54 protein-coding genes (2 of these 54 running past the window's edge) are annotated in these 56962 nt (G+C 69.4%); 24 read left to right on the top strand and 30 right to left on the bottom strand.

Annotation, left to right across the window (positions count from 1 at the left end; genetic code table 11):
• From D457_RS0102675 to D457_RS0102655, 5 genes are all read left to right on the top strand, one after another.
• Positions 1-281, top strand: partial view of an ABC transporter permease gene (locus D457_RS0102675; RefSeq protein WP_017579095.1) — the 3' portion only. The gene continues 730 nt to the left of window position 1, outside the view; the window shows 281 of its 1011 coding nt (coding positions 731-1011); its start codon lies off the left edge, out of view; its stop codon occupies positions 279-281.
• A complete protein-coding gene (locus D457_RS0102670; protein WP_017579094.1) occupies positions 274-1197 on the top strand; it encodes an ABC transporter permease in 924 nt (307 codons plus the stop codon). Before D457_RS0102675 ends, D457_RS0102670 begins: the two co-directional genes overlap by 8 nt.
• Positions 1194-3452 (top strand): ABC transporter ATP-binding protein, encoded by a 2259-nt coding sequence (locus D457_RS0102665; RefSeq protein WP_026116259.1) that lies wholly within the window; start codon positions 1194-1196, stop codon positions 3450-3452. The genes D457_RS0102670 and D457_RS0102665 overlap by 4 nt, the downstream gene beginning before the upstream one ends.
• Before the next feature lie 213 nt (positions 3453-3665).
• On the top strand, positions 3666-5282 hold the full coding sequence (gene dacB / locus D457_RS0102660; protein WP_017579092.1) for a D-alanyl-D-alanine carboxypeptidase/D-alanyl-D-alanine endopeptidase: 1617 nt from the start codon (positions 3666-3668) through the stop codon (positions 5280-5282).
• Between the two features lie 556 nt (positions 5283-5838).
• Positions 5839-7860, top strand: a complete 2022-nt coding sequence (locus D457_RS0102655) for an ABC1 kinase family protein (protein WP_017579091.1) — start codon at positions 5839-5841, stop codon at positions 7858-7860.
• A 50-nt stretch (positions 7861-7910) separates the two neighbouring features.
• On the opposite strand, the gene D457_RS0102650 is transcribed toward D457_RS0102655, so the two are convergent.
• The 3 genes from D457_RS0102650 to D457_RS0102640 form a co-directional block, all read right to left on the bottom strand.
• Positions 7911-8513 (bottom strand): NUDIX hydrolase N-terminal domain-containing protein, encoded by a 603-nt coding sequence (locus D457_RS0102650; protein ID WP_017579090.1) that lies wholly within the window; start codon positions 8511-8513, stop codon positions 7911-7913.
• A 157-nt stretch (positions 8514-8670) separates the two neighbouring features.
• On the bottom strand, positions 8671-9264 hold the full coding sequence (locus D457_RS0102645; protein WP_017579089.1) for a TetR/AcrR family transcriptional regulator: 594 nt from the start codon (positions 9262-9264) through the stop codon (positions 8671-8673).
• Positions 9265-9296: 32 nt separating this feature from the next.
• A complete protein-coding gene (locus D457_RS0102640; protein WP_017579088.1) occupies positions 9297-9620 on the bottom strand; it encodes a DMT family transporter in 324 nt (107 codons plus the stop codon).
• A 331-nt stretch (positions 9621-9951) separates the two neighbouring features.
• On the opposite strand from D457_RS0102640, the gene D457_RS0102635 reads away from it, so the two are divergent.
• A complete protein-coding gene (locus D457_RS0102635; protein WP_026116258.1) occupies positions 9952-11253 on the top strand; it encodes a L,D-transpeptidase in 1302 nt (433 codons plus the stop codon).
• A gap of 119 nt (positions 11254-11372) precedes the next feature.
• Here the strand turns inward: D457_RS0102635 and D457_RS0102630 are convergent, their stop codons facing one another.
• The 3 genes from D457_RS0102630 to D457_RS0102615 form a co-directional block, all read right to left on the bottom strand.
• Positions 11373-12065, bottom strand: coding sequence for a TetR/AcrR family transcriptional regulator (locus D457_RS0102630; protein WP_017579086.1), 693 nt, complete (start codon positions 12063-12065; stop codon positions 11373-11375).
• A gap of 282 nt (positions 12066-12347) precedes the next feature.
• On the bottom strand, positions 12348-12542 hold the full coding sequence (locus D457_RS0102625; RefSeq protein ID WP_017579085.1) for a hypothetical protein: 195 nt from the start codon (positions 12540-12542) through the stop codon (positions 12348-12350).
• A gap of 292 nt (positions 12543-12834) precedes the next feature.
• Complete coding sequence (locus D457_RS0102615; RefSeq protein ID WP_017579083.1) at positions 12835-13731, bottom strand: helix-turn-helix transcriptional regulator; 897 nt, start codon at positions 13729-13731, stop codon at positions 12835-12837.
• A 137-nt stretch (positions 13732-13868) separates the two neighbouring features.
• Here D457_RS0102615 and D457_RS0102610 point away from each other — a divergent pair, with 137 nt between their 5' ends.
• Positions 13869-14660, top strand: coding sequence for an SDR family oxidoreductase (locus D457_RS0102610; protein ID WP_017579082.1), 792 nt, complete (start codon positions 13869-13871; stop codon positions 14658-14660).
• A gap of 77 nt (positions 14661-14737) precedes the next feature.
• Here D457_RS0102610 and D457_RS0102605 read toward each other — a convergent pair whose 3' ends face one another.
• Positions 14738-14980: a hypothetical protein gene (locus tag D457_RS0102605; RefSeq protein ID WP_017579081.1), complete on the bottom strand. Its 243-nt coding sequence runs from the start codon at positions 14978-14980 to the stop codon at positions 14738-14740.
• Between the two features lie 325 nt (positions 14981-15305).
• Positions 15306-15875 (bottom strand): NADAR family protein, encoded by a 570-nt coding sequence (locus tag D457_RS0102600; RefSeq protein WP_026116257.1) that lies wholly within the window; start codon positions 15873-15875, stop codon positions 15306-15308.
• Positions 15876-16292: 417 nt separating this feature from the next.
• On the opposite strand from D457_RS0102600, the gene D457_RS0102595 reads away from it, so the two are divergent.
• From D457_RS0102595 to D457_RS0102580, 4 genes are all read left to right on the top strand, one after another.
• Entirely contained in the window at positions 16293-16799 is a 507-nt protein-coding gene (locus D457_RS0102595) for a MarR family winged helix-turn-helix transcriptional regulator (protein WP_017579079.1), read from the top strand.
• Between the two features lie 208 nt (positions 16800-17007).
• Positions 17008-17448 carry a DoxX family protein gene (locus D457_RS0102590; RefSeq protein WP_017579078.1) on the top strand — a complete coding sequence of 147 codons (441 nt, stop codon included), beginning with the start codon at positions 17008-17010 and terminating at the stop codon, positions 17446-17448.
• A 253-nt stretch (positions 17449-17701) separates the two neighbouring features.
• On the top strand, positions 17702-18370 hold the full coding sequence (locus D457_RS0102585) for a response regulator transcription factor (protein WP_017579077.1): 669 nt from the start codon (positions 17702-17704) through the stop codon (positions 18368-18370).
• A 3-nt stretch (positions 18371-18373) separates the two neighbouring features.
• On the top strand, positions 18374-19795 hold the full coding sequence (locus D457_RS0102580) for a HAMP domain-containing sensor histidine kinase (RefSeq protein ID WP_017579076.1): 1422 nt from the start codon (positions 18374-18376) through the stop codon (positions 19793-19795).
• Positions 19796-19810: 15 nt separating this feature from the next.
• Here D457_RS0102580 and D457_RS0102575 read toward each other — a convergent pair whose 3' ends face one another.
• Positions 19811-20791 (bottom strand): TAXI family TRAP transporter solute-binding subunit, encoded by a 981-nt coding sequence (locus tag D457_RS0102575; RefSeq protein WP_026116256.1) that lies wholly within the window; start codon positions 20789-20791, stop codon positions 19811-19813.
• Between the two features lie 255 nt (positions 20792-21046).
• Here D457_RS0102575 and D457_RS0102570 point away from each other — a divergent pair, with 255 nt between their 5' ends.
• From D457_RS0102570 to atzF, 4 genes are all read left to right on the top strand, one after another.
• On the top strand, positions 21047-22609 hold the full coding sequence (locus D457_RS0102570; RefSeq protein WP_026116255.1) for an SLC13 family permease: 1563 nt from the start codon (positions 21047-21049) through the stop codon (positions 22607-22609).
• A gap of 280 nt (positions 22610-22889) precedes the next feature.
• A complete protein-coding gene (locus tag D457_RS0102565; protein WP_017579073.1) occupies positions 22890-23612 on the top strand; it encodes a GntR family transcriptional regulator in 723 nt (240 codons plus the stop codon).
• A 67-nt stretch (positions 23613-23679) separates the two neighbouring features.
• Positions 23680-27300 carry an urea carboxylase gene (gene uca, locus D457_RS0102560; protein WP_017579072.1) on the top strand — a complete coding sequence of 1207 codons (3621 nt, stop codon included), beginning with the start codon at positions 23680-23682 and terminating at the stop codon, positions 27298-27300.
• Positions 27300-29009, top strand: coding sequence for an allophanate hydrolase (gene atzF / locus D457_RS0102555; RefSeq protein WP_017579071.1), 1710 nt, complete (start codon positions 27300-27302; stop codon positions 29007-29009). The genes uca and atzF overlap by 1 nt, the downstream gene beginning before the upstream one ends.
• A 302-nt stretch (positions 29010-29311) precedes the next feature.
• Here the strand turns inward: atzF and D457_RS0102550 are convergent, their stop codons facing one another.
• The 15 genes from D457_RS0102550 to D457_RS36350 form a co-directional block, all read right to left on the bottom strand.
• Entirely contained in the window at positions 29312-30847 is a 1536-nt protein-coding gene (locus D457_RS0102550) for a DEAD/DEAH box helicase (protein WP_017579070.1), read from the bottom strand.
• A 272-nt stretch (positions 30848-31119) separates the two neighbouring features.
• The gene (locus D457_RS0102545) at positions 31120-31323 is read right to left on the bottom strand and encodes a cold-shock protein (RefSeq protein ID WP_017579069.1); all 204 of its coding nucleotides are present in this window, start codon (positions 31321-31323) and stop codon (positions 31120-31122) included.
• A gap of 208 nt (positions 31324-31531) precedes the next feature.
• The gene (mnhG, locus tag D457_RS31745) at positions 31532-31942 is read right to left on the bottom strand and encodes a monovalent cation/H(+) antiporter subunit G (protein WP_017579068.1); all 411 of its coding nucleotides are present in this window, start codon (positions 31940-31942) and stop codon (positions 31532-31534) included.
• A complete protein-coding gene (locus D457_RS0102535; RefSeq protein ID WP_017579067.1) occupies positions 31939-32196 on the bottom strand; it encodes a monovalent cation/H+ antiporter complex subunit F in 258 nt (85 codons plus the stop codon). The genes mnhG (D457_RS31745) and D457_RS0102535 overlap by 4 nt, the downstream gene beginning before the upstream one ends.
• Complete coding sequence (locus D457_RS0102530; protein ID WP_017579066.1) at positions 32193-32594, bottom strand: Na+/H+ antiporter subunit E; 402 nt, start codon at positions 32592-32594, stop codon at positions 32193-32195. Before D457_RS0102530 ends, D457_RS0102535 begins: the two co-directional genes overlap by 4 nt.
• Positions 32591-34153, bottom strand: coding sequence for a monovalent cation/H+ antiporter subunit D family protein (locus D457_RS0102525; RefSeq protein ID WP_051072838.1), 1563 nt, complete (start codon positions 34151-34153; stop codon positions 32591-32593). Before D457_RS0102525 ends, D457_RS0102530 begins: the two co-directional genes overlap by 4 nt.
• Entirely contained in the window at positions 34123-34431 is a 309-nt protein-coding gene (locus D457_RS0102520; protein ID WP_017579064.1) for a sodium:proton antiporter, read from the bottom strand. The genes D457_RS0102525 and D457_RS0102520 overlap by 31 nt, the downstream gene beginning before the upstream one ends.
• Positions 34428-37352 (bottom strand): DUF4040 family protein, encoded by a 2925-nt coding sequence (locus D457_RS0102515; protein WP_017579063.1) that lies wholly within the window; start codon positions 37350-37352, stop codon positions 34428-34430. The genes D457_RS0102520 and D457_RS0102515 overlap by 4 nt, the downstream gene beginning before the upstream one ends.
• A 423-nt stretch (positions 37353-37775) precedes the next feature.
• Positions 37776-38129 (bottom strand): monovalent cation/H(+) antiporter subunit G, encoded by a 354-nt coding sequence (gene mnhG, locus D457_RS0102510; RefSeq protein ID WP_017579062.1) that lies wholly within the window; start codon positions 38127-38129, stop codon positions 37776-37778.
• The gene (locus D457_RS0102505) at positions 38126-38383 is read right to left on the bottom strand and encodes a monovalent cation/H+ antiporter complex subunit F (RefSeq protein ID WP_017579061.1); all 258 of its coding nucleotides are present in this window, start codon (positions 38381-38383) and stop codon (positions 38126-38128) included. The genes mnhG (D457_RS0102510) and D457_RS0102505 overlap by 4 nt, the downstream gene beginning before the upstream one ends.
• Positions 38383-38760 (bottom strand): Na+/H+ antiporter subunit E, encoded by a 378-nt coding sequence (locus D457_RS0102500; RefSeq protein WP_017579060.1) that lies wholly within the window; start codon positions 38758-38760, stop codon positions 38383-38385. The genes D457_RS0102505 and D457_RS0102500 overlap by 1 nt, the downstream gene beginning before the upstream one ends.
• On the bottom strand, positions 38757-40274 hold the full coding sequence (locus tag D457_RS0102495) for a monovalent cation/H+ antiporter subunit D family protein (protein WP_017579059.1): 1518 nt from the start codon (positions 40272-40274) through the stop codon (positions 38757-38759). The genes D457_RS0102500 and D457_RS0102495 overlap by 4 nt, the downstream gene beginning before the upstream one ends.
• Entirely contained in the window at positions 40271-40579 is a 309-nt protein-coding gene (locus D457_RS0102490) for a sodium:proton antiporter (RefSeq protein ID WP_017579058.1), read from the bottom strand. Before D457_RS0102490 ends, D457_RS0102495 begins: the two co-directional genes overlap by 4 nt.
• Entirely contained in the window at positions 40576-43461 is a 2886-nt protein-coding gene (locus tag D457_RS0102485) for a DUF4040 family protein (RefSeq protein WP_017579057.1), read from the bottom strand. Before D457_RS0102485 ends, D457_RS0102490 begins: the two co-directional genes overlap by 4 nt.
• Positions 43462-43560: 99 nt before the next feature.
• Positions 43561-43731 carry a hypothetical protein gene (locus D457_RS36350; protein ID WP_169542722.1) on the bottom strand — a complete coding sequence of 57 codons (171 nt, stop codon included), beginning with the start codon at positions 43729-43731 and terminating at the stop codon, positions 43561-43563.
• A gap of 331 nt (positions 43732-44062) precedes the next feature.
• On the opposite strand from D457_RS36350, the gene D457_RS0102480 reads away from it, so the two are divergent.
• The 5 genes from D457_RS0102480 (at position 44063) to D457_RS0102460 (ending at position 50355) form a co-directional block, all read left to right on the top strand.
• Positions 44063-44941, top strand: a complete 879-nt coding sequence (locus D457_RS0102480) for an alpha/beta fold hydrolase (protein WP_017579056.1) — start codon at positions 44063-44065, stop codon at positions 44939-44941.
• 380 nt (positions 44942-45321) lie between these two features.
• Positions 45322-45909 (top strand): TetR family transcriptional regulator, encoded by a 588-nt coding sequence (locus D457_RS0102475; RefSeq protein WP_017579055.1) that lies wholly within the window; start codon positions 45322-45324, stop codon positions 45907-45909.
• A complete protein-coding gene (locus tag D457_RS0102470) occupies positions 45902-46780 on the top strand; it encodes an ABC transporter ATP-binding protein (protein WP_017579054.1) in 879 nt (292 codons plus the stop codon). The genes D457_RS0102475 and D457_RS0102470 overlap by 8 nt, the downstream gene beginning before the upstream one ends.
• Positions 46777-48321 carry a fluoroquinolone export ABC transporter permease subunit gene (locus D457_RS0102465; RefSeq protein ID WP_017579053.1) on the top strand — a complete coding sequence of 515 codons (1545 nt, stop codon included), beginning with the start codon at positions 46777-46779 and terminating at the stop codon, positions 48319-48321. Before D457_RS0102470 ends, D457_RS0102465 begins: the two co-directional genes overlap by 4 nt.
• A 222-nt stretch (positions 48322-48543) precedes the next feature.
• Complete coding sequence (locus D457_RS0102460; protein ID WP_017579052.1) at positions 48544-50355, top strand: alkyl/aryl-sulfatase; 1812 nt, start codon at positions 48544-48546, stop codon at positions 50353-50355.
• A gap of 51 nt (positions 50356-50406) precedes the next feature.
• On the opposite strand, the gene D457_RS0102455 is transcribed toward D457_RS0102460, so the two are convergent.
• The gene (locus D457_RS0102455; RefSeq protein ID WP_017579051.1) at positions 50407-50703 is read right to left on the bottom strand and encodes a DUF4287 domain-containing protein; all 297 of its coding nucleotides are present in this window, start codon (positions 50701-50703) and stop codon (positions 50407-50409) included.
• Positions 50704-51087: 384 nt separating this feature from the next.
• Between D457_RS0102455 and D457_RS0102450 the strand changes: the two genes are divergently transcribed.
• Positions 51088-52149 carry a virulence RhuM family protein gene (locus D457_RS0102450; protein ID WP_017579050.1) on the top strand — a complete coding sequence of 354 codons (1062 nt, stop codon included), beginning with the start codon at positions 51088-51090 and terminating at the stop codon, positions 52147-52149.
• Positions 52150-52159: 10 nt separating this feature from the next.
• Here the strand turns inward: D457_RS0102450 and D457_RS0102445 are convergent, their stop codons facing one another.
• Positions 52160-52588, bottom strand: a complete 429-nt coding sequence (locus tag D457_RS0102445; RefSeq protein WP_017579049.1) for an NUDIX hydrolase — start codon at positions 52586-52588, stop codon at positions 52160-52162.
• An 87-nt stretch (positions 52589-52675) separates the two neighbouring features.
• On the opposite strand from D457_RS0102445, the gene D457_RS0102440 reads away from it, so the two are divergent.
• The gene (locus D457_RS0102440; protein ID WP_017579048.1) at positions 52676-53134 is read left to right on the top strand and encodes a permease-like cell division protein FtsX; all 459 of its coding nucleotides are present in this window, start codon (positions 52676-52678) and stop codon (positions 53132-53134) included.
• An 81-nt stretch (positions 53135-53215) separates the two neighbouring features.
• On the opposite strand, the gene D457_RS0102435 is transcribed toward D457_RS0102440, so the two are convergent.
• Positions 53216-53458, bottom strand: a complete 243-nt coding sequence (locus D457_RS0102435; RefSeq protein ID WP_338042980.1) for a DUF397 domain-containing protein — start codon at positions 53456-53458, stop codon at positions 53216-53218.
• Between the two features lie 8 nt (positions 53459-53466).
• Positions 53467-54333, bottom strand: coding sequence for a helix-turn-helix domain-containing protein (locus tag D457_RS0102430; protein WP_017579046.1), 867 nt, complete (start codon positions 54331-54333; stop codon positions 53467-53469).
• Positions 54334-54589: 256 nt separating this feature from the next.
• Between D457_RS0102430 and D457_RS0102425 the strand changes: the two genes are divergently transcribed.
• Both D457_RS0102425 and D457_RS0102420 read left to right on the top strand, forming a co-directional pair.
• Positions 54590-55045, top strand: a complete 456-nt coding sequence (locus D457_RS0102425; RefSeq protein WP_017579045.1) for an ATP-binding protein — start codon at positions 54590-54592, stop codon at positions 55043-55045.
• Positions 55046-55243: 198 nt separating this feature from the next.
• A complete protein-coding gene (locus D457_RS0102420; protein WP_051072837.1) occupies positions 55244-55573 on the top strand; it encodes a hypothetical protein in 330 nt (109 codons plus the stop codon).
• Between the two features lie 30 nt (positions 55574-55603).
• Here the strand turns inward: D457_RS0102420 and D457_RS0102415 are convergent, their stop codons facing one another.
• Positions 55604-56533 (bottom strand): aminoglycoside phosphotransferase family protein, encoded by a 930-nt coding sequence (locus D457_RS0102415; protein ID WP_026116253.1) that lies wholly within the window; start codon positions 56531-56533, stop codon positions 55604-55606.
• 51 nt (positions 56534-56584) lie between these two features.
• Positions 56585-56962: the end of an iron ABC transporter ATP-binding protein gene (locus D457_RS0102410; RefSeq protein ID WP_017579042.1), read on the bottom strand. 378 nt of this gene lie beyond the right edge of the window; the window shows 378 of its 756 coding nt (coding positions 379-756); the start codon falls outside the window, past its right edge — the gene reads right to left on this strand; its stop codon occupies positions 56585-56587.

Genomic DNA, 56962 nt, shown 5'->3' with positions numbered 1-56962 from the left:
GCAACCACACGGTCATCCGCCGCCACGCCCTGCGCACCGCGCTGATCCCGCTGACCACCGTGGTCGCCCTCGGCGTCGCGGGCGTCATCGACGGGGCCATCCTCACCGAGGTGGTCTTCCAGTGGCGCGGTCTCGGTGACTTCTTCATCACCGCGGTGGACAACAACGACTCCTTCGCACTGATGGGTTGGCTGCTGCTCAGCGGCACGCTGGTCATCCTGGCCAACCTGATCGCCGACCTGCTGTACGCCGTGCTGGACCCGAGGATTCGCTATGAGTGAGAACGGCATGTTCACAAGCGCGCGCCGTGACCCGGCGAAGAAGGCGAAGAGCAGCGCCGACCGCACCCAGCTCCAGACCGTCCTGCTCCGGTTCAGCCGACACCGCCCGGCGATGATCAGCCTGTTCATCCTGGTCCTGATCGTCCTGTTCGCGTTCGTCGGCCCCTTCCTCTGGATGTGGGACCACACGGTCTACCGGGAGATCCCCAGCAACGAGTCGCCGTCCTGGACCCACCCCCTGGGCACCTCGGCCGCCGGACACGACGTCCTCGGCCAGCTCATGCGCGGGGCCCAGCAGACGCTGAAGGTCGCCTTCACCGTCTCGCTGGTCTCCACGGCCGTCGGCTCCCTGTGGGGCGCCACCGCCGGCTACTACGGCGGCCGGGTCGACGCGTTCATGATGCGGATCGTCGACATCTTCCTGATCGTTCCGCTGCTCGTCGCCGCCGCGGCGATCGCGGGCAACAGCGGCGCCGGTACGAACTGGGCCGCGATCGCGGTGATCATCGCGATCTTCTCGTGGGCGTCCATCGCCCGCGTGGTGCGCGGTGTGGTGCTGTCCCTGCGCGAACAGGAGTTCGTGGAGGCCGCCCGCGCCTCGGGCGCCTCGGCACCGTGGATCATCCTGCGGCACCTGCTGCCCAACGCGGCCGGTCCGATCATCGTCGCCGCCACCCTGCTGGTCGCGGTGGCCATTCTTGCCGAGGCGGGCATGTCGTTCCTGGGGCTGGGCATCCAGCTGCCGGACATCTCGCTCGGCCAGATGATCGGCAGCGCCCGTACGGCGGTGTCCACGCGTCCGTGGCTGTTCTACCCTCCGGGTGTGCTGCTGGTGCTGATCTGTCTGACGATCAACTTCATCGGTGACGGTCTCCGGGACGCTCTCGACCCACGACAGAGCAAGGTGCGGCGATGACGACTGAGTACACGAATGAAGGAAACACCGTCGTGGCGGACACCGACGACGTGGTGCTCGAGGTCACCGACCTGAGCGTCACCTTCCCCTCCGAGGACGGGCCGCTGCCCGCGGTCCGGGAGGTCTCCTACCGGCTTCGCCGCGGCGAAGCCCTGGGCATCGTGGGCGAGTCGGGCTCCGGTAAGTCCGTGACCTCCATGGCGATCATGGGCCTGCTGCCCAGGAACGCGAAGGTGGAGGGCTCGGTCCGGGTACTGGGCCAGGAGATCCTCGGGCTCAACGACAAGCAGATCAGCGCGGTCCGGGGGCAGAAGATCGCGATGATCTTCCAGGACCCGCTGACCTCGCTCAACCCCGTCTACACGATCGGCTACCAGATCGCCGAGGCGGTGCACGCCCACAAGAAGGTGAGCAAGAAGGCCGCCCTGGACCGGGCGTTGGAGCTGCTGGAGATCGTGGGCATCCCGTCCCCGGAGCAGCGGCTCAAGCAGTACCCGCACGAGCTGTCCGGCGGTATGCGCCAGCGCGTGGTGATCGCGATCGCGATGGCCAACGACCCGGACGTGATCATCGCGGACGAGCCCACCACGGCGCTCGACGTGACCGTCCAGGCACAGGTGCTGGACGCCCTGCAGCGGGCCCGTCGGGAGACCGGGGCCGCCCTGGTGCTGATCACCCACGACCTCGGCGTCGTCGCCGGTCAGGTCGACCGGGTGGGCGTGATGTACGCGGGCCGCATCGTGGAGAAGGGCACGGTGGAGGAGGTCTTCTACCGGCCCCGCATGCCCTACGCACTGGGGCTGCTCGGTTCGCTGCCGCGCCTGGACGGTGACCGCAACGACCGGCTCACCCCCATCCTCGGCACCCCGCCCTCACTGCGGGACCTTCCGCAGGGCTGCGGGTTCGCCCCGCGCTGCCCGATGGCCCGGGACCTGTGCCACCAGGAGGAGCCGCGGCTGCTCATCATCGAGGACAGCGGCGAGAGCGGCGGGGACGGGCAGAGCGTTGCGGTGCCGGTCGAGTCCACGGACGACCCCACCGCGCACAGCGCTGCCTGCCACTTCAGCGAGGAGCTGGTGGGGGCCGAAGCGACCGACCTGTTCAAGGCCACCGCGGTGGACACCGAGGGCGTGGGGTCCGTCGCCGAGATGGAGGCGGCCGAGTCGCTGGGGGCCGAGGCCCGTGAGGAGTACCTGGAGGAGCTGGGCGCCGAGCCGGACCGCGAGGTTTCCCGCACGGCCGAGCCCGAGGTCCTGCTCAGCGCCACCGACCTGGTCAAGCACTTCCCGATCCGCTCCAAGGGGCTGCTGCGCCGCAAGGTCGGCGCCGTGCAGGCGGTCTCCGGGATCTCGTTGGACCTGCGTGAACGGGAGACGCTCGCGCTGGTGGGGGAATCCGGCTGCGGCAAGTCCACCACGGCGCGGCTGCTGCTGAACCTGATCAAGCTCACCTCGGGCGAGATCTCGTACATGGGTCAGCCGCTGCACGGCCTGTCCGACCGCAAGATGCGGCCGCTGCGCAAGGACCTCCAACTGGTCTTCCAGGACCCGTTCGCCTCCCTGGACCCGCGGATGACGGTCGCGGACATCATCGCCGAACCGATGCGCATCCACGGGAGCGGGCATCGGGACGCGAGGAAGCGCGTGGCGGAGCTCCTGGAACTGGTGGGGCTCAACCCCGAGCACGGTTCCCGGTACCCGCACGAGTTCTCCGGCGGTCAGCGACAGCGCATCGGCGTGGCCCGCGCGCTGTCGCTCAACCCGAGGGTGCTGGTCCTGGACGAGCCGGTCTCGGCCCTGGACGTGTCCATCCAGGCGGGTGTGATCAACCTGCTGGAGGACCTCCAGGACGAGCTGGGGCTGTCCTACCTGTTCGTCTCGCACGACCTGTCGGTGGTCAAGCACATCGCGGACCGCGTGGCCGTGATGTACCTCGGCAAGATGGTGGAGACGGCCACGACGGACCAGCTGTTCACCGCGCCGGCGCACCCGTACACGCAGGCGCTGATCTCGGCGATCCCGCTGCCGGACCCGATCAAGGAGCGGACCCGGGAGCGGATCACCGTCACCGGTGACATCCCCAGCCCGGCCAACCCGCCCTCGGGCTGCCGGTTCCGGACCCGTTGCCCGAAGTTCGCCAACGAGCTCTCGGACGCCGAGCGCACCAAGTGCGTGGAGGAGCCGCCGGAGCTGATGGACCGGGGGACCGGGCACCGGGACGCGTGCCACTACTCGCAGGTGATCGAACTGATCTGACCGCTGAGCCGGTGTTGAGCCGGTGCCGGGTCAACGGCCGGAGCGGCCGCCGGGGCGGGTCGGGGATTCTTCCCCGGCCCGCCCCTTTCGTGTGTGCGCACTCGTGCGCCCTTTTTGTCAGCGAACCACCGGACACGCTCTGGCGTCAACGGGGAACCGTCGGTTAGATTCGCGTGGCATGCTCCAGATCGGCACTTTCCTCCGAGGAGTCTCATGACCTCCGCAACCCCCCACCGCCAGGGGCCACAGCGCGGCCGACGCTGGCTGGCCGTGGCCGCCCTCGTCACGGCCCCTCTGGTTTCCCTGGCCCCACTCACCGCCGTGCCCGCTGCAGCCGACACCGCGGACCCGACCGAGCGCCTCGACGACCTGCGCTCCGACATCGACGCCATCCTGGAGGACCCCGCGCTGGAGGGCGCGACCTCGGGGGTGGTGGTCACCGACGCAGACACTGGTGAGGTGCTCTACTCGCGTGACGCCGACACCCGGCTGCTGCCCGCATCCAACATCAAGGCCTTTACCGGCGCCGCCGCGCTGGAGGTGCTGGGGGCCGACTACACCTTCGAGACGGAGGCCGTGGTCGAGCGCCGTCCGGGCCGGGGCGACGTGCCGGAGCTGTACCTGGTCGGCGGTGGCGACCCGACCCTGGCCGAGACGGACCTGGACGCCATCGCAGCCGACGTGGCCGCTTCCGGGGTGACCTCGGTCGGCGACCTGTACGCCGACGACTCGTGGTTCGACGACCAGCGGCTCGTGGACGACTGGTGGCCCGAGGACGAGCCCTACGCCTACTCGGCGCAGATCTCGGCGCTGACGGTCGCTCACGGAGAGCGCTTCAACACCGGTGTCACCGAGGTGACCGTGACCGCAGGGGCGCAGGGCAACCCGGTGAGCGTGGACCTGGGCGCCGCCGACGGGTACGTCGAACTGGACAACCGAGCCGTCACCGGACCGGCCGGGGGTGTGAGCAGCCTGGTAGTCGACCGCCCGGTGGGCACCAACACGATCGAGGTGACCGGGTCGCTGCCCGCGGACGCCGGTCCGCTGGTGGCGCTGCGCACCGTGGACGACCCGGCTGGGCTGGCCGGGCACCTGTTCGCCCAGGCGTTGGAGGACAACGGCGTCGCGGTCAAGGGCGAGGTGGCCCGCGGTGAGGTGCCCGGCGAGTGGCACCGGCCCAGGGTGGTCGCCGAGCACTCCTCCATGCCGTTGGGCGAGGTTCTGGTCCCGCTGATGAAGTTCAGCAACAACGGGCACGCGGAGATGCTGGTCAAGAGCATCGGCCGGGAGATCGCGGGCGAGGGCTCATGGGAGGCGGGCCTGGCCGCCCTGGAAAAGGCGCTCCAGCAGGTGGGGGTGGACACATCCGACCTGGTCCTCAACGACGGGTCGGGGCTGTCCCGGGGCAACTGGGTCACCGCGAACACCGTCGTGGACCTGCTCGACAGTGTCCAGGACGCCTCCTGGTACGAGGTCTGGCACCACTCGCTGCCGGTGGCGGGCGAGCGCGACCCGTGGGTCGGCGGCACCCTGGCCGCGCGGATGGGCGGTACCGCGGCGGAGGGGGCCGCCCAGGCCAAGACCGGCACGATGACCGGGGTCAGCGCGCTCTCGGGTTACGTGCAGGGGCCGGACGGCGCAGAGCTGTACTTCAGCGTCGTCAACAACGATCACACGGGCGCGGCGCCCAGGCACGTGCAGGACGCGATCGTGGTCCGGCTGGCCGAGTACCTGGGCAACCAGGCCCCGGCGGGTACGTTCACGCAGCGCGAGGCGGGCTCCGGCCCGGGCAACGGTGAGCTGGAGTGCTCCTGGGAGCTGACCTGCTGAGAAGCTGACGACCGCCCGCTGAGGCGATCAGACGGCTGAGCGGTGTGGGCCCGTGGGACGTGTTCCCGCGGGCCCTTCGCCGTGGGGCCCTTTCCGCCGGGCCCGGTCGCGGGCCCGGTCGCGGGCCCGGGGAGTTATCCACAGGCTGAGGACACGGACTGCCGCCGGGGCGGCAGAGGTGGCAATGTGGACTCCGGCAGCACCATCCTCCCGGCACCCCAGAACCTGGTGTCTCCGCGGCCTCGCGTTCCTACAACCAGCGCCTCTAAGACAACCCTGTGTCAGCCCTGTGTCTTCACGTCCCGGCAACCCTGTCCCCTGATCTCGTGCCGCTGTGACCCTGTGCCCTTCTAACCCTGTACTGCTGTAACCCTGTCCTGCTGCAACCCTCTGCCTCCGCAACGCTGTGCTGCTGTAACGCTGTGCCGCTGTAACGCTGTGTCTGCACCTCGGTGTCCTCGCGCCGCAGTGCGTCTGCAACCCTGCACCTCTCACCCTGTGTCCCCGTGCGTGCGTCTCCACGTGCGTTTGGGGCGGACTCCTCGGAAGGGCGTTCATGGAAACGCTGACCGTCGCCTCGGTGTTCGGCATGGTCGTCGGACAGGTCCTGTCGCTGATCCTGCTCGTCCTGGTGCTGTTGGGCCTGGGCAAGCTGGCCAGCCGGCTCATGGACGTGCCGTTCAACCTGCCGAGGCTGGCCCTGGCGGCACTGTTCGGGGCGCCGGTGGGCGCTGTGGGCGCGATCCTGGCCTACTACGGCACCTTCGAAGCGCTCAACTCCACCGAGTCCGCCGAGATGGATCAGCCGGGGTTCATGGCACTCATGCTTTTCGCGATGGCGGTGGGCGCGATGCTCGCCTTCGTCGGCCTGGAACTGCTCCTGCCCCGGGGTACCAGAGTCCGGCCGGTCGCCATGGTCCGCGAGGCCAGGGGCTGGTTCGGCCGGATGGGGCGCTACCGGCGCATCCTGTGGATCCTGGCCCGGCACGGGCTGGGCGGCTACGTGCTCGGCCGGAGAGAGGGGGTCGAGGACACCTCGGTGCAGCGGCGCCTGGCTCGCTCCCTGGTGCGCTCCATGGAGGAGGCCGGGGTGGTGTTCGTGAAGCTCGGCCAGGTGCTGGCCACCCGGCGCGACCTGCTGCCGCCGGTGTTCGTGGAGGAGCTGGGCCGCCTGCACAGCGAGGTGGCCAAGGTGCCCTTCGAGCAGATCCGTGAGTGCGTGGAGGGCGAACTGGGCCGGGAGTCCGGTGCGGTGTTCGCCGAGTTCGACCCCGAACCCCTGGCCGCCGCCTCCATCGCTCAGGCCCACCTGGCCCGGCTGCACGGCGGCGAGGAAGTCGTGGTCAAGGTGCAGCGGCCCGGGATCGGCCCGGTGGTCAAGCGCGACCTCGACATCATCCGCAGACTCGCCCGGCGCTTCGACGAGCACACCGATTGGGGGCCCGCGATCGGAGTGCTTGAACTGGCGGAGGGGTTCGCCGAGGCGCTGCTGGAGGAGCTGGACTTCGAGGTGGAGGCGGCCAACATCGCCGCCGTCGCTGACGCCACCGGTGACTCCCCGGTGCGCATCCCGCAGGTGTACGACGCCTACACCAGCCGCCGTGTCCTGGTGATGGAGCGACTGCACGGGACCCAGGTCGGCGGGGGCGACCTGTCCCCGGAGGAGGGGGAGCGGACCGCCCGCATCCTCCTGGACTGCCTGATGGAACAGGTGCTGATGAGCGGGATCTTCCACGCGGACCCGCACCCGGGCAACATCCTGCTGCTCGACGAGGGCGGGGTGGGGCTGTTGGACTACGGGTCGGTGGGCCGGTTGGACGCCCAGACCCGGGAGGCCCTGCAGATGATGCTGCTCGCCATCGACCGGGGCGACGCGGTGCTGCTGACGGACACCCTGCTCGACGTGGTCGACGACCCGGGGGAGATCGACACCGAGCGGCTGCGTCGCTCGCTCGGCCAGTTCATGGCGCGTTACCTGAACGGCGGAACCACCGCCAGCATGCGGATGTTCACCGAACTGCTGATGCTGGTCACCCGGTTCGGGTTGGTGCTCCCGGCCGAACTGGCTGCGGTCTTCCGGGCGATGGCCACCCTGGAGGGAACGCTGGTGCACCTGGCACCGGGCTTCGACACGGTGGCCGAGGCCAAACGGTACGCAGGGGCCCGGATGTCCGAGCAGCTGGGCACGGGCAACCTGCGCCAGATGGCGTCCGGGGAGCTGATCGCCTTGCTGCCCACCCTGCGCAGACTGCCGCGCAGGCTGGACCGGATCACCGACCAGCTGCACAAGGGCCGGTTCACCGTGCAGGCTCGGATGTTCGCCCACCCCGAGGACCGAAAGCTCCTGCGCTCGGTGGTGCGCCGCGCGGTCATGACCGTGTTGGCGGTGGTCACCGGATTCATGTCGGTGGGGCTGTTCAACGTCACCGAGCGGCCGGGGGTGTCCTGGCCGGAACTGGCCACCCACACGCAGGCGCTCAACCTGCTGGCGTGGCTGTTGCTGGCGACCACGGCAATGTTCGTGCTGCGGCTGCTGGTGGATATGGTCCGGGACGGCGGCGACCGCGAACGAAGATGACCGCTCGTGGCGTTGACCGCGTGCGGCGTTCCGGGGCCTCGCCACCGGGCTCAGTCCAGGTGCGCGGGCCCGGGGCGGGCCCAATGCCGGTGCAGCAGCGTGATCTGCTCGGGCACGACCCGCGACGGCGACAGCTCGGGGAGGTCGTCTACCTCGAACCACGCTACTTCGCTGGTCTCTTCGCTGGTGAAAGAGGGGTCTAACTCGTCCAACGGCGCGCACACGAAGAGGAGCTTGTAGATGTGCCTGTCGTACACCGGGGTGTGCGGCCACAGTTCCCGGTCCACAACCCCCGCGAGGTGGACGGCCCGCACGGTGAGTCCGGCCTCCTCGGCCACCTCGCGTTCGATCGCCTGCCGGGGGCTCTCCCGGATGTCGCACCATCCGCCCGGCAGGGACCACCGGTGCAGGTCGGAGACCTCCCGCACGAGCAGCACCCTGCCCGAGGGATCGAAGACCCCAGCGCGCACGTCGACCTTCGGAGTGGTGTATCCGGCAGCCGAGGCGACCGTTCTTTCGTAGGCGGGCAGGTCCTCGGCGGTGACGGCCTGCATCAGGTCGCGGGCTAGGGCGCCGATGCGGTGGAAGCGCTCGATGTCGAAGCGGTCGGTGCAGTACGCCAGCCCCGACTCCGCCTGCGCTGTGAGCTCCATGGCGATGCGCCGGACCCCCTCCGTGGAGAGGGGATCTGAGGACGCAGAGCCCGTGGTCGGGTGCTCGGAGGGTGGGTGAGCTGTGTTCACCGTGTTCCTTGGGGTCGGGTTCCTGGGGCTCGGGTTCCTCGGCGTTCGCTGCGGGGGCGACGGGGTCTCAGAGGGCGGCGCGTTCGCGGTCGATGAGGCGGCGCAGGGCCCGGTGGACCTCGTCGGCGTCGGGCGGGGGGTTGGAGGTGCAACAGCGCAGGAAGTACCCGTCCGAGGCCGCGGCCACCCCGGCCCGGGCGTCGGGATCGGGGAGGTAGGGCGTCAGGAAGGCGTCCACGGCCGCTGTCCAGCGGTCGACCTGCTCCCGCAGCGCGGGTCGGCGGGCCGCGATGAGGAAGAGCTCCATCTCAGCCAGGGCGTGCGCCCGGTCGCTTCCGGCGCCCTCGGCGATGAGGGCGGCGAACCCGCGCAGGGCCTCGTCCGGGTCCTCGGGCAGGGCATCGACCACCCGCACGTAGGCGTCGTTCACCCTGGTGAGGGTGTCGACCAGGAGGTCGTCGACGGTCGCGTAGTAGTAGGTGACGGTGCTGGGCGGGACCCCCGCCTCGGCGGCGACCCGGCGCTGGCTGACGGCGGTGACACCGTCCCGTGCGATGACCTCCATAGTGGCGTCGAGGAGCAGGCGGCGCCGCTGCTCGCCCTTGCGCCGGCGGCCGTCACTGATGTTCTCCGGGTCCTCGACCCGCTGCTTGGTGCTCACGTTCGCCCATCCTGCCCGAAGCTGTCCGGCGGTCAGTGCTGACCGCCCATCTCCAGGGCCATGACCCCGGCGATGACCAGCGCGATTCCGCCCACCTGCATCCAGGTCAGGGATTCGCCGAGGAAGACCGCCCCGATGACCGCGAGCAGGGCGACCCCGGCGGCCGCCCACACACCGTAGGCCACGCCGAGCGGCATGCCCCGGCTGAGCGCCTGGGAGAGCAGGTAGAACGCCCCGGCGTAACCGACGACGACGAGGACCGAGGGCAGGAGCCTGGTGAAACCCTCGGAGAACTTCAGCGAGGTGGTGGCGAAGACCTCGAGGAGGATCGCGCCGACCAGCCAGATCCACGGCATACCGCTTCTTCCTCTCTCCTTGCTGCCTGAAACCTGATCGAGTGAACAGCTTTCATTCTCCAGAAACCTGATCGAACGAACAAGATTTTAGTTCGGGCATGATGGCAGGGCAAGCAGAGGCGCTTTCGGCGGTCGGAACCTCACCCCCTGGTGGGCTGGGACCGTACCCCCTGGGTGTATTCTCAGCGGTTCTGGGAGCGGTGGGCATGCGTCCCGGATAACCGCTCCATACCGATGCGCGAAAGTTCAGAACCTTTTCCGTGTGGGAGCGTCTTACTTCAGAGCAGTAGGCAATAGGTCGGGTTCGAGTTTCAGCTATGGAGGTCCAGACGTGACGGGGAAGACCCACCCGGCGGTGACGCGTCGGTTCGGCATCGGACTGGTGGCGCTCGCGCTCGTCGCGACCGCCTGTACGTCCGGCGACGCCGAGACGCAGAGCAACGGCGATGCCGTTGACGCCGAACCGGCCGAGCTCAGCATCACGCCGGAGACCGGTGCCGAGGAGATCGCCCCCAACACCCCCATCCGGGTTAGTGCCGAGCACGGCGTCATCACCGATGTCCAGGTCGACCAGGTCGTGGTCAGTGAGGCCGCGGTCGGGGGCGAGGAGAGCGACGACGACGGCGACCTCTACGCCATGACCGGCACCCTCAACGAGGACGAGACCGAGTGGGTCAGCGACTGGAACCTGCGCCCCGGCTCGGAGGTCGTGGTGACCGCCACGGCCGAGAACGGGTCCGGTGAGGAGACGGAGTTCAGCGCCGAGTTCACCACTCACGACGCGGTTCCCGGTCAGCGTCTCGAACTCGTCTCCAACTTCCCCAGCTCCGGTGACACCGTCGGTGTCGGCATGCCCGTGGTGATCAACTTCGACCTGCCGGTCAGTAACAAGGCGCAGGTGGAGAACTCCATGAACGTCATCGCCGAACAGGAGGTCGCTGGCGCCTGGAACTGGGTCACCGACCAGATGGCGGTCTTCCGGCCCGAGCAGTACTGGGAGGCGTACCAGGAGGTCACCGTCGACCTGAACCTCGCCGGGGTCGAGGCCTCCGAGGGTGTCTTCGGTGTGCGCAACTACCAGATCAACTTCGAGATCGGCCGCGAGCTCATCGCGACCATGCACGTGCCCGACCACGAGATGGTCATCGAGATCGACGGCGAAGAGGACCGCGTCATCGAGGTGAGCAACGGGGCGGCCAACCGTCGCTTCGATACCACCACCACCGGTGTCCACGTGCTGATGGAGCGCTACACGCAGCTGACCATGGACTCGGCGACCGTCGGTATCCCCGAGGACGCCCCCGGCTCCTACCGGGTGGACGTGAACTACGCGGTGCGCACCTCCAACAGCGGCGAGTTCGTGCACGAGATGTCGGCCAACGGCAACATCGGTTCGGCCAACACCTCCAACGGCTGCACCAACATGCGCTACGACGACGCCAAGTGGTTCTTCGACAACACCCTGATGGGTGACATCCTCGACACCACCGGTACCGACCGCGAGTTCGAGTGGGACAACGGCTGGGGCTACTGGCAGAAGTCCTGGGACGAGTGGCTCGAGGGCAGTGAGACCAGCGAGCCGCAGATGACCAGCTACGGTACGCCCGGCTCCGTGCACGGCGAGGACCTGTGACCCTCAGGTAGCGGGCACGGTCCGGGGCGCGTAGGCCCGGAACGAACGCGAGGGGCGTCACGGTGCGAACAGCACCGCGGCGCCCCTTTCCGCTGCCCGCTGGCCCTCGGGCCGCACACTCAGATCTGGGTGTCCCCGGTGGCCGCTGGGATGCCGCCACCGGCCACCGAGGCACTCAGCTTCGCCACGATGGCGTCGATCACCAGCTCGGTGACGGCGGCCATGTCCACGGCCTCCGGGTCCAGCAGCCACTGCACCTGGAGTCCGTCCATGGTGGCGAGCACCGCGGCGGCCGCGGAGCGGGCGGGGGAGTGACCGCTCGGGCCCGGGGTACTCGCGGCCGTTCGGTGCTCGGGGCCGATCCGGTCCAGTACCGCGTCCTCGACCTCCTGGCGCAGCACCGTGTAGCGCTCGCGGAACCACTCCTGGGCGGGGTGTCCGGCGGTGGCGCTCTCGGCGGACAGCACCGCGTACAGCTGGGTGGTCCCGGGGCGTTCGGCGTTGCGCTGGGCGGTGGTGACCAGGTGGTCGAGCATGCCGCTGCCCTCAGGGGCGGGTTCGTTGTCGTCGCGCAGCTCCAGCACCGCGGTGAGCAGGTCGGTCTTGGACCCGAAGTGGTGCAGGACCCCCGCCGGGGTGATGTCGAGCATCGCCGCGATGTCGGCCAGCGAGGTGTTGTTGAAGCCCTGGGCGGAGAACACGTCGGCCGCGGTGCGCAGGATCTGCTCGCGCCGGTTCACCCGCTTGCGCGGGGTGCGCTCGGGGGCCCGGCCCTCGTCGGAACGCGTCTGCGCGGGGCTCGTCTCGCTCATTCCTGCTCTCCACTTCCTCGTACCGCACGGGTACTCCGGGCGGGTGGCTCGGGGGTTCGCGCCCGGTTGGCCACCACGCTATCGAGACTTCCCGATCCTCTCTTGCTTAATGAACATTCAGTAACTGGCCTCTCGGTAGACGAAACGCAGACCAGGCGACTGGGGGCATGAACCTTCCCGCATCCCCGCAGAGGGCCGGGCGGCGCCTTCCGGCCCGTCCGCGCCGGGCCCTCACCCGAGCTCTTCGGAGGTCCCGCCGCGCACAGCCGTTTCTCCCCTACCTCACGCTCGCAGGCCGCACAGGGGATCGACACAGGTGATCCGGGTGCGCCCGACCAACAGCACCGGGTGGTCATCGTCCACGGAGAGAACATGGACGGGCTCCCAGTCCCAGGGGTTCTCAGGGGTGGGGATGTACGGGAGGTCGTCGGGGTGGTCGGCGATCCAGTCGCTGTCGTACAGGCCGTCGATCGGCACCGGACCGGACCGGGTCCACAGCGACTGGGCGGTCAGCAGGAGCCGGGCAGCGGGGCGAGGAAGAGCACCAGCAGGATCTTGAGGCCGAGCGCGGTCCCGAGGGCGGGGCCGGTTCCGGCCACCGTCTCAGCCATGCGCTCCCCGATCTCCTGGGGCAGCAGGAGCAGGGCAGCCGTGGGGGGCCACGGCAGGGGGCGGGCACGGATCCTCGGTGGGGCAGGGGGTTCGGGGCAGGGGGATCCGGGAGCAGGGGGCCGCGGCCAGACTACTGGCGGCCCTCCGAGGCGCTCCGTCAGGTACCGCGGTCGGCACTGAGCGTGGCGTTGCGGGCTCCGCCGGGGAAGTCACCGGCTCCGGGCGAGGCGTGTTCGGCGGCCAGGCGGCGCATCCCCTCCTCGCTGGGGGAGCCGGGTTCGGCGCAGTACAGCATCACCCGCTGGTCGGTCTCGGGGACGTGCAGCACCTGACACTCGAACTCCAGGTGGCCGACGAGCGGGTGGTCCACACTCTTGTGGAAGCCGCGCCGCTCCTGCACGGCGCGCTCCTCCCACAGCCGGGAGAAGCGGGGCGAGGTGCCCAGCAGCGTGGTCAGCATCCGGTTGATGCCGGGGTCGCCCGGGTAGCGGGCGTAGGCCGCGCGCAGGTCCGCGACGGAGTTGCGCTCCATGCAGTTGGCGTGGGGGCGCTCAGCCACCTGAGGGTCGTCGTCGGGGCGCCGGAACATCCACATGATGATGTTGCGCTCGGAGTCGTCGACCGTGGCCATGTCACCGATGAAGTGGGCGGCCAGCGTGTTCCAGGCCAGGACGTCGTACTTGGCGTCCAGGACGTAGGCGGGGGTGGCGGTGAGGCTGTCCAGCAGGTGCCGGACGGCAAGGGAGATCTCCCGGACCGGGGCGCGGACCGTCGGCGGTTCGGCTCCGGCCACCCGGAACAGGTAGGCGCGTTCGTCCGCGGAGAGCACGAGTGCCCGGGCGAGCGCGGACAGCACCTGGTCGGAGGGGTTCGGCCCGCGGGCCTGTTCCAGGCGCACGTAGTACTCCACGGACATCCCGGCGAGCTGGGCGACCTCCTGGCGGCGCAGCCCCGGGGTGCGGCGCCGTCCGGTCTCGGGGAGCCCGACGTCGGAGGGCACGACCCGGCCGCGGCGGTCCCGCAGGAACGCTGCCAGTTCGGAACGGTCCGCCATCACGTCCTCCTCGGTGCTCCGGTCGCTGCGGGCTCTCTTCCAGAGTGCCTGAGTCGGACGCCGATGACACTGGTACTGCCGGTACCACCATCGGCCGGCCCCTTTTCCCGGCGCGGTCGGGTGCCCACGATGGCCCCATGAGTGAGAGTCGGAACAAGCAGAGCACCAACGGCAACGACACGAGGATCGCCCTGGTCACCGGGGCGAACAAGGGCATCGGGCTGGAGACCGCACGGCTGCTGGGGGAGGCGGGCGCGACCGTCCTGCTCGGCGCGCGGGATCCGGAGCGCGGCTCGGCCGCGGAGCGGGACCTGCGGGACGAAGGGTTGGACGTGCACCTGGTGGCCCTGGACGTCACCGACCAGCAGAGCGTGAAGGCGGCCGCAGCGCGGGTGGAGAGCGAGTTCGGGCGGCTGGACGTGCTGGTGAACAACGCGGGTGCGGCCCTGGGCTTCGGGGCGGCCCCGAGCACCTCGGACCCGGATCAGCTGCGCACGCTCCTGGACCTGAACACGGTCTCCGTGGTGACGGTGACCAACGCGTTCCTGCCGTTGCTGCGCCGGTCAGCGGCGGGGCGGGTGGTGAACGTGTCCAGTCAGGTCGGCTCGATCGGATCCATGACCGATCCGGAGGGACCCTTCTTCGGGATGTCCGGCTCGCCCGCCTACCCGGTGTCCAAGGCGGCGGTCAACATGCTCACCGCCCTGTACGCGAAGGAGCTGGCGGATACCTCGGTGAAGGTCAACGCCGCCAACCCCGGGTTCTGCGCCACCGACCTCAACGGGCACAGCGGTCCGCGCAGCGCGAGGCAGGGGGCGCTGGTCAGCCTGCACCTGGCCAACCTGCCCGAGGACGGGCCCAGCGGGGTCCTGTGGGGGCACCTCGCCTCGGCGGAGGACCTGGAGAGCTACGGTGTCCTGCCCTGGTAGTCCCGTAGTCCCGTAGTCCCGTAGTCCTCGAACCGAACCAGGCGGCGCGGGGCCTCTGTGCCCCGCGCCGCTGACGTTCACCAGGCGCGGACCCCGCCGACCGGGGCGGGCAGGCGCTCCTGGAGCCAGGTCCAGGTGCCGTCGTTCTCGGTGAACCGCCGCTGGACGCGTTCGACGTCGTCTATCGGGTTGCTGAACACCTCGCGCCAGTCGCCGGCGGCGCGTTCCTCCAGGTAGAGGCTGCTCGCGTCGGTGCGCATCCGCACCGCCTGGAGGGTGCGGGAGGAGCCGTCGTTCAGCTGAATGCGGTAGTAGGCCATGGGATTCCCCTGGGTGTCGTCCTGGAAAGTGAGGACGGTGGAGTCCGGAACACGCGCGTTCGACGAAGCTGGAGGATCTGTCTCCCCGACACGGCGGGACCTCGTTGGGCGGGCCGCGGGTTCGGTGGCCGGAGTGCCACTCGGGCGGGAAACAGGCGCGGGTGCCGGGGCACCGTGCTGTCCGCGTTCTCGGACTCTACTCCGGCAGGGTTGGACACGTAGGGTAAACAAAAGAATCCGAAGTGAAATCAGGGAGAACGCTCCCCGACCCACTCCGGATCCCCTGTGGAGAAGCCTGTGCAGAAGTCCTGTGTGGAAGTTCCGTTCAGCCCTCCTGCTCGGAGAGCCTGGCCCTGGCCTCCATCAGGGCGAAGCCGAGCAGGTTGCGCCCGCGCCACAGGTGCGGGCGTTCGGCGTTCTCGTTCTCCTTGCCGATCCCGATCCCCCACACCCGGTCGCGCGGGCTGGCCTCGACCAGGACGCGCTCGCCGGTGCCGAGCAGGAAGGCGCGCAGGTCCTCGTTCTGACCGAACTTGGCGACGTTGCCCAGGACGGCGATCTCGAAGCGCTCCCGCTCCCAGGCCTCCTCGTCGAAGCCGCGGACCTCGCGGCCGATTTCCTTGGCGTCACGCGGGTGACCTGCGGCGAGGATCCGTTCTTCGGCTTCGGTGTCCCCGAATAGCCGCGCCTTCCCGGCCATCATGAAGTGTTCGGCGGTGGGGTAGTCGGTCCCGTCCACGGTGAAGTCGGCGGGCCACCACTGGGACAGGCAGCTGGCCGAAACCCCGTCGGGTGGTGGCTGGTGCCCCCAGAAGTGCAGGTACTTGATCCGTCCGTCGATCCGGAGCAGATCCTCCACGGTCCTCGCGTCGGCAGGGTTTCGTGTGCCTGTCATGATCGGGAGTTTCCCAGAACCCCATGGTGTTCCGGTAGCCCTTTTCCCGGGTTTCTCGTGTTCACGGGCCTCTGGTCGGGTTCCGGTCGCGAGTGGGCCCTGAGGGACGATTCCACCTGGACCAGTGGTGGGCCCGCTGCTGTGTTCGGCGAGTACGGGAACGCCCGGGGCAGATCGGGGCGCGTCGTAGTAGCGTTGCGGAAAGCCTCAGAAGCCTTAGGTCAGCGGGGTTGCCGTCCGCGGTGGTGCCGATGGTCGGCGGGGCGTCCTCCTCGTGCGCGGAGGCCGTCCGGGGGCGTCTTCGGGCGGGCCTGGCCACCAGACCAGTCGGTCGGCTTGCGGGCTCACGCGGGGACGTGGCTCGTGTGCGGTAGCGTCACAATTGAACGCTCAAGTATTTCAGGGGGCTCGGGTCCGATGGCCGAGACGCGCTGGCTCGACGATGGCGAGCAGCAGGCCTGGCGTGCCTTCCTGATGGCCGTCAACCTGATGGACGGGGCGCTGGACCGCCAGCTCAGACACGACTCCGGGCTACCGCACGCGTACTACCAGATCCTGGCGATGCTCTCCGAGGCGCCCGGGCGCGAACTGACGATGACCCGGCTGGCCCGTCTGCTGCGCTCCTCGCCGAGCAGGCTCTCGCACGCGGCCGCACGGCTGGAGGGCGACGGGATGATCCGCCGGTTCAAACGGCCGGAGAACCGGCGCACCACGATCGTCGAGATCACGCCCGCGGGGATGAAGGTCCTGGAGACGGCCGCCCCGGGCCACGTGCACGAGGTGCGCCGGGTCCTGTTCGACACGCTCAGCACCGAGCAGGTGGGGCAGCTGCGCGAGATCTCCGAGTCCATGCTGTCCGCGCTCGATCCCCAGGGCGAGGAGCCCAGGTACGCGGACCCGGACGGAACCGGCGCCCGGGACTGAGCGGGGTTCTGTTGTCTGCCCTGGCCAGGGCAGATGCGGGTCTTACCCAAATCTCACGGAACTCTCACCTGTCCACGCTATGTGTCCGAGTGGATGCGTACTAATATGTGGCTTCCCTGGAAAAGGTTGCGCTCTCAAGTGTTGGAACCGCACGCCCGAGAAGTCCGCCTGGTTCCGGGGGTACCCGCTCACAGAAACAGGAACCACCATGACCGAATCGCTCAGGCTCAAGATCAGTGACATCACCGCCCTGCTCGCCAGGGTCGTCATCGGGGTCGTCTTCATCGCCCACGGGCTGCCCAAGGCGACCGACCTCAACGGCACCGCCCAGGGCTTCGAGGCGATGGGCATCCCCTTCCCGCAGTTCTCCGCCCTCCTGGGTGCCGCCATCGAGGTGGGCGCGGGGATCGCGCTCATCGTCGGCTTCGCCCTGCCCCTCACCGGGCTGGCCCTCGCCTTCATGATGGGTGCGGCGTACTTCTTCGTCCACGTCGGCGACCCCCTGGTCGGCGGCTTCGAGCTGCCCCTGGTCCTCGCCGTCGCCGCCCTGGCTCTGGGCTTCTCCGGCGGGCGCTACTCGGTGGATCGACTGCTGCCCTGGGGTCGCGTCCGCCAGGAGAGCAGGACCGCGGAGTCCGTGCCGGCCTGACCCGCCCGGACTGATTCGGCGTCCGTCCTGACCAGGGGCCCGAGAAGTCACCCCGGTCGGGGATCGCACCGCTGACACGGCCGCCCGGCGAGGGAGCTGGGCGGCCGTTCGTGTTTTCCGAGGCCTCGGGTACGAGGTTCCTGATGTCGGTCGGAGTTGGAGGCCGTTCCCCATCCCGCTCAGGCAGCCTCGGACAGGCTGACCGCGTGCCTGCGGGTCTGGGGACACTGAACTCTGCCTACTATGTCTAGCCATGCGTATTCTCGTGGTCGAGGACGATGACCGGGTGGCCCGCGGGCTGGTGACCGCGCTCCGGGCGGCCTCCTTTGATGTGCAGCGGGTGGCCACGGCCGAGCGGGCGCTTTCGGCGCCGGCGGCCGACGTGGTGCTGCTCGACCTCGGGTTGCCCGACGCCGACGGGATCGACCTGTTGCGCAAGCTCCGGCAGCGGCCGCAGACGGCGATCATCGCGGTGACCGCGCGGAGCGAGGAACGCGACCGGGTGCGCGGGTTGCGGGCAGGGGCCGATGATTACGTGGTCAAGCCCTTCGGCGTCGCCGAGCTGCTCGCGCGGATCGAAGCGGTACTGCGGCGGACGCGGTCGGCGCGGGCCGAACCCGAGAGGGAGGATCCGCCGTTGCGGGTCGGGCCGCTCACGCTCGACGTCAACTCCCGGGAAGCGCGGGTGGAGGGCGAACCGCTCCCGTTGACGCGTAAGGAGTTCGATCTGCTGCGTCTGCTGGTGGAACGTGCGCCCAGGGTGGTGGCCCGGGACCAGATCCTCGACCAGGTGTGGGGCGCCGCCTGGGAGGCCTCCTCGCGGACCCTGGACACCCATATCGCCTCGCTGCGCGCCAAGGTCGGTGCGGTGCCGCGGATCCGTACGGTGCGTGGGGTCGGCTACATGCTCGACGAGGCCTGACCCGTGCTGCGGCGGCTCCTGACGATCCTGCTGCCGGTCGCCTTCGTGCTGGTCGCGGCGGTGCTGGCCCCGTTGGGTGCGGTCATCGCCCAGCAGCAGACCCAGCAGGTCTACGTCGACCGCCTCGCTGACGCAGGGCGGTTCGCGGCACTGGCCCGCACCGCTTTGGAGACCGATCGGGGCAACGCCCTCACCCAGGAGATGGCCCGGTACGAACAGCTCTACGGCATCCCCGCCGTCGTGGTCGCCCCCGACGGAAAAGTGGTGGCGGGCTCGGGCGACCGTCCCCGGATGCGGGAGGTGGTCGCCGAGGCGGCCGAGACCGGTGGGATCACCGCGGCCCTGGCCGGGGAGCGCCCGGAACCGCCGACCACGGTGTGGCCCTGGGAGTCGGGGCCGCTGGTCGTCGCCGAACCCATCGGCCGAGACAGCGAGGTCGCCGGTGTCGTGGTGCTGGTCTCGCCCACCGACGAGCTGGCCGGGGCCATCCTCGGCACGTGGGGGTGGATGGCGCTGTTCAGCACCCTGCCGTTGGCACTTCTGGTGTCCGCGTCCATGCCGCTGTCCCGCTGGGTCCTTCAGCCGATTCGGCGTCTGGACGAGGCCACCACGGCGGTGACCTCGGGTGACCTGGACGTCCGTGTGGACGCCGAGAGCGGCCCGCCGGAGCTGCGCCGGCTCACGGACTCCTTCAACACGATGGTGGAGGTGGTGCGCCGTGCCCTGGAGCGGCAGCGTTCGTTCGTCTCCGAGGCCTCCCACCAGCTCCGCAACCCGTTGGCCAGTCTGCGGCTCTCGGTGGAGAACCTGGCGCCCTACCTGAAGAGCCCGGAGGCGCGGGAGGCGCACGCGGTGGCGATCGACGAGACCACCGTCATGCACCGCATGCTGAACTCGCTGCTGGCCGCGACCCGGCTGGAGAGCGTGACCGGTTCCGAAGTGGTCGAGGTCGCCGGGCTGGTGGACACCCGGGTGGCGCGCTGGAAGGCGCTGGGCGAGTCCCGCGGTATCGAGGTGACCACGGACCTGCCCGATCACGTGTGGGCGCACGCCCCCGCGGGCGGGCTGGGCAGCATCCTCGACGAGCTGGTCAGCAACGCCCTGCGGCTGTCCGGCGGAACCCGAATCGAGGTGCGCGCCGAGGACGGGGAGCAGGTGCGGATCGGGGTGCTCGACGACGGTGTGGGGTTGCCGGAGGAGGAGCGTGAGCTGGCCCTGGGCCGCTTCTGGCGTTCGCCCAGCCACCAGAACACCGAGGGCACCGGGCTGGGGTTGGCGATCGTCGCCGACCTGGTGCGGGAGTCCGGTGGGCGGCTCACCCTGGGCGACGGCCTGGCCCAGGAGGGCAGACGCGGGTTCGGTGTGGTGATCACCCTGCCCCCGGCGGAACCTCCGGCCCTTGAGGACGGCTCGGAGGACGACTGAACCACCTGGGGCGACTCAGCCCGGTGTCGGGGTGTCGGACCCCTGGGAGGCGGGTTTGTTGTCCCGGTACCAGCTCTCCGCGCCCGGGTGCAGGGGTACGACGCCGGTGGAGATGCCGGTGCGCACGTTGATCTGCGCTGCCTCTGGCCTCTGTTCGGCCACCCGGGAGGCGCCCGTGTACACGCTGTCGGTCACCACGTAGACGAGGTCCTCGGGCAGGTCGTTGCGGCACAGGAGCAGGTTCGGTATGGACATGGTGGGGCAGGCCGCGATACCCGCGTACGTCGTGGCGGGGATGGTCGCCGGGAAGTACGCCTCGGGGTAGACGGCTGCCATCTCGTCGGCGGTTTCGGCCAGGTCGATCAGGCGCAGCGCACGGAGTTCGGCGAGTTCGGCGATGGCGGGCGTGGGCAGACCGGTCAGGGAGAACATCGCGTCGATCTCACCGGAGTCCAGGGCCTGGGCGGAGTCGGCCTGGTCGAGTCTGACCACCTCGGGCCGCACTCCGGTGACGTTGATGATCTCGTCGACGGTGAACTCGGTGCCGGAGTTGACGGCGCCGATCGACACCCTCAGGCCCTCCAGGTCGGCCAGCCGCCGGACCGGGGACTCCTGGGTCACGACCAGGTGCACGAAGCTGTCGTAGAGTCGGCCCACCGCGCTGACCATCGACCCTGGGGCGGCGACGTCGGTGTCCAGGCTGGAGTCGAGGCTGGACAGCCCGAGGTGGGCTTCGCCCGCGTCCAGGAGGATCAGGTTGTCGTGGGAGGCTCCGGTCTCCACGGTGACGACCTCCTGGTCGGGCATCCGTTCGTCAAGTAGTCGCGCGAGCTCCCCACCGATCTCCCGGTAGACGGCTCCCGGTGGCCCGGTGGCGATCACGATCCGGCTGAGCCCGGGGGCGGGGTTGCGTGTGCAACCGCCCACAACGACCGGAGTGAGGGCTCCGGCGGCAGCCAGGAGGGCGGCTCGTCTGGTGAGTCCTGTCGGTCGCATACCCGCAGCTTAGACGCGGTGAGGCATGGGTTGAGCGGACGAACCCACATCACCTTGTGTCCTGTGCCATATACCGAACGTGGCTCTATGTCAGAGGAATCCCAAGAAATGGAGAGTTACTTTGCGCACACCACCCTGTGAGCTCACCATCTGTGGAGTCAGGACGTAACCCGGAGGTAATCCCGCGGCAATCCGCGGGTCGCGTCTCCGCAGACAGGTGCCCCGCGTAGTCGGCGCCCAATGGAGGAGGAACCCATGGCGACCCCGCAGGGCGTCGATTCCCCCGACACCTCGTCGGTCAAACGCGAGGAGAGGTCCTCGCACGTCATGACCCGAGGACGGATCGTCGGTCTCGCCCTGGGCCCGGTACTCGCCCTGGTGGTCTACCTCCTCATGCCGGAGATGCCCCTGCCCCTCGGCGAAGGAGAGACCGAGGAGGTCCTGTCGGTCAACGGTTCGGTGGTCGCGGCGATCACCGTCTGGATCGCCATCTGGTGGGCGACCGAGGCGATCCCGATCCCGGTCACCTCCCTGCTGCCGCTGGTCCTCTTCCCGCTCATGGTGGACGGCACCGCCATCGGCGACGTGGCCCCCTCCTACGGCTCCGACACGATCTTCCTCTTCATGGGCGGCTTCATGCTCGCCCTGGCCATGCAGAAGTGGAACCTGCACAAGCGCATCGCCCTCACGATCGTCTCCAGGGTCGGATCGAACACGGTCGGCCTGATCGGTGGCTTCATGATCGCCACCGGCTTCATCTCCATGTGGGTGTCCAACACCGCCACGGCCGTGATGATGCTGCCGGTCGGCCTCTCCGTCATCGCGCTGATCGCCCAGTTCCGGGGCGGCCGCACGGACGCGAACTTCGCCACCGCCCTCATGCTGGGCATCGCCTACGCCGCTTCCATCGGCTCCGTCTCCACCCTCATCGGTACCCCGCCCAACGTCCTGATGGTCGGATACCTGTCCGAGACCCACGGCATCAACATCGGCTTCGGCCAGTGGATGATGGCTGGCGTGCCGCTGGCCGTGGTCTTCATGCTGATCGCGTGGTTCGTGCTCACCCGCCTCTTCAAGCCGTCGATCAAGAAGGTCGAGGGGGCACAGGAGCTCATCCGCGACGAGCTCGACCAGATGGGGCGGATGTCCCGCGGTGAGAAGCTGGTCCTCACGCTCTTCGCCTTCGCCGCGCTGTCCTGGATCTTCGTCCCGATGATCGCCGACCTCGAGCAGGTGGCCGCTGTCGCCCCGTGGCTCGGTAGCGTGAGCGACGCCGGCATCGCGATGACCGTCGCCGTCCTGCTCTTCATCATCCCGGTGGACAAGAGGACCCAGCTGCTCGACTGGGACACCGCGGTCAAGCTCCCCTGGGGCGTCCTGCTGCTCTTCGGCGGCGGCCTGGCCATCTCCGCCCAGTTCACCAACTCCGGTCTGAGCTCCTGGATCGGCGGGCAGGTCTCCTTCCTGTCCGGCGTGCCCGTCTGGGTGCTGATCCTGGCTGTCGCCGCACTCGTCCTCTTCCTCACCGAGCTCACCAGCAACACGGCCACGGCGGCGACCTTCCTGCCGATCATGGGCGGGGTCGCGATGGGTATGGACATCGACGTGCTCGCCCTGGTGATCCCGGTCGCCCTCGCCGCCACCATGGCCTTCATGCTGCCGGTGGCGACCCCGCCGAACGCGATCGCCTTCGGCTCGGGCTACGTCAAGATCGGCGAGATGATCAGAGGAGGCGTCTGGCTCAACCTGGCCGCACTCCTGTGCATCGTGGCCGCCATGTACGGGCTGATGGCCTGGGCCCTGGGGATCTCCCTGTAGGCCAACCGACCACGGGCCGCACGAAGTAGAGAGCGGGCGGCCCCTTCCCCGGGACGGCGTTTCACCTCTCCCGAACGCCGTCCCGGCACTCCCACGGGCGCTCCTCCCGGTTCCGTCACCGTTCACCGGAACCGGGAGGGGCGCCCTCTTCGTGCGCCCGGGGCCTGTGCGTTCCGGTGTGAGCTCCCAGCCAGGCACGAAACACACCGAAACACAGGGAAACCCAGGCTTCACCGCGCGACAGGGTTCGTGAAACACGGGCTTCCTAGCGTCTGGCCCCATGGACACACCGATGTATACACGGCCGGCCGGCGCCGAGGAGGGCACCCTCTCCCGACGCGACCGTGTCTACGCCCTGATGCGTGAGGAGGTCCTGAGCGGCCGCGTCACGCCGCACACCCGCCTGGGCGAGGTCCGCCTCGCCGAACGCTTCGGGGTCTCCCGCACCCCCGTCCGCGAGGCCCTGGCCCGGCTCCACTCCGACGGCCTGGTCGAGCGCCGAGACAACGGCTTCTACGTGGCCGTCCCCAACCTCGCCGAGCTGCGCGACCTCTACGAGCTCCGGGTCGCCCTCGAACTGCGCGGGATCGCCCGTGCCATAGAGGACCGCACCATCCGGCACGACCCGCGGATCCTGGTCGACGAACTGGAGCGCTGGGAGAAGCTGAGCGCCGGTCCCCCCGAACCCGACCCCTCGTTCGTCCTCCTCGACGAGGAGTTCCACGCCGCCCTGTCCCGGGCCTCCGGCAACGGCGCCCTCACCGAGTCCCTGATCTCGGTCAACCAGCGGATCCGCCGCGTGCGCATGTACGACTTCCTCACCGAGGACCGGATCACCTCGACCATCAGCGAGCACATCCAGATCGTCGAGCACCTGCGCGCCGACGAACTCGACGCCGCCTACCGCGCTCTGCACGAGCACGTCGGCGCGTCCATGGAGGTCGTCCTGGAACGCGCCCAGCGCGCCCTGATCCAGATGGCGCTGCACTCCGACCTCTACTGACCCCCGCGCCCCTCACCCCTCGCGCTCCCGACCGCCAGCCTCAGCCTCCGACCAGAGGGAGAGCCCCGTGTTCGACTCCGTGCTCGTCGCCAACCGCGGCGAGATCGCCTGCCGCATCATCCGCTCCGCACGCGAACTCGGCCTGCGCACCGTCGCCGTCTACTCCGACGCCGACGCGGGCGCGCCGCACACCCGGATGGCCGACGAGGCCGTCCGCCTCGGCCCGGCACCCGCCGCCGAGAGCTACCTGAACATCGAGCGCGTCCTCGCGGCCGCCGCCGAGACCGGTGCCGGTGCCGTCCACCCGGGCTACGGGTTCCTGTCCGAGAGCGCGGAGTTCGCGCACGCCGTGGAGGCCGCCGGGCTGGTGTTCGTCGGCCCCGAACCGCGCCACCTGGAGGAGTTCGGCGACAAGCACACCGCCCGCAAGGCCGCGGCCGCCGCCGGGCTGCCGATGGTGGCGGGCAGTGAGACCCTGCCCGACGTGGAGCAGGCCGTCACCGCAGCGGAGCTGATCGGCTACCCGGTGATCCTCAAGTCCACCTCGGGTGGCGGCGGGATCGGCCTGCGCCCCTGCTTCGACGAGGAGGCGCTGCGCTCCGCCTTCGATCAGGTCAGCCGGATGGCGCAGACGCACTTCGGCGGCGGCGGGGTGTTCGTGGAACGCTTCGTGTCCAGGGCCCGGCACATCGAGGTGCAGGTCTTCGGCGACGGCCACGGCAACGTGGTCACCCTCGGGGACCGTGACTGCTCCCTGCAGCGGCGCAACCAGAAGGTCGTGGAGGAGGCACCCGCCCCGGGGCTGCCGGACGCCCTGCGCGCCGAGCTGCACCGCACCGCCCGCGAACTCTGCTCCGGGGTGTCCTACCGCAGTGCCGGGACCGTGGAGTTCGTCTACGACGTGGAACGGGGGGAAGCCTCCTTCCTGGAGGTCAACACCCGTCTCCAGGTGGAGCACCCGGTCACCGAGGAGATCACCGGGGTGGACCTGGTGGCCTGGATGCTGCGCCTGGCCCGCGGCGAGGACGTGCTCGACGGGGTTCCGGCGCAAGGGCCGGAGCGCGTAGGCCACGCCGTGGAGGCCCGCGTGTACGCGGAGGACCCGGCGCACGACTTCCGGCCCAGCTCCGGGCTGCTCACCCGGGTGGAGGCGTCCGCCGACGTCCGCGTGGACGGCTGGGTGGAGACCGGGCAGCGGGTGACCAGCGACTACGACCCCATGCTGGCCAAGGTCATCGTGCGCGGCGACGACCGCGAGGACGCCCTTGAACGACTCGGCCATGCCCTGTCCCAGACCCGGATCGACGGGGTGCAGACCAACCTGGGGCTGCTGCGCGCCCTGAGCGCCCACCCGGACGTGCGCGCCGTCGCGCACACCACCGCCACCTGCGGCGGCGTCGGCGACCCCGAACCGCGCATCGAGGTGGAACGCGCGGGCACCCTGACCACCGTCCAGGACTTCCCGGGCCGCACCGGGTACTGGCAGGTGGGCGTGCCGCCGTCGGGCGCGATGGACGACCTGTCGCTGCGCCTGGGCAACACGGCTCTGGGCAACCCCGAGGGCACCGCGGGCCTGGAGTGCACGATGGAGGGTCCGGCGCTGCGCTTCACCCACAGCACGACGGTGTGCGTGACCGGCGCCCCGGCCGACGTCACCGTGGACGGCGCGCCGGTGCCGCAGTGGGAGCCGGTGGAGGTGCCCGCCGGGGCACTGCTGGACGTGGGGCCGGCGAAGGGGCCGGGCATGCGCACGTACGTGCTGTTCCGGGGCGGACTGGACGTTCCCGAGTACCTGGGCAGCACGTCCACGTTCACGGCGGGCGAGTACGGCGGGCACGCGGGCCGGGCGCTGCGGCTGGGTGATGTGCTCAGATCCAACCCGCTCCCTGCGAACCCACCCGCGACCGCCCCGGTCCCCGAGGCCGACCGCCCCGACTTCCGGGCGCCCGCGGACGCTGGCGACGGTGAGGGCACGCACTGGGACATCGAGGTGTCCGAGGGCCCGCACGCCGCGCCCGAGTTCCTCACCCGGGAGGGCCTCGCCGACTTCTACGCCACCTCCTGGCGGGTCCACCCGCAGTCCGCCCGCAACGGTGTGCGGCTGTCCGGGCCCAAACAGACCTGGGCCCGCCCGGACGGCGGTCAGGCCGGGCTGCACCCCTCCAACGTGCACGACACCGCCTACTCCATCGGTGCGGTCAACCTCTCCGGCGACACTCCCGTGCTGCTCGGCCCGGACGGGCCCAGCCTCGGCGGGTTCGTCTGCCCGGTCACCGTGGTGAGCGGATCGCGCTGGAAGGTCGGCCAGCTCCGCCCCGGCGACACCGTCCGGTTCCACCCGGTCACCGAGGCCGCCGCCGAGAAGTTGCACACCGCCCCGGTCTCCGCGCCGCTGCTGCGCTCCAGCGGGGCCGACGGCGACGACGGAGTCCTGGCCCGTATCCCCGCCGGTGAGGGCACCCCCGAGGTCACCTACCGGCGCAGCGGCCACGACAACATCCTTGTTGAATACGGCCAAATGGTCCTGGACCTCGGGCTGCGGATGCGCGTGCACGCCCTGATGGCCGCCCTCGACCAGGCCGCACCCGTCGGGATCGTGGACACCACCCCGGGGGTGCGCTCGCTGCACCTGCACACCGACCCCGAGGTGCTGCCGCTGCGCACCCTCCTCGGCCTGCTTCAGGAGATCGAGGCGCAGCTGCCGCCCACCGCCCAGCTGCGGGTGCCCAGCCGGACCCTGCACCTGCCGATGTCCTTCGACGACCCCTCCATCCACGAGGCCATCGCGCGCTACGGGACCGGGGTGCGCAACGACGCGCCCTGGAACCCGGACAACATCGAGTTCATCCGCCGGATCAACGGCCTGGACTCCGTGGACCAGGTGCGGGACATCGTCTTCGACGCCTCCTACCTGGTACTGGGCCTGGGTGACGTGTACCTGGGCGCGCCCGCCGCGACCCCGCTGGACCCGCGCCACCGGCTGGTCACCACCAAGTACAGCCCCGCGCGGACCTGGACGCCCGAGGCGGGAGTGGGGATCGGCGGCGCCTACCTGTGCGTGTACGGGATGGAGAGCCCCGGCGGTTACCAGCTGATCGGGCGCACCGTGCCGATCTGGTCCGGGCTGCGCCAGTACGGCCGGTTCGAGCCGGGGACCCCGTGGCTGCTGCGGTTCTTCGACCAGATCACCTGGTATCCGGTGGAGCACGAGGAGCTGCTGGACATCCGGGCCGACCTGCTCGCCGGACGCCACGAGCTCCAGGTGACCGAAGGCGAGTTCGTGCTCGCCGACCACGAGCGGTTCCTGGCCGAGAACGCCGACTCCATCAAGGAGTTCGAGCGTAAGCAGGCCACCGCCTTCGAGGAGGAGCGGCAGCGCTGGGAGGCCGCGGGCGAGTTCGAGGACAAGCCCGAACCCGAGCCGGTGGCGCTCGCCGGGGAGCTGGAGCTTCCGCCCGGTGCCTCCCTGGTGGAGGCGCCGCTGTCCGCGAGTGTCTGGAAGGTGGACGTGGAGCCGGGGGAGACTGTCGAGGAGGGGCAGCCCATCGTCCGTCTGGAGGCCATGAAGTTGGAGGTGGTGGTCCGGGCGCCCAGCGCGGGCACTGTTTCCGAGATCCTCGTCAGCCCCGGCCAGCACCTGGATCCGGGGCGCGCCATGGCCGTCATCACCCAAGGAGAAGCCGCCTGATGCCTACACCCACCCAGCTCACACCCACCGAAAGAGTGCACGCCGCCTACCGCCGGATCGCCGAGGCGGACCGGCCGGAGGTCTGGATCACGCTGCGCCCCGAAGGCGAGCTGGCGGTGGAGGCCAAGGCGCTGGAGGAGCGCCTGGCCTCGGGGGAGACGCTGCCGCTGGCGGGAACACTCGTCGCGGTCAAGGACAACATCGACGTCGCCGGTCTGCCCACCACCGCCGCCCACCCCGGTTTCGCGTACACACCCCAGGAGAGCGCGACCGCCGTGGAACGCCTGGTCACGGCGGGGGCGCTGGTGCTCGGCAAGACCAACCTGGACCAGTTCGCCACCGGCCTGGTGGGGACCCGCAGTCCCTACGGTGCCGTGCGCAACGCCCTCGACCCCACCCGAGTCTCCGGCGGCTCCAGCTCGGGCTCGGCCGTGGCGGTGGCTTTGGGGATCGCCGACTTCTCCCTGGGCACCGACACCGCCGGTTCCGGCCGGGTGCCCGCTGCCCTGCACGGGATCGTCGGCCTCAAGCCCACCCTCGGCCTGGTTCCCAACACGGGGGTGGTGCCCGCCGCCAAGCCCTACGACACCGTCACCGTCTTCGCTCCGGACCTGGCCACCGGCCAGCGCGCCCTCGCCGTGATGACCGGTCCCGACCCCGAGGACCCGGCCAGCCGCCCCTGGCCCGCCGACGTCCGCCTGGCTCCCCGCAACCCGGCCCGGGTCGCGGTTCCCACCACCGAAGGCCTGTCCCCGCTCAGCGACGCCGAACGCGAAGCCTTCCACAGGGCCGCCGCCCGGCTCACCGACGCGGGTGTATCGGTGGAGAGCATCGACATCACCCCGCTCCTGGAGGCCGCCCGGTTGCTCTACGACGGCGCGCTGGTCGCCGAACGCCACGCGGCCGTAGGCGAGTTCCTCGCCGCCCACCCCGAAGGCGCCGACCCCACGGTCGCCGGGATCATCCTGTCCGCCGCAGAGCTGCCCGCCACCGCACTCGCCGCCGACCAGCACCGCCTGACCGCTTATAAGGCGACCGCCCGCGCACTCCTGAACGGCTTCGACGGCCTGCTGCTGCCGACCACCGTCGGTCATCCGACGTTGGACGAGGTGGCCGCCGACCCAGTAGGTGCCAACTCCCGACTGGGCACCTACACCAACTTCGTCAACCTCCTCGACCTCGCCGCCGTCGCCGTTCCCGCCGGTATCGCCGACGGCCACCCGTTCGGGGTCACCGTGGTCACGAACGCCTTCGAGGACCAGGTGGCCCTGGATCTGGCCGGACTCCTCAACGAAGAGGAGCCCGGCCAGGTCCAACCCACCAACGGCCTGGAACTGGCGGTCTTCGGCGCCCACCTGCGCGGCCAGCCCCTCAACCATCAGCTCACCGGACTCGGCGCCCGGTTCCTGGAGGCGACGACCACCAGCGAGGACTACCGGCTGTTCGCCCTCGCCACCACACCGCCCAAACCCGGCCTGCTGCGGGTGAACAGCGGCGGTTCGGCGCTGCGCTGCGAGGTCTGGTCGATCTCCCCGGCCGGACTCGGCACATTCCTTGCTGCTCTGCCCGCCCCCATGTCCCTCGGCGCGGTCACTCTCGCGGACAGCCGTACCGTGGTCGGCTTCGGTTGCGACCCGGCGGCCGCCGAGGGAGCCGAGGACATCACCCACCACGGCGGCTGGCTCGCCTACCGCGAGTCCCTCACCTAGCCACCCCCCGCAACCCCCTGGCGCCGAAGGCCCCGCCACCCGGCGGGGTCTTCGGCGTGCCCGCGGGCAGCCGTTCGGCTGCTTTCGGCTGGTGCGGGTGTCCAAAACCCGCGCCCGGGAGTGCCCGCTGTGTCCCCAACCCTCGGATCCCCGATGATCTTGCTACCAGGAGCAAGTTCGGCGCCGAACTCGCTCCTGGTAGCAAGATCATCCCGGGACAGGGGGCCGCCCCTGACCCGCTCCCGGACACGACGGAGCCCCGCCACCCACTCGGGGTGACGGGGCTCGTGTGTCTGGCTGCCCTAGACCTGCGGGGCGCGGCGCGGACGGCGCGGGCGGGAGGAGGAACCTCCGCGCGGGCCACCGTAGCCGCCGCCACTGCGGGAACCGCCGTAGCCGCCGCCGCGCGGGCCGCGCTGGCGGTTCTCACGACGGGGCTCGGCCGGCAGGGTCACCGGCTCACCGGAGGGGGTGCGGGCGCCGGTCACGCGGGCCAGCTCCGGGTCCTCGGGGTGCACCTGGGCGATCTGCGGCTCGATCCGCGCGCGGTACATCAGGCGGGTCATCTCGCGGCGCTGGTTGGGCGTCACGAGCGTGACCACGTTGCCGGACTCACCGGCGCGGGCGGTACGGCCGCCGCGGTGCAGGTAGTCCTTGTGGTCCGTGGGCGGGTCGATGTTGACGACCAGGTCCAGACCGTCCACGTGGATGCCGCGTGCGGCGACGTTCGTGGCGATCAGCGCGGTGACCGTGCCCTCCTTGAACTGCTTGAGGGTGCGGGTGCGCTGCGGCTGGGAGCGGCCGCCGTGCAGCGGGGCCGCCCGGACGCCGCTGTCGAGCAGGTGCTGGGCCATCCGGTCCACGGCGTGCTTGGTGTCCAGGAACATGATGACCTGGCCCTCACGCGCCGCGATGTGGGTGGCGGTGGACATCTTGTCCGCGTGGGCCACGTGCAGGACGTGGTGCTCCATGGTGGAGACCGCGCCCTCGGACGGGTCGACCGAGTGGACGACCGGGTCGTTGAGGAAGCGGCGGACCAGCTGGTCCACGTTCCGGTCCAGGGTGGCCGAGAACAGCATGCGCTGACCGTCGGCCGGGACCTGCTCCAGGACCGCGGTGACCTGCGGCATGAAGCCCATGTCGGTCATCTGGTCGGCCTCGTCGAGCACGACGGCCTCGACCTGGTCCAGGACGCAGTCGCCCCGCTCCATGAGGTCGCGCAGTCGGCCCGGGGTGGCCACGAGCAGCTCCACGCCCTGGCGCAGCGCGCGGGCCTGGCGGCTGATGGGCATGCCGCCCACCACGGTCGACATCCGCACCCGCACCGAGCGGGCGTAGGGGGTGAGGGCGTCGGTGACCTGCTGGGCGAGCTCGCGGGTGGGTGCGAGGACCACGGCCAGCGGGCGGTGCGGCTCAGCGGTGCGGCCGTCGAGGCGGGCCAGCAGAGCCAGGCCGAAGGCGAGCGTCTTGCCCGAACCGGTCTGGCTACGGCCCAGGACATCCCGCTTGGCCAGCGAGTTCGGCAGCGTGGCCGCCTGGATGGTGGACGGGGTGGTCAGGCCCTGGCGGGCCAGCGTCGCCTTCAGCGGCGCCGGCATGTCCAGGTCCTGGAAGTTGTCGACCGGGTCGAGCCCGGGGTTGACCGTGACGGGGAGGGCGAACTCTCCACCGGAGGGGCGGCCGCCGCCGCCGGAGCGGCCCTGGTAGCCGCCGCCGCGACGGGGGCCGTCGAAGGAACGGCGGGGCGGACGGCCGTAGGAGCCGGAGCCGCCGCGGGATCCGCCACCGAAACTGCTGGAGGGGCGGTCGCGGCGCGCGCTGGTACGGGGGTGGTTCATAGGTGACCTTTCGCCAACGACGCTTGCCGGGTTGAAGCCCGCAGTGGGGCTTCGGCGTGTGGCACCGGGTGTGCGTCGAAGAAAAATACTTCGAGATCCACGGCCCACGCGGGAAAACCCGGGGTCGTGGCGGACGAACCGGTGCCTGTCGGAGAACGACGGCCAGAGATCCGGTCCTGTGAAACAAGAAAACAGGGGCCCAGCACCAGTAGGTCGGGCCCCTGCCGCTCGAACAGCCTTAGGGCTTGGTCAGCCCAGGGGGTCGTGTTCGATTAGATGACGGTGATGTTCTCAGCCTGGAGGCCCTTGGCACCCTGGGTGACGTCGAACTCCACGGACTGGCCTTCCGCGAGCTCGCGGTAGCCAGTCGACTGGATGGCGGAGAAGTGGGCGAAGACGTCGGCGCCGCCGCCGTCCTGCTCGATGAAGCCGAAGCCCTTGTCAGCGTTGAACCACTTGACTGTGCCGGTAGCCATAGATGAACCTCTCGTTCGGGGAAAATGAAGAAAACCGCGGTCTGACGATTTTCCCGTCACCGCGGTGGACCACCCGAAAACGATGAAATTCAACGGGTACCACGACTGCAACTTCTAAGAACCTAGCACACGATTTTCGACTCAGCGGGAAAACAGCGTGTGTCGCATGGCACCGTCAAACGTGGTATCGAAGCGACCGTAAAGCGTGTTATGTGCGGTTTTCTGGCCCAGGATCGTCGTCGGAAGGCCGTGAGAATCCGGGGTGTCGGCTGTCAGCGGGGGAGCTGTCGCCCTCCACGGCCAGGTCGTCGAACACGGTGCGCTTGTTCCGGGGAGCACCGGTCAGGTACCCGGCACGGGCCATGGCGGTCCCGCCCACCGCCGTGGTGACGAGTTGGATCAGCAGGGCCAGGCCCAGTTTCAGGGCGTTGCCGGACGACGGCTGGTGCAGGAACAGCCCGATGATGATCAGACCCGTGCCGAGCGCACCCGCGATCGTCAACGCGCTCAACCGCGAGTACACGTCGGGCAGGCGGAGCATCCCGGCGGCGCCCCCCAGGAACACCAGCGCCCCGATGAACATGACGATGTCGCCCGCGTTGCCCACCACGTCGTTCATCGTTTGCCTCCCGCGGTCAGCCGGGCCAGGGAGATCGCGGCCAGCAGCCCCACCAGGGTCGCGACCAGGACGATGTCCACCAGCAGTGTCGTGCTCAGCCGCACCCCCAACAGGGCGACCAGGCCCACGAAACCGAAGAAGACCAGATCCGTAGCGCCGCCCCGGTCCGCGCCGCTGGGGCCGAGCAGGATCCGGACGACCCCCAGCACCATCGCGACGACGATCAGGGCCAGGGACAGGTCGATCAGTGTCACCGGCGTTCTCCTCTCGCGTCCCGTTCCAGGTCGTCCGGGCGGGGCGGTACCCCCTCCGGCCGTGTGGCGCGCAGCACGTTGTCCTCCAGGGTGTGGACGTGGCTCAGTACCGACCTGTGGTCCTTCGCGTACATCGCGTGCACCCACAGCGTCGCCGGGTCGTGCCGGGCAGCCACCGTGAGCGACCCGGGTGAGAGCGAGATCAGGTTGGCCATCAGGCTGATCTCCAGGTCGTCGCGACAGCGCAGAGGCACCTCGACGAAGGCGGGGACGACGGTGTCGCCCGGCAGCAGAATGTCCCTGAACACCCTGACGGAGCCGTGCAGGAGGTCGTAGACGACGTAACAGGGGAGCCAGAGCATCCCCAGGATCCAGGTCAGGAAGGTTCGCGGGGTCATCGCAGCACCGCCTCGACGTAGGTTGACGGGTCCAGCAGGTGGGCGGCGGCCTGGGCACTCAGGGCCAGCAGGGCCTGGGCGCCCAGCCCCAGGGCTAGGCTCATCAGGGCCAGGACCAGGCCGGGCAGCAGCAGAGCGGTCCGAACCCGTGGTGGATCCTGGAGCGCTCCCCCGCCTTCGGCGGTGCCCTCACCGGCGCCTCCGGTGCCACTGCCGGCTTCCTCCCGCTCCGGCGGGTCACCCCAGAAGCTGCCGCCCCAGATCTTCATCATGGACATCAGCGTGATGACGCTGACCACCACCGCGGTGGCCGCGGCTGCCCACTGCCCGGCCTCCAACGCGCCCGCCACCAGCGTCACCTTGGCCACGAACCCGGAGAAGGGCGGCAGGCCGGCCAGGGACAGCGCCGCGGCCAGGAACACCACCCCGAGCAGGGGTTCTCGCTTGGCGAGGCCGCCGAGCCGGTCCAGTGCCCCGGTGCCGTGCGTGTGCTCGATCGCTCCGGTGGACAGGAACAGCGAAGTCTTCACGAACATGTTGTGGATCAGGTAGAAGATGCCCGCCATGAGGCCCAGCTCGGTGAACAGGGCCGCGCCCAGCAGGATGTAACCGATCTGGCTGATCATGTGGAAGACCAGGATGGAACGGGTGGTGTTTTCCCCCACCGCTCCGAGCACCCCGATCAGCATCGTCAGCGAGAAGGCCGCGACGCCGATCCACAGGAACCGCGTGTCCCCGTCGAAGACCACGGCGTACAGCCGGTAGATGGCGTAGATCGCCACCTTGGTGTGCAGCCCCGAGAACAGGGCGGTCACCGCCACGGAAGTGCTGGTGTAGGAAGGGGCCAGCCAACCGTGCACCGGGACCACCGCCGCCTTCACGCTCAGGGCGAGGATGATGACCCCGGCCCCCACGGCCACCGCCGGGGAGTCGGTGGCCGCGCCGGCCAGGGCGGCTAGGTTCACCGTGCCGGCCGTGCCGTACACCAGGGCCACCCCGGACAGGAAGATGGTGGAGGTCAGCAGGTTCACGGTGACGTACACGCGTCCGGCGCGGATACGGTTCCGCGACCCCAGCATGGCGAGCAGCCCGTAGGCGGGCAACAGCATGACCTCGATGAACACGAACATGTTGAACACGTCCGCGGTCAGCAGCACGCCCACCACACCGGCGGAGAGCGTCAGCACCAGCGGACCGAAGTAGGCGGCCCGGTCGTCGCCCGCAGCGATCGCGAAGGCCGTGCAGACCAGCACCAACAGGGCGGTGGCCCACAGCATCAGCGCGCTGAACGCGTCCACGACCAACGGGATGGCGATGCCGCCCTGCCACAGCGCCACGTTGTGTGCCAGGACCGTCCCGTCGCGGACCAGCCACAGCAGTCCGGTACTCGCTATCAGGGTCAGGGCGCCCGGGACCAGCAGCAGGGCGCGCTCCAGGGGGAGCGGCACACGGAACATCACCAGGGCCGCGGCGACCGCCAACGGCAGGGCGATGAGCAACGGGAGATAGGCGGTGGGTTCGGGCGGGTTCACGAGCGGTCCTCCGTGTCGTCGGAGCATCCGGCCGTCGCGATGGTGAGCATGTAGATGGTGATCGAGAAGGCGATGACGATCGCGGTCAGCACGAAGGCCTGCGGTAGCGGGTCGGACGCCTCGTCCACCGGGGTGTGGTCCAGCAGCGGCTGGGCCCGAAGGTAGGTTCCGCCGGCCGCCATCAAGATCAGGTTCGCGGCCTGTCCCAGCAGCACGAAGCCGAGGATGATCCTCACCAGGCCGCGTTGCAGCATCAGGAACACCGCACCGGTCACCAGTACGCCCACAGTGATGGCCAGGGTCATCGGGTACCTCCGTCCTTTTCCCGTATTCCTCCGAGCGGGCCTTCGGTCTGCGTGTCGGGCGGGCCTCCGGGGGCGGCGGTGGGCGGCTGATCCCGGACGGGCTTCACGGCGCCGCCGGTGGAATCGCCGGGCAGGGACTCCTCCAACCCGAGCTGGTTCAGCGCGGTGAGGATGACGCCGACCACCGCGAGGTAGACGCCGGCGTCGAACACGAGCGCGGCGGTCAGGTGGTACTCACCCACCAACGGCAGCGTCACGTACCCGTGCAGCGGACGCAGGAACGAGCCGTCCAGGTATCCGAACAGCCCCGAGACCAGGGAGAGCGCCACACCGGCGCCGATGATGCGCGGATAGGCGAGCCTGATCCTGGCCACCGAGGCGCTGGGCGCGGCCAGGTACATCAGCGCGAACGCGGTTCCGCCCACCAGCCCGGCGACGAAGCCGCCGCCGACGTCGGTGTGGCCGCGCAGGAACAGCCACAGCGACCAGAACACGATCAGCGGCAGCAGCACGTAGCTCGCCGCCCGCATGACCAGGGTGTTGTCGTCCGCGTCGTAGACGGCGCTGGAGCGGCTGACAACGAGCCTGCGGTCGCTGTGCGCCGTCAGCAGGCCGCTGGAGTTGAGCACGGCGATGACGATCAGTCCGGCCACCCCCAGGACGACCAGCTCGCCCAGGGTGTCCAGTGCCCGGTAGTCCACCAGGATCGTGTTGACCACGTTCGTGCCGCCGGTGTCCTCCTCGGAATTCTCCAGGAAGTACTGCGAGGCCTCCGACCTCCCTCGGCGCCCGGTCAGGTAGAAGACTCCCAGGGCCGCCGAGAGGCCGGCCAGGAGCGCGATCGTCCCGGTGGTGAGGTAACGACGGAGCGAGATTCGGTGGAACCGCGCGGGTAGTCGGCGCAGGATCAGAGCGGCGATGACCACGGTGAGGATCTCCACCACCATCTGGGCGAAGGCCACGTCGAACGCACCGAGCAGGAACAGCCACAGCGCGGTGGTCAGCCCGGCGGAGCCGACCAGCACCAGCCCAGCGGTTCGCGACCGGGCGTACACCGCACCGACGACGGAGGCCGTGATCAGGGCGACCAGCAGCCAGTCCAGCGGAGAGGAGGTTTCCCCGTACAGATCGGGGACCTCCAGGCCCGTCACGGCGGCGGTCCCGGCCAGCGCGATCAGCAGAACGATCGGCACGGCCAGGTGGCGGGGAGGAGCGTCGGAGCGGGTGAGGTCGCCGACGCGCAGACCCAGCGCCATGATCCCGTTCCGCAGTGCCTCGAAGACGGTGACCCCGTCCACGGGGAAGAGCCGGCGGCCGGCCAGCCGTTCGCCGGAGGCGGTCCACCACACCAGTAGCGCGCCCAGTGTGATCGCGGCCAGTGACATGAACAGGTCCGCGGACAGCCCGTGCCACAGGGCCAGTTCGGCCTCGGCCTCCGCCGCCCCGGTGGTGTCAGCCGCGGTCCGTCCGGCCATCGGGTTCAGGACGGGAACGGCCAGGCCCAGCACGAGGCCGAGAGCGGCGGCGACGGCGGGCGGGCCCACGAAACCGGATCCGGCCTCGGACACGGAGTTCGCGCTCCGGTCCGGGTCCGGGGCGGAACTCCAGAACGCGCCGTGCACGAATCTGTAGGTGTAGGCGAAGGTGAAGACGGAGGCGATGACGGCGACGGTCCCGGCGGCCGCTCCCACCCATGCGGGGCCGGGCGCCTCCAGCAGACCCTTGAAGACGTTCTCCTTGCTGACGAAACCCAGCAGCGGCGGCACACCCGCCATGGACAGTCCGGCCAGCGCCGCCACCGTCGCGGTGACCGGCATGCGGCGCCGCAGACCGCCCGCAATCCCCAACCGGTGGATTTCGCGCAGGTCACGGCTGCCGGCCTGGTGGTCCACCAGCCCGACCACCATGAACAGCGCTGCCTTGAACAGCGCGTGCGCGAAGGTGTGTACGGCGGCGGCCACCAGCGCCGCCTCGGTGCCCACCCCGATCACCGCGACCAGCAGCCCGAGCTGGCTCACCGTGGAGTACGCGGCGAGCTTCTTGAGGTCGTACTGCTGGAGCGCGAACACCGCGCCGACCGTCGCCGTGAGCAGTCCGAAGGTGATGAGCGCGTAGTTCCACAGAGGGAGTTCGGCGAAGGCCGGGGTGAACCGCATCAACAGGAAGACCCCGGCCTTGACCATTGCCGCCGCGTGCAGGTAGGCGCTGACCGGGGTGCTCGCCGCCATGGCGTCCGGCAGCCAGTAGTGGAAGGGGAACTGGGCCGACTTGGTGAAGGCGGCCAGGATCACCAGGGCCGCCACCACCGAGCTGAAGGCGGGATCCTCGGCCCACACTGGGTCGGCCAGGATCGTGCTCAGCTGTGTGGTGCCCGTGCGCAGGGCCATCAGGACCACGGCGGTCATCAGGGCGAGCCCGCCCACCACGGTGGTCAGGAGGGCGCGGACCGCCGGGGCGTTCCCGGAGCGGCCGGACAGGCCGATCAGGAGGAACGAGGCGACAGTCGTCAGTTCCCAGAAGACGAACAGCAGCACCACGTCGTCGGCTATCACCAGCCCGGTCATCGCGAACGCGAAGAAGGTCATCAGGGCGTAGAAGCCCAGCCGCGGCCCGGGCGGGAAGTAGCGGGCCGAGTAGGCCAGGATGAGCGCGCCGACGCCGTTCACCAGCAGGGTGAACAGCCAACCGACCCCGTCCATGCGCAGGCGCAGTTCGACGCCGATCTCGGGCATCCACGGCCTGACGAACTCGATCGGCGTGCCGGCTCCGAGCACCTGCGGGGCCTGGGCCAGAACCAGTCCCGTCGACGCGAGCAGCACGAGCGCGAGCGGCCAACCGGTGTCGCGTCCCAGGGCCCGGTGGAGGGGAAACGTCGCGAACACGGCGGCGGCGAGGACCAGAAGCAGTATCAGAAGTACCACGTCACCGTCATTTCACAATTTTCGGTCAACCCCTAGTCGACACAGCGGAAGTGCAACGGCCACGGCATCATTCCAGGGGTCGTCGTTTCTTTGCTTTGGCTTGGTTTAGCTTGGTTTGCCTTGGTCTGTTTTTGCGGTGGCGGTATGCCGATGTGCGCGGCCCGGGGCGCCACCCTCAGGCTGCCCAGAAGGCAGGCCTGCTCCAGTGCGCGCCCGCGTCCCGGACGGCCTCGCCACTAGGGCCTGTGGGCAGGGACCCTAACAACGGAGGCCGAATCTTGAAAAGGCATGTGCGGTATAAACATCAACAGCGCGTGGGACTTTTCACCATCATTCGGTGGCGGAGAAAGCGTAGACGCGAACGGACCCCGACACCTTTCGGTGTCGGGGTCCGTGTTTACTTGCCGGAGGTCCGGCGCCCGGCTAACCGGCCTTGGAATCCTTTTCCGAGGTCGTCGCGGCCAAGTCGTCGAACTTCGTGTCCGCGACCGGCTTGACCCCGGTCAGGTACCCGGCGCGGACGAGGGCGTTGCCGCCGACCGCGGCCGTGGCCAGCTGGATGAGCAGGGCCAGGCCGAGCTTGATCGCGTTGGCCACGGACGGGTAGTGCAGGAAGAGCCCGAAGAGCAGCAGACCCGTCCCCAGGGCTCCGGCGATGGTGACCCCGCTCAGTCGGGCGTAGAAGTCACGCAGCCGCAGCAGACCGACCGAGCCGATCAGGAACACCACGGCCCCGAGGATCATGCTGATGATCCCGAGCACGTACAGCACACTCATCGCTTGCCTCCGGTGATCAGTCGGGCCAGGGACAGGGCCGCGAGGAAGCCGATCAGGGCACACACCAGGACGATGTCCACGACCAGTTCGGTGTCGATGCGAAAGCCCAGCATGGCGACCAGGCCGACGAAGCCGAAGAAGACCACGTCGGAGGCGGCCCCTCGGTCGGCGGCTGACGGGCCGGTCAGGATGCGGTACGCGGCGATGGCCATGGCCACCACGATCACGCCGATACCGATGTCGATGAACTCCATCAGCGCTGTCCCACCTCGTCGAGAGCGTCTTCCTTCGACCCGGTCGGCCGGGTGACCTCCAGCAGGCGGTCCTCCATCGCGTGGATGCCCCGCTGGAAGGATTCCCGGTCCTCCACGTACAGGCCGTGCACCCAGAGGGTGGAGGGCTCGTTCCGTACGGCGACCGTCACCGTTCCGGGGGTCAGCGAGATGAGGTTGGCCAGCATGGTCACCTCGAAGTCACTGCGCGCCCGGATCGGAACCTCGACGAAGGCCGGGGTGGCGGAGCTGCCCGGGGTGAGGATGTCCCACATCACTTGGCAGGAGGTCTTCACGATCTCCCCGGCCGCGTAGAAGGGGAACCGGAGCACGCGCAGTGCCCATGTCAGGTAGGTCATCGTCCCAGCACCGCCTCGACGTAGGTGGAGGTGTCCAACAGGTTCGCGGCGGCCTGCGCGCTCAGCTCGAGGAGCACGTGCGCGCCCAGACCGATGCACAGGGTGGTCGCGGTCAGGATCAGGCCCGGGACGATCAAGGACATCTTGATCTTGGGCCGGGTCAGGGTGTCCACGGCCCCGTTTCCGGCAGCGGTCACGGGAGCCTGGTCGGAGCTCTCGGGTTCGGGCTCCTTGCCCCAGAAGACACCGCCCCAGATCTTGAGCATGGACATCAGGGTGATGAGGCTGACCGCGATCATCACGGCCGCGACCGTCCACTGCGCGTCGTCCACCGCGGCGATCACCAGGCTCAGCTTGGCGACGAACCCGGAGAAGGGCGGCAGGCCGGCCAGGGACAGTGCCGCGCCCATGAAGATCAGCCCGAGCAGGGGTTCTCGCTTGGCGATGCCGCCGAGCCGGTCCAGCTCCCCGGTGCCGTAGGTGTGCTCGATCGCTCCGGTGGACAGGAACAGCGAGGCCTTCACGATCATGTGGTGGATCAGGTAGAAGATGCCCGCCATGAGGCCCAGCTCGGTGAACAGAGCCACGCCCAGCAGGATGTACCCGATCTGGCTGATCATGTGGAAGACCAGGATGGAACGGGTTGTGCCCTCGCCGACCGCTCCCATGACACCGATGGCCATGGTGAGGGTGAAGGCCACCAGGCCGATCCACAGGAACTTCGCGTCCCCGTCGAAGACCAGCGCGTACAGGCGGTAGATGGCGTAGATCGCCACCTTGGTGTGCAGGCCCGAGAACAGCGCGGTGATGGCGGGCGAGGTGAAGGGGTAGGTGCGGGCCAGCCAGCCGTGGATGGGCACCACGGCGGCCTTGATGGCCAGGGCGAGGATGATGACCCCCATGCCCACCGCCACCATCGGGGACTCCTTGGCCGCCCCGGCGAGCTCGCCCAGGTGGACGGTTCCCGCTGCCGCGTAGACCAGCGCCACACCGGCGAGGAAGATCGTGGAGGTCAGAAGGTTGACGGTCACGTAGATACGACCGGCCTTCAGCCGTCCCAGGACCCCCATCATCGCCAGCAGCCCGTACGAGGGCAGAAGCATGACCTCGATGAACACGAACATGTTGAAGATGTCACCGGTGAGCAGGGCACCGGAGACACCGGACGTGAGGACGAGCACCAGCGGTGAGAAGTAGGTCTGCCGGTCATCGCCGGTGGCGATCGCGAACATCGAGCAGACCAGGGCCAGTAGCGCGGTGGTCCACAGCATCAGGGCGCTGAAGACGTCCGCGACGAAGGGGATCGCGATCCCGTCCTGCCACAGGCCCACGTTGTGGGCGAACACGGTCCCGTCACGGGTGAGCCAGATCAGCCAGGCACCGGCGAGCATCGCGGCCGCGCTCGGTCCCAGCAACAGGGTGCGCCGGAGCCACAGCGGCCCCTTGACGAAGAGCAACAGCCCCGCCGCGACCAGTGGGACCGCGACGAAGAGAGGGAGCAACGCGGTGTTCATGAGGCCTCCTCGGTGTCGTCGTCGCTGCCGGAGGCGGCGAGGGTGAGCATGTAGATCGCGATCGAGAAGGCGATGACGATCGCGGTCAGGACGAAGGCCTGGGGAAGGGGGTCAGCGGTCTGGGGTCCCCAGCCGAACTGGAGCAACGGCAGCTCCCGTCGGAAGATGCCCCCCGACGACATCAGCAGCAGGTTCGCCCCGTGCCCTACCAGGAGCAGCCCGAGGACGATCCTGACCATGCCGCGCTGCAGCATCAGGTAGACGCCTCCCGCGACCAGGATTCCGATCGTGATGGCGAGAGTCATCGCTTACCTCCTGTGGTGGAGTCGTCCAGGGCGGCGGGGACGGGGTCCGACGCGGATTCGCGCCCGTCCTCGGGATCGGCGCCGCCGTCCACGGCTTCGCCGTTGCGCGGCGAGCCCCGATCGAGCCCCAGTTCGTTGAGCGCGGTGAGCAGGACCCCGACCACGCCCAGGTAGACGCCGATGTCGAAGACGAAGGCCGTGGTGAAGTGGAAGTAGCCGCCCCAGGCCAGCGGGATCTCCGCGTGCAGCGGCCTGAGGAAGGAACCGTCCACGTAGCCCAGGAACCCGGAGAAGGCGGCGATGAGCACACCGGCAGCGATGATCGCCGGGTAGGCCAGCCTGATCTTCGCCCGGTTGTCGCTGGGAGCGGCCAGGTAGAGCAGAGCGAACGCCGAACCGCCGACGAGACCGGCGATGAAACCGCCGCCGGGTTCGTCGTGCCCGCGGAACAGCAGGTACAGCGACCACAGCACCAGAATCGGCATCAGGTAGCGGCCGACCGTGCGCATGAGCAGGGTGTTGTCCTCGGCGGGGAAGGCCGCGTTGCTCGCGGGCACCGTGACCCGGCGGGAGGCGTGCACGGGCAGCAGCCCGCTGGAGTGCAGGACCGCGATGATGATCAGCCCCGCCACACCCAGCACGACGAGTTCACCGAACGTGTCCAGCGCCCGGTAGTCGACCAGGATGGTGTTGACGACGTTGGTGCCGCCGGTGTCCTCGGGAGCGTTCTCCAGGAAGTACTCCGCCGCTGGCGAGAGCTCTCGGCGGCCGGACAGGGCGAAGGCCGCGACACCGGCGCTCAGCCCGGCGGCGATCGCGATCACCGCGGTCAGCGCCTTGCGCCCGGTCTTGACGGGGTGGAACTTCTTGGGCAGTCGGCGCAGCACCAGGACCGCGACGACCACGGTGAGGATCTCCACCAGGAACTGGGTCAGCGCGACATCGAAGGCACCGAGGAAGAGCAGCCACAGCGCGACGGTGAACCCGGCCACGCCGACCAGCGCCAGCCCCGCCATACGGGAGCTGGTGATAACCGCCGCCAGAACGGCGACCGCCATCAGGCCGACGAGCAACCAGTCCAGCCCCAGCGAGGTCTGCCCCGCGACCGGCGGCAGGTCCACACCGAAGATGACCGCGACCGCTGCCAGGGCGATCATGAGGACGGTGGGAGCGCCGAGGTGGAAGGCGGGCGAGTCCGTCCGGGTGAGGTCACCGGTCCGCTTGCCCCACCGGATGATTCCGTTGTACAGGGCTTCGAAGACCCCCACACCGGAGACCGGTACGAAGTCGCGGCCGGCCAGGGAGTCTCCAACCTGGGAGCGCCAGGCCACGAGCGCGCCGAGCCCGATCGCGGCCATGGACATGAAGAGCGCGGCGTTGAACCCGTGCCACAGCACGAGGTAGGCGTCCGAGGTCACGTGCGTGGTGTTGGCGGCCACCTCGTTCACCAGCGGGTCCAGGATCGGGACGGTCAGCCCGAGCAGTACGCCGCCCAGGGAGGCGACGATCGCCGGGCCCCAGAAGCTGCTCCGTGCCTCGTCGGCCGTCGCCTCCTTCGTGCCCTCCTCGCTGCGGGAGGTGCCGAAGAAGGTGCGGTACACGAAGCGGAAGGAGTAGGCGAAGGTGAAGATCGAGGCGCTGACCGCGACGGCCCCGGCGAGCGGACCGAACCAGGCTGGGCCGGGCGCGTGCAGGAACGACTCGAACAGGTTCTCCTTGCTGATGAAGCCCAGCAGGGGAGGGATGCCCGCCATGGAAAGAGCGGACAGCGTCGCGATGCCCGCGGTGACCGGCATCCGGTGCCGAAGGCCGCCCAGCTTGCGGATGTCCCGGGTGCCTGTCTGGATGTCGACCAGGCCGACCACCATGAACAGGGCCGACTTGAACAGCGCGTGCGCCACGGTGTGCACCGACGCGGCCACCAGGGCCTCGGGGGTGCCCACACCGATCACCGCCACCAGAAGACCGAGCTGGCTGACCGTGGAGAAGGCCGCCAGCCGCTTGAGGTCGTTCTGCTGGAGAGCGAAGAACGCGCCCATCACCGCGGTGATCAGACCCGCTGAGATGAGCAGGACGTTCCACAGGAACAGGTCGCCGAACGCCGGGGTGAAACGCATCGCCAGGTAGATCCCGGCCTTGACCATGGCTGCGGCGTGCAGGTAGGCGCTGACCGGAGTACTCGCGGCCATGGCGTCCGGAAGCCAGTAGTGGAAGGGGAACTGCGCGGACTTGCTGAACACCGCCACGATCACCAGCAGGGCCACCACGGAGACGAACACGGTGTCCTGCGTCCACGACGTGTCCGCCAGGATCGCGCTCAGCTGTGTCGTTCCGGTGCGCACCACCAGCAGCACGACGGCGCCCAGCAGTGCGAGCCCGCCCATGGCCGTGAGCAGGAAGGTACGGATCGCCGGACGGCTCGCCGACGGACCGGAAAGGCCGATCAGGTAGAACGAGGCGATCGTGGTGATCTCCCAGAACACGAAGAGCAGCACGACGTCGTCGGCCAGCACCAGACCCGCCATCGCGAACGCGAAGAGCGACATCAGGAAGTAGAAACCGAGCCTGCGGCCGGACGGGAAGTACCGGGTGGAGTAGGCCATGATCAGGGCACCGATGCCGGTGACCAGCATGGTGAACAACCAGCCGAGGCCGTCCATGCGCAGGTGCAGGTCGACCCCGAGCCTGGGCATCCAGGGTTGGCTGTACTCCAGCGGGGTACCGGCGCCCAGGACCTGGGGTGCCTGGAGGGCGACCAGGACGGTCAGGGCACCGAAGACCGCGGCGATGGGCCAACCGGCGTTACGGCCCAGGAACCTGTCCAGTAACGGTGTACTCGCGACGGTCACGGCGAGCACGATGAGGAGAAGCAGTAGCACCACGCCACTGTCCTTTCACGGCTGAACACCGTGTGCCTGACCGGGGTGTCCCGGGCGGCGAACACGGTGTGACGGAGCGGAAGGTGGTTTACGGGGAGGCCGTCAGCCGTGTCCTGGCGGGCAGGCGCTGAGCTCGCCGTGCGCGTTGTGGCCCCAGGATGACGTGTAGCCGTTGGTGCCGAGGGGAAGACTGTGTTCCGCCGGTGCTTGCGGCCGTTCGGCGAAGCGGGCCCGGCGTCGGGCACGCACGGGTGAGGCGTGGTGGGGCGTCATGCGTCATAACTCCGGGACATGGGGAGACAGGGACGCCGACCAGTCTTCCCGGCACACCTGTGGTGGCGCTTGACGCCGCGCCCATGTTCGTTGATGTGAGAGAGTATGTCCAGTTCCAGGCGCTTTTCGTGGGATTTCACTCACGTGTTGTGGAGTGCGGAGTCGGACTTCAACATATCCCCTGAACAGGCAAAATAACCGTTCGCCGACAGGTTGGTCTCGGATGCGTTCGGCGGTAGCATTGACTGTTTCGCGCGGCGTAGGGTCCTCTGCGGGTGTGCCGGGAAGACTGGTCGGCGAAGGTTGACTCCTACCCGAAACCAGGTGTTCGATGACCGAGGCCGCCATCCAGGGTGCGCGCGTCTACCGATCCGAGCCCGCCGAGAGGCTGGTTCGGGGCTGGTGCGAGGAACGGTTGGCCGAGTTCACCGACCTCGAAGCCCTCCCTGAAATCTCCACGGCTATCGGCCCGACCCGCGCCTTCCGCTTCGAGGGCGGTTCCGGAGCTCCGGTGGTCGTGCTGAGCGGTACGAACTTCAACAGCGCTCTCAGCGCCTCCCCTTCCTCCGACATGACAGCGGAGAGGGACGTACTCCTGGTGGACCTGCCCGGGCAGCCGGGGCTCAGCTGCGGCAAACGCCCCCGCGGTCATCGGGCCCGGGCCTACGGCGCCTGGTTCGACGAGGTACTGCCCGAGCTCGTGGACCGTCCCGCGATCGTTCTGGGACACTCCCTGGGAGCGGCGGTGGCACTGGCGAGTAGGCCGTGTTCCCTGGTCAAGGCTCTGGTGCTGGTCAACCCCGCGGGGCTGACCCCGGCGGCTACCTCCCCCGAACTGATGCGGGTCACGCTCCCCTGGATGGTCGGCCCCCGGGAGGACAAGAGCACCCGGCTGTTGAACTTCATGAGCGGGCCCTCCTCCCGGTACCCCGTCCACCCGTTCGCGCACTGGATGACGATGGTCGGCAGGTACTGCCGTACCAGTCTGGCACCGGGGCCGCTGGCCACCGAGTCGCTGCTCGCCTGGCAGGAGAAGAACGTCACCGTGGCCACCGGTTCGGACGACGTGTTCTTCTCCCCGGCCCGCCTGCACGGCCCCGCCCGCCGCTTCCTGAACACCGGTACCCACGTCCTGGAGGGGGCGGGCCACCTGGCCCCCTACGAGTTCCCGGACAAGATCCGCGAGCTGGTCTGCGGGGCCGACTCCTGAGGCTCCGGTCCAGGGAGGCACCCGGAGCCCCTCACCCCGCTCTCGCCGCCCGGTTCAGAGGGGTGGGTCCCCTCGGCGCGGCGCCCGCGGGGTGAGGGGGAAGGCGAACACGAAGGCGGCGTAGGCAGGGAAGGCGGCGGGTGCTGCTCCCGGCCCCGCGGTCGCGCCCCGTGCCTGCCGCATGCCTGCGCTCCCGGCCATCGCTCCGGTCCCGGACCGGCGCCGACTTCTTCCCCGCCCTGCGACCGGGCCCGTCCGTTGCTGCCCGGTTTCGACCGTGCTCGGAGGCGGACCGGCTCCAGACGGTGTACATGAGGGGCCCGCGCGCATAGTGTTAGAGACTAACGTGTTATCAACTAACACCAATTGTCTCGAGGATCATGGCGCACTGGCGTGAGCAGAAACGGGAGCGCACCCGGAACGCACTGCGGGAGGCGGCGTTCCGGCTGTTCGCCGAGCACGGGTACGAGGACACGACCGTCGCCAGGATCGCGGCCGAGGCGGGCGTCTCGCACATGACGTTCTTCCGATACTTCCCCACCAAGGAGGACGTCGTCCTGCAGGACGACTACGATCCCCTGCTCGAAGAGCTGATTCGGGCCCAACCACCGGACAAACCCGCGCTGCGTCGCGTGCGGGACGCGGTGATGAGCGCTGTGCCCGCCGTCTACGCACGTGAGCGGGAGGCCCTGCTGCTGAGGTCCCGGCTGCTGCTGACCACCCCGGCCCTGCGTTCCCGCATGGGAGAGAGCATGGACGGATCACGCAGCGCCTTCGAGAGGGGACTCAGCGATCCGGAGGCGGCCGCAGCGCCGCCGATGGCCGCCCGTGTCGTCGCGTCCGCCTGTACCGCCGCGCTCACCACCGCCATCACCGTCTGGGTCGAACAGGACGGTGAGACGGACCTGCCCGCACTGATGGACCAGGCCTTCGACGCCCTCGAAAACTCCGGAGCCCGCAATGGCTGAGGCGGTCGGCGCAGACGAAGTCATCTCCGTGGCGGATCTGAGCGTGCGCTACCGCGGGGCCGACGGGGACGCGGTGCGTCAGATGGACTTCACCGTGAGGGCCGGGGAGATCTTCGGCTTCCTCGGCCCCTCCGGGGCCGGCAAGTCCACGGTCCAACGCGTCCTGACTCGGCTGCTGCGCGGTTACGAAGGCAGCGTGAGCGTGCTCGGCCGACCGCTCCCGGAATGGGGCAGGGACTACTACGAGCAGATCGGTGTCGGGTTCGAGCTGCCCGCCGAGTTCACCCGCCTCACCGCGAGGGAGAACCTGGAGGCGTTCGCCTCCCTCTACCGCGGCCCCGCGGCGGACCCCGCCGGGCTGTTGGAGCGCGTCGACCTCACGGATGCTGCGGACCAGCGGCTGAGCACCTTCTCCAAGGGGATGAGGATGCGCCTGAGCCTGGCCCGGGCCCTGCTCAACCGTCCACGCCTGCTCTTCCTGGACGAGCCCACCTCGGGTCAGGACCCCGTGCGCGCGGCGCGGCTGCGCGAGGTCGTCCGGGCCGAGGCGGACCGGGGCGCCACCGTCTTCCTCACCACCCACGACATGCGTACCGCCGAGGACCTGTGCGACCGGCTGGCCTTCGTCGTCGACGGCCGGATCGCCGCCGTCGACACCCCTGACGGCTTCCGCCGCCGCTACGGACGCCCCGGCGTGGTGGCCGAGTACGTGACCGGTGGCCGCACCCGCCGACGCACCTTCGACCTCGCGGACCTGGGCGCGGGCGGTGAGCTGTCCGACCTCGTGGCCTCGGGGGCGGTCACGACCCTGCACACCCGCGAGGCCACCCTCGACGACGTCTTCGCCGAGGTCACCAGGGTCCGGCTGTGAACCGGCTCGCGGGCACGTTCGCTCTGGAGGTGAAGGTGCTGTGGCGGTACGGGGTCGTGGCGATCGCCGCCGTCCTCGCCGTGCTCTGGACCGGACTGCTGCTGGCGCTACCCGCGTCGGGCGCACAGGCACTGGTCCCCTACCTCCTGTTCCTGGACACCGCCGGGTTCGGGGCGCTGTTCTCGGTCGCCCTGCTCATGTTCGAACGGGTCGAGGGAACCGACGCCGCTCGCGCGGTCACCCCCGTCAGCCCAGGAGAAGCCGCGCTCGTGCGCGTGGGTGCGCTGACCCTGCCGGTCGTCGCCATGGCCCTGCCCATGATCGCGGTGACCGCGCCGCAGGGGCGTTTGTGGGGCGCGCTCGGTTACACCACGGCCGGGGTCGCGCTGACCTCGGTCCTGCTGGTGGCCGCCTGCCTGGGGCTGGGTGCGCTCACCCGAACCCTCCAGGGCGCCCTGCTCGCCACGGCCCCGGTCATCGCCCCGCTCGTCGCGGTTCCGGTACTGCACCTGGCCGGTGTCGTCCAGAGCCCGCTGCTGTGGGCCGTCCCCACCACCGCGGGCGCTGAACTGATCAGCCGGGGCCTGACCGGGCGGGAGGGGATACCGGAGGGGCCCGGCTGGGCGGTGGCGCTGTTGTACGCGGTCGTGTGCGCGGCCGCCCTGTGCTGGTGGGCGGCTCGGCAGAGCACCGTCACCGGAGAGGGGAGGGCGGACCGGGGCGGAGGGCCCCCTTCGGTTCGTGCCACCCGCAGGGGGACCGCCGCCCGGGCGCGTTCGGGGCCTTCCGCCGGGCCCGGGAGGCGGGGCCACCCGGTCCTGGCCCTGGCTCGGTACGAACTCGTCGGCGGGCGGCGCGACCCGCTGCTGCTGGCGGTGGCCCTGGCGCCCCTGCCCCTGGCATTGGTCCTGCGGTGGGCCTATCCGGCTCTCGCGGAGTACCTGCGGTCCGCCCACGGTTTCGATCCCGTGCCGCACGCCTCCGCCGTGTTCGGCGCACTGGTCCTGCTGCACGTGCCGGTGATGGTCGGCACCGTGGTGGCGCTGCGCGTGACGGAGGACGTCGACGACCGCGTCCTGCTGGTGCTGCGCGTCTCTCCGCTGTCCCTGCCCGCCTATTTCGGGTTCCGGACGGGGACGGCCCTCCTTCTCGCCCTGGTCGGACTGGCGATCGCTGTTCCCGTTTCGGGGCTGGGCCCGCAGGTGTCGCCGGGTCTGGTCGCGGCCGTGCTGCTCGCCGCGCTGTTTGCACCCCTGGTGGTGCTGGCCACCGCCGCGTTCGCGGGCAACAAGGTCGAGGCGCTGGTCGTGGTCAAGGGGGTGGCGGCCGTGTCCGTCCTGGTCCCGGTACTGCTCTGGGTGCTGCCCGGACTCTGGTGGTCTCCGCTACTGGTCCTGCCGCCCACATGGTCGCTGCTGGCCCTGCCCGGGTATCCGGGCGACGGGGTTCCTCCGTGGACCGTCCTGCTCGGCGGGCTCGTGACCGCTGCGGCCGCCGCCCTGGCCCTGGTCCGGCGGATACGGTCACGGCTGCTCGGATGACGTTCCGGTGCGAGGCCCGGAAAGTGCCCGTACTCACTGGCGCTGCGCCGGTCACCGAGCTGTGAGCGGCTCCGGTCCCGGCTGATCGCCGGTACGGGATCAGTGCCGGAAGTTGGTGCGGGCTTGGTGTGGCAGCGGAGCCCCGGTGGGCGGTCTCCGCAGACCATGGAGGGTGGGCCAGGCAGCCCGACCGCACCCGTGCGCTCCGTTGGAGGGACGACCGTGACCGAGCTCAGGTACGAGGACAGGACCGACTTCGAGAACGCCGACCGCGGCTTCGTCGCCAAACTGACCCCGGGTGTGGTCCGCGACGCCCGGGGCAACGTGGTGTGGGACATCGACGCCTTCTCCTTCCTGGAGGGAGAGCGTCCCGACTCCGTCGATCCGAGCCTGTGGCGCCAGTCTCAGCTGTGCGCCAAACAGGGGCTGTACGAGGTCGCCGAAGGGATCTACCAGGTCCGGGCGCTGGACCTGTCCAACATGACCCTGATCGAGGGCGAGCACGGGGTGATCGTCGTCGACCCGCTCATCTCGGCCGAGACGGCCGCGGCGGGGCTGGCCCTGTACCGGGAACACCGCGGTGAGCGGCCCGTGACGGGGCTGCTCTACACGCACTCGCACCTCGACCACTTCGGCGGTGCCCCCGGGGTGATCGACCCGGAGCGGGACGACGTGCCGATCCTCGCGCCGGAGGGCTTCCTGGAGCACTCCGTTGTGGAGAACGTCTACGCCGGGCCCGCCATGCTGCGGCGGGGCATGTACTACTCGGGCGCGAACCTGGGAATCGGTCCCACCGGGGTGGTCGGCATGGGGCTGGGGCCGACCGTGTCGACGGGCACACCCGGCCTGGTGCCGCCGACGGTGGACATCAGCCGTACCGGCCAGGAGGAGGTCGTGGACGGGGTCCGGTTCATCTTCCAGATGACGCCCGGCACCGAGGCGCCCTCGGAGATGAACTTCCTGCTGCCCGACCACCGGGCCCTGTGCATGGCGGAGAACGCCACCCACAACATGCACAACATCCTCACCCTGCGCGGCGCGGTGGTGCGCGACGCCCGGATCTGGTCGCGCTACCTCAACGAGGCGATCCAGTGCTTCGCCGATCGCGCGGACGTGCTGTTCGCCTCCCACCACTGGCCGACCTGGGGCCGCGAGAAGATCGTGGGCTACCTGTCCGAACAGCGCGACCTGTACGCGTACATGCACGATCAGACCCTGCGCCTGCTCAACCAGGGGCTCACCGGCCCGGAGATCGCGGAGGAACTGCGGCTACCGGAGGGGCTGGAGGGGGCCTGGAACACCCGGGGCTACTACGGTTCGCTGTCCCACAACGTGAAGGCGATCTTCCAGCGCTACCTGGGCTGGTACGACGGCAACCCGTCCTCGCTCTGGGAACACCCGCCGACGGAGAGCGCGAAGAGGTACGTGGACACGATCGGCGGGATCGGCGCCGTGCTGGCCAAGGCCCGCGCCTATGCCGACGAAGGCGACCTGCGGTTCGCCGCCCAGCTGCTCAGGCACGCCGTGTTCGCGGAACCGTCGAACCCCGACGCCAGGGAGCAGCTCGCCTCGGTCTACCAGCGGCTCGGCGAGGGAGCGGAGAACGCCACCTGGCGCAACTGCTACCTCACCGGCGCGAGCGAACTGCGCGACGGGGTGGTCAAGACGGAGCTCGGCTCGTCGAGTCTGGCCGCCATGCTCACCGTCACGCAGCTGTTGGACACGATCTCCATCCGGGTGAACGGCCCCGAGGCCGCCGGGACGGCGCTGACCATCGAATGGAACATCACCGACCTCGGGGAGAGCTACCGCTCCCAGCTGTCCAACGGAGCCTTCGTCCACTGGCCCGTCCAGGGGAGCGGAGGCGGTCCGGACGCCGACCTGACCCTGAACCTGACCAAACCGCAGTTCCTCGGCCTCCTCGCGAACGGGGACACCGCCGGACTCGACCACAGCGGTGACCTGGGTACCGTCCAGAAACTCATGGGCGTGCTGGACCAGCCCGACCCCAACTTCGCGATCGTCACGCCCTGACCGGGCCCGGGGTCGAGGCCGAATGCGCGGGCCCCGGCCCCGGCGTCGGGTTCAGGCTCTGTTCGGGTTGGTGGCCTTGCCGTCGAGCCAGAGCTCGTCGGAGGCGTCCCGGTGGCTGCCGGAGGTGCCCACGTGCTTGGCGTCGATCTTCGGCCCCTTCTTGATGACGTGGACCAGCGCCATCGCGTGGCCGCGGCCCAGCCCGTAGTCGTCGGCCAGCCACTTGACGATGGTGCCCGCCTTGACCGAGGGGTCGTCGTAGCCCTTCTCCTTGGCGAGGTCGACCAGCGCGCGCGGCACCAGTCCGGTCTTGTCCTCGATGGTGTCCAGGTAGGCCTGGAACGACATGGGGCTCTCCTTTGGGAAAGGAATCCGGAACCCGATGCTCGCACCCGCCTGAGACATTTCCGGGGAAGCGGGCCCGGCTCGGTTCCCGGTGCACCGGCTCAGTCCCCGAGGTACCTGCGGAGCGCCTCCCGGTGTAATGGCGCAGCCGAATTTGTCCCCTTGGTCGGTGAAAGCGCCCGGGTGTCGCTCTCTGGACGCGGGCAGAGAGCGGTGGCCTGGTATCGGTCATCCGATAGCCGTATGTATAAGTCGTGGCCTGTGTTCATAGAGTCAAGGGCACGCCCCAAAGGGAAGTAATATCGTGACCCACCTGACCTGAACGGGCGGCGGGAAGCTCGGACCTCGGGGGCAGGGCGGAGACAATGAACCTGGAGCGTTGAACCGATGGCCGATCCTCATGGGGACGACGCGGCTGTGCCCGCGGGCGAGATCATTCTGTACAACACCGATGACGGTCGGGCACAGGTCCAGTTGCGCTTGGTCGGTGGCACGGTTTGGCTCACGCAGGCAGAGATGGCCGACTTGTTCGACACCGGAGTGCCGAACATCAACAAGCACATAGCTGCGATCCTTGAGGATGGAGAGCTGTTGGAGGATCGAACTATTTCCTATCAGGAAATAGTTCGTCAGGAAGGCTCGCGGCGTGTCCGTCGTGAGGTCAAGACCTACAACCTGGACATGATCCTCGCTGTCGGTTACCGGGTCCGTTCACTGCGGGGTGTCCAGTTCCGCCAGTGGGCGGGCACGGTCCTCACCGAGTACCTCGTCAAGGGCTTCGCCATGAACGACGAGCGGCTCAAGGAGCCCGGCGGCTTCGACTACTTTGACGAGCTTCTTGAGCGGATCCGCGAGATCCGTGCCTCCGAGAAGCGCTTCTACCAAAAAGTCAAGGACGTCTTCACCACGTCTGTGGACTATGACGGTTCCTCTGCCGCCGCTCGTACCTTCTTCGCGACCATCCAGAACAAGATCTGTTATGCGGTCACGGGGCACACGGCCGCTGAACTGATCATGAAGCGTGCGGACGCTGCCAAGCCCAACATGGGACTGACGACTTGGAAAGGCTCGGTTGTCCGCAAGGTCGATGTCACGGTGGCCAAGAACTACTTGTCCGAGGAAGAGCTGAGTGAGTTGAGCAGGCTCACGACCATGTTCCTGGACTACGCCGAAGACCGTGCCCGCCGCCGCCAGCAGACCACGATGGCGCAGTGGAGCGCACATACGGACAGGTTTCTCGATTTCAACGAGCGTCCGTTGCTCGATGGCCCTGGCCAGGTCTCCAACGTCGATATGAAACGTGCGGTGAGCAGCAAGTTCGACGAATTCGACGGGCGGCGTCGCGCGGCCGCTGACGCTAACGCTGAGGAGGAAGCGAACCGTGACCTGATGGCTGAACTAGAGAAGGCCCAAGCAGCGATCGAAGAGGGTAGGCCTCCCCACCCCTGACAGAAGGCCCCTACCAGCGGCAGTCCCCGAGGTACCTGCGGAGCGCTTCCCGGAGGAACGGGGGCAGGTTCAGGGAACTCAAGTGCTCGGGGCGGAACCAGTCGAGCTTGACGCCCTCGGTGAGGGTCAGATCTCGGGCGTCACCGTTCCAGGTGGCCGCGAACACGGTGACGACGTCACTCGACCCGCCGGGGTCGGGCACCTCGAAGAGTTCGACCAGGTCCTCGACGGCGAGCCCGGCCTCCTCGTCGAGTTCGCGGACGATGGCCTCCCGGGGGCTCTCTCCAGGGTCGCAGCCCCCGCCGAGCGCGGACCAGCGGCCGGGCCAGGCGATACCGGGGATGTCGTCGCGCAGGTGGAGGAGGAGCTCCCCACGGGAGTTCTCGATGAGGGCGACGGCGCCGCGCGGGAGTTTGGACTGTGGCTGATCGGTGCCCATGCGCCCCACGGTAGGCGGTCAAGGGAAACCCGGGGCGACGCGCGGGCATCCCACGGGGGAGTCCCCGACCAGAAGTGAGTTCCACCGATGTCCCTGACCCGAACCCTGACCGCGTTGACCGCTGCCCCTCTGCTGTTGGTGGCCGCCACCGGGTGCGGCCTGATCCCGGTTCAACACAGCAATGAGCTCACCGTCGTCACGTGCGCGGAAGAGTCCACGGAACCGGTGTGCGTGGAGAACGGCCCCGCCACCGAGGAAGAGCGAGAGGCTGTCGAGGAGCTGCTGGACCAGACCGCCGAAGTGGTCGTCTACCGCTTCCTCACCGAGGTGGAGGTCTTCGAGGAGCTCACCGAACAGGGGGAGCCGGCCGAAGACCTGCGGCCGGGCGACTTCGCGTCCCGGTACGTCATCGAGCTCCAGGAGAGCGAGCAGCGAGAGGAGCTCGCTTCGGCCCTCGCGGAGCAGTGCGGGGTCGGGGAGGTCTTCTTCGCGGAGGACCCCGCCGACCCCGACGTCACCTTCCCCGGCTCGGCCGAGGACTGCTGACCCTCAGACGGCTCCGGCGCCGCGAAGGAGAGGGAAGCGGGAAGGGGTACCCCGGCCAGCGGGTCGGGGCACCCGTTCGTGTCAACGCTTGAGAGTGCTCAGGAGGCTGGACCACTCGCCACCCTGGAAGGAGAGGTAGCCGCGTTCCCTGTGCTGGGTGTCGCGGACCAGGACCTTCTGTCCTTCCGCGACCTCCACGCAGTTGCCTCCACCGCTTCCGGAGTAGCTGCTCTTGTGCCATCCGATCTCAACACAGTTGCCACCGCCGCCACCCGAGTAGCTGGACTTGCGCCAGCCCATCTGCTCGGCCTCGTCAAAAGTCACCTTGTGCCTCATTCTTCAAATCGTTCGCTTCGTACGCGTTGGATGCGCTTGACGGATTCCTCCGGGTTCAGGCACTGTCCCTGAGCTCTCTGGAAGATCTGCGAGAAGAGCTCAACCTCGTGATCCTTCTCCAAGTACAGGGCCCCAGCTCTGTACTCGACCAGAACGACGTCCTCAAAGCTGACGTTGGGTAGCACATCGGGGAACTGCATGATGACGAAACTGCCCTCGCTGCCGTAGTGGGCTCCTACTTCGAACGGCAGGACACGCAGATCCACGTTGGGCAGTTCCGCCCGTTCAAGAAGCGCAGCGAGCTGGTTGCGCATGACTTCCGCGCTACCGACAGCTCGGTAAAGAGCGCTCTCGTTGATGACGGCGTTGAACCTGAGCGGATTCTCGCTGGTCAGTCGCTTCTGACGTTCCATGCGCACTGTCACGTGTGCCTCTACCTGCTCTTCAGGACCGGCGTCAACATCAGTTGAGAGCACCGCGCGAGCGTAGTCCTCCGTCTGAAGAAGACCCGGAATGAGCCCATCCTCATAGTTGGAAACGGTATGCGCCTCGGTTTCCAGCCCGATGTAGGACTCGAACCATTCGGGGATCTCACGATGGCGCTGCCACCAGCCGAGCTCCTTCTGCCCAGCTAGTTCGACCAACTTGTCACGAATGTCCTGGTCTATGCCATAAAGGTCGGCCAGCCGGTACACCACGACTTTGGGAAACGGGTTCTCCGCGCGCTCGTACTTGGTCAGCGTGCCTTGCGTGAACCCCGCGATCGAGGCCGCCTTGGTGACCGTGAAGCCCTGGCGCACACGGGCGTCACGCATGACGCGCGCCACGATGCGGCGAGCGACGGAAGCTGCGGGCTGGCCCACGTGCCCCTCCTTGGAGTGGTTGATTACCCCCAAGTTTGGCGCACGTTGTCCCATAGGGCCAACTTCTCGCATACTTGCTTTGGGAATAATTCCCAAAAAGTGCTTGCACTGAGTCATGATTCGCTACAGACTGATTCCAAGATGAGGTCGCCTCTCAAGAATGATGGGGGAGGCGGTCCTCTGGGTCTTGTTTGGAGGAGAAACCATGGGCAGTGAACGGGTACCTGGGCCTCGGCGGCCTCGGGGTGGGGTGGGGGTGTGGTCGCCGCGATGGGCCTACTTCGGCGGTAACACCACGGATGTGGCGCGGGTGCGCGAGTGGTCCGTGCGCGATGCCCTGCTCCAGAACGGGCGCGGGTTCTGGGTCGAGCTGGTCTTCAGCGAGCTGGCCAGCAACGCCGTCGAGCACACCGCGACCGGGGAGCAGCACGGCCGGATGTGGGTCGGTCTCGAACTCCTCAGCGACCAGGTCGTGCTGCTCAGCGTGGTCGACCAGGGCCGCAAGTGGGGCGGGCCCTTCTCCACACCGCAGCTCGTGGACCGGCAGCCCGGTGAGATGAACCCGGGCGGACGCGGGCTGTGGCTCGTGGACCGAATCGCCGAGTACTGGTGGTGGGAGGGCGAACTGGGCATGCCGCTGGAGATGCGGGCCATGGTGCGCCTCGACCGGGAACCGGACTTGGGCGAAGCCTGGTACGACCTGGCCAGCTGAACAGCCGAACAGCACCAACCGACACGGCGGGAAGCGCAGCCCGGGTGCACACGGGCCATTGACACCCGCTCCCTATTCCCCCACCCCACCCCTTCACCAGTCCGCGCCAGCACTCAAGAATGCAGAACGCCCCGGGTCGGTGCTACCCACACCGGCCCCGGGGCTGATCAACCCCCTGCCATGAACAGGAGATCAACTGTGCAGAACTGTACCGGCGGCCGCCACCGCAGGCCCCGACTTTCGATGACTTCCCGCCTGTGGTGGGTGTTCGCTTCCGCGGTGGCCTGGAGTCTCGCCCAGGTCATCGGCGCTCCCACGCGGACCGAACCCCTCCCTCGACCCCGCCCGGCGCTCACCCCGGCACCCCGCCGCCTCGAACTGACCCACTACCGGGAACCGATCCCCCGCCCGGAACCGATCGTCCACGACACCCTGCCCGACGACCTGCCCGACGACCTGATCGAGCTCTGGCCGGAACACGAGCATCCAGCGGGCCCTCTCGCCCGCCCCTACCTGCTCCGGGGGTGAAACCCGGCCCCCTCACGGCCCTTGACCGCCTTATGTATCCAGCAGCTGGGTGACGGTGTGTTCCCCGATGGCGCCCAGCAGCGGGTGTTCCTCGGCACTGGCGGCCAGCAGCGCGGCGTAGAGGATCGCCCAGGCGCGGGCCCGCTGCCAGGTGTGGTCGTCGAGGCCGGTCACGTGCTCGCCCGTGCCCGCCCGGCGGTCCAGTTCGGCGCGCAGGCGGGCGCGGTCCTGCGGGGTGAAGGTCAGCCAGGCGACGGCGAGGTCGGAGGCGGGGTCGCCGGAGGTCAGGTCGCCGAAGTCCAGGACCGCTGCCAGGGACAGGCGGCCCTCGGCGCGGGTGCGCGTCTCGGTGCTCACCAGGATGTTGGCCGGGTGCAGGTCGCCGTGCAACCAGAGCGCCGGGCCGGTCCATTCGGGGGTGTCGACCAGCTTCTCCCACAGGGCGAGCAGCTCCGCCCGGCGGGGGATGCCGCTGTCGGCGAGACGCTCGCGCAGCTTGGCGTCGCGTACGCGCAGGGGCACGCCCCGGAACGGGTTCTCGGGGGCGTCCCCGGGTGCGGGCACGTGTAGTCGGGACAGGAAGAGGGCGAGCGGTTCGACCAGTTCGGACCGCTCGCCGACCGGCGCCTCGGCGGCGGTGCGGCCCTCGAACCACGGGTTCACCGACCAGTGCCAGGGGTAGTCAGAGCTGGGGTGTCCCAAGCGCAGCGGGGCCGGGACGGGGACGCCCACTCGTTCGGCGATCTGGGGCAGCCACCGCTGCTCGTTCACGACCAACTGCTCGGCCGCCGCGCGTCGCGGTATCCGGACGCACAGCTGCTCGCCCAGGGTCAGGATCGTGTTGTCCCAGCCGTTGGCGACCACCGCCAGGGGCAGTTCGGCGAGGTCGGGGTGCTGTTCGCGCAGCAGCTGACGGACGAGTTCGGGGGTGATGGCCACTTCGGCGGGAGGCGTGCGCATCACCCCAGTATTGGCCACGAGTCCGGCCGGGGCTCAGCAGCGGGCCCGGGCTCAGTAGTAGACCGCGAGTGGTCCGTTCGGGCCGTCGATGACGTTCACCGGGGTCTCGAACACCCGGGTGAGGACGTCGTCGGTCATGATCTGCGCCGGGGTGCCGAACTCCACCACGGAGCCGTCCTTGACCGCGCAGATGTGGTCCGCGTAGTGGCCCGCGAAGTTGATGTCGTGCAGCACGATCACGATGGTGCGGTCGAGTTCCTCGGCCGCGCGGCGCAGGTGCTTCATCATCTGCACCGAGTGGCGCATGTCGAGGTTGTTGAGCGGTTCGTCCAGCAGCACGTACTCGGTGTCCTGGGAGAGCACCATCGCCACGTAGGCGCGCTGGCGCTGCCCGCCCGAGAGCTGGTCGAGGTAGCGGTCCTCCAGGTC

The organism is Nocardiopsis valliformis DSM 45023 (genome assembly GCF_000340985.1).
GTDB lineage: Bacteria > Actinomycetota > Actinomycetes > Streptosporangiales > Streptosporangiaceae > Nocardiopsis > Nocardiopsis exhalans.
This window is presented reverse-complemented; position numbering and strand designations above follow the sequence as displayed.

Coding starts and splice junctions, on each gene's coding strand:
- D457_RS0102575 (WP_026116256.1), bottom strand. CDS start 20,791: ATGCGACCGACAGGACTCACCAGACGAGCCGCCCTCCTGGCTGCCGCC.
- D457_RS0102520 (WP_017579064.1), bottom strand. CDS start 34,431: ATGACCCTGGCCATCACTGTGGGCGTACTGGTGACCGGTGCGGTGTTC.
- dacB (WP_017579092.1), top strand. CDS start 3,666: ATGACCTCCGCAACCCCCCACCGCCAGGGGCCACAGCGCGGCCGACGC.
- D457_RS0102665 (WP_026116259.1), top strand. CDS start 1,194: ATGACGACTGAGTACACGAATGAAGGAAACACCGTCGTGGCGGACACC.
- D457_RS0102530 (WP_017579066.1), bottom strand. CDS start 32,594: ATGACCCCGCGAACCTTCCTGACCTGGATCCTGGGGATGCTCTGGCTC.
- D457_RS0102595 (WP_017579079.1), top strand. CDS start 16,293: ATGGCCGAGACGCGCTGGCTCGACGATGGCGAGCAGCAGGCCTGGCGT.
- D457_RS0102630 (WP_017579086.1), bottom strand. CDS start 12,065: ATGAGCGAGACGAGCCCCGCGCAGACGCGTTCCGACGAGGGCCGGGCC.
- D457_RS0102475 (WP_017579055.1), top strand. CDS start 45,322: ATGGCGCACTGGCGTGAGCAGAAACGGGAGCGCACCCGGAACGCACTG.
- mnhG (WP_017579068.1), bottom strand. CDS start 31,942: ATGAACGACGTGGTGGGCAACGCGGGCGACATCGTCATGTTCATCGGG.
- D457_RS0102505 (WP_017579061.1), bottom strand. CDS start 38,383: ATGGAGTTCATCGACATCGGTATCGGCGTGATCGTGGTGGCCATGGCC.
- D457_RS0102545 (WP_017579069.1), bottom strand. CDS start 31,323: ATGGCTACCGGCACAGTCAAGTGGTTCAACGCTGACAAGGGCTTCGGC.
- D457_RS0102550 (WP_017579070.1), bottom strand. CDS start 30,847: ATGAACCACCCCCGTACCAGCGCGCGCCGCGACCGCCCCTCCAGCAGT.
- mnhG (WP_017579062.1), bottom strand. CDS start 38,129: ATGAGTGTGCTGTACGTGCTCGGGATCATCAGCATGATCCTCGGGGCC.
- atzF (WP_017579071.1), top strand. CDS start 27,300: ATGCCTACACCCACCCAGCTCACACCCACCGAAAGAGTGCACGCCGCC.
- D457_RS0102600 (WP_026116257.1), bottom strand. CDS start 15,875: ATGACAGGCACACGAAACCCTGCCGACGCGAGGACCGTGGAGGATCTG.
- D457_RS0102585 (WP_017579077.1), top strand. CDS start 17,702: ATGCGTATTCTCGTGGTCGAGGACGATGACCGGGTGGCCCGCGGGCTG.
- D457_RS0102470 (WP_017579054.1), top strand. CDS start 45,902: ATGGCTGAGGCGGTCGGCGCAGACGAAGTCATCTCCGTGGCGGATCTG.
- D457_RS0102610 (WP_017579082.1), top strand. CDS start 13,869: ATGAGTGAGAGTCGGAACAAGCAGAGCACCAACGGCAACGACACGAGG.
- D457_RS0102570 (WP_026116255.1), top strand. CDS start 21,047: ATGGCGACCCCGCAGGGCGTCGATTCCCCCGACACCTCGTCGGTCAAA.
- D457_RS0102525 (WP_051072838.1), bottom strand. CDS start 34,153: ATGCTCCGACGACACGGAGGACCGCTCGTGAACCCGCCCGAACCCACC.
- D457_RS0102650 (WP_017579090.1), bottom strand. CDS start 8,513: ATGGAGCTCACAGCGCAGGCGGAGTCGGGGCTGGCGTACTGCACCGAC.
- D457_RS0102565 (WP_017579073.1), top strand. CDS start 22,890: ATGGACACACCGATGTATACACGGCCGGCCGGCGCCGAGGAGGGCACC.
- D457_RS0102415 (WP_026116253.1), bottom strand. CDS start 56,533: ATGCGCACGCCTCCCGCCGAAGTGGCCATCACCCCCGAACTCGTCCGT.
- D457_RS0102605 (WP_017579081.1), bottom strand. CDS start 14,980: ATGGCCTACTACCGCATTCAGCTGAACGACGGCTCCTCCCGCACCCTC.
- D457_RS0102450 (WP_017579050.1), top strand. CDS start 51,088: ATGGCCGATCCTCATGGGGACGACGCGGCTGTGCCCGCGGGCGAGATC.
- D457_RS0102640 (WP_017579088.1), bottom strand. CDS start 9,620: ATGCCGTGGATCTGGCTGGTCGGCGCGATCCTCCTCGAGGTCTTCGCC.
- D457_RS0102490 (WP_017579058.1), bottom strand. CDS start 40,579: ATGACTCTCGCCATCACGATCGGAATCCTGGTCGCGGGAGGCGTCTAC.
- D457_RS0102670 (WP_017579094.1), top strand. CDS start 274: ATGAGTGAGAACGGCATGTTCACAAGCGCGCGCCGTGACCCGGCGAAG.
- D457_RS36350 (WP_169542722.1), bottom strand. CDS start 43,731: ATGACGCCCCACCACGCCTCACCCGTGCGTGCCCGACGCCGGGCCCGC.
- D457_RS0102655 (WP_017579091.1), top strand. CDS start 5,839: ATGGAAACGCTGACCGTCGCCTCGGTGTTCGGCATGGTCGTCGGACAG.
- D457_RS0102440 (WP_017579048.1), top strand. CDS start 52,676: ATGTCCCTGACCCGAACCCTGACCGCGTTGACCGCTGCCCCTCTGCTG.
- D457_RS0102615 (WP_017579083.1), bottom strand. CDS start 13,731: ATGGCGGACCGTTCCGAACTGGCAGCGTTCCTGCGGGACCGCCGCGGC.
- D457_RS0102500 (WP_017579060.1), bottom strand. CDS start 38,760: ATGACCTACCTGACATGGGCACTGCGCGTGCTCCGGTTCCCCTTCTAC.
- D457_RS0102455 (WP_017579051.1), bottom strand. CDS start 50,703: ATGTCGTTCCAGGCCTACCTGGACACCATCGAGGACAAGACCGGACTG.
- D457_RS0102495 (WP_017579059.1), bottom strand. CDS start 40,274: ATGAACACCGCGTTGCTCCCTCTCTTCGTCGCGGTCCCACTGGTCGCG.
- D457_RS0102480 (WP_017579056.1), top strand. CDS start 44,063: ATGACCGAGGCCGCCATCCAGGGTGCGCGCGTCTACCGATCCGAGCCC.
- D457_RS0102590 (WP_017579078.1), top strand. CDS start 17,008: ATGACCGAATCGCTCAGGCTCAAGATCAGTGACATCACCGCCCTGCTC.
- D457_RS0102445 (WP_017579049.1), bottom strand. CDS start 52,588: ATGGGCACCGATCAGCCACAGTCCAAACTCCCGCGCGGCGCCGTCGCC.